Annotated in this window: 45 protein-coding genes; 21 read left to right on the forward strand and 24 right to left on the reverse strand. The window is 67.0% G+C overall.

The genetic code is table 11. From position 1 onward, the window contains the following. Positions 1-318: 318 nt before the first annotated feature. Together E6K76_10845 and E6K76_10850 are read right to left on the reverse strand one after the other, a co-directional pair. Positions 319-3,336 carry a T9SS type A sorting domain-containing protein gene (locus E6K76_10845; GenBank protein ID TMQ57235.1) on the reverse strand — a complete coding sequence of 1,006 codons (3,018 nt, stop codon included), beginning with the start codon at positions 3,334-3,336 and terminating at the stop codon, positions 319-321. 201 nt (positions 3,337-3,537) lie between these two features. Then, entirely contained in the window at positions 3,538-4,098 is a 561-nt protein-coding gene (locus tag E6K76_10850; GenBank protein TMQ57236.1) for a hypothetical protein, read from the reverse strand. Between the two features lie 177 nt (positions 4,099-4,275). Here E6K76_10850 and E6K76_10855 point away from each other — a divergent pair, with 177 nt between their 5' ends. The 9 genes from E6K76_10855 to E6K76_10895 all read left to right on the forward strand — a co-directional run bounded on the left by E6K76_10855 (position 4,276) and on the right by E6K76_10895 (position 16,676). Continuing rightward, positions 4,276-5,229, forward strand: coding sequence for a T9SS type A sorting domain-containing protein (locus tag E6K76_10855; GenBank protein TMQ57237.1), 954 nt, complete (start codon positions 4,276-4,278; stop codon positions 5,227-5,229). Next, a complete protein-coding gene (locus E6K76_10860) occupies positions 5,213-5,698 on the forward strand; it encodes a DoxX family protein (GenBank protein TMQ57238.1) in 486 nt (161 codons plus the stop codon). Before E6K76_10855 ends, E6K76_10860 begins: the two co-directional genes overlap by 17 nt. A 27-nt stretch (positions 5,699-5,725) precedes the next feature. Then, the gene (locus E6K76_10865; protein ID TMQ57239.1) at positions 5,726-6,463 is read left to right on the forward strand and encodes a response regulator transcription factor; all 738 of its coding nucleotides are present in this window, start codon (positions 5,726-5,728) and stop codon (positions 6,461-6,463) included. Beyond that, positions 6,460-7,824 carry a HAMP domain-containing histidine kinase gene (locus tag E6K76_10870; GenBank protein TMQ57240.1) on the forward strand — a complete coding sequence of 455 codons (1,365 nt, stop codon included), beginning with the start codon at positions 6,460-6,462 and terminating at the stop codon, positions 7,822-7,824. The genes E6K76_10865 and E6K76_10870 overlap by 4 nt, the downstream gene beginning before the upstream one ends. Continuing rightward, the gene (locus E6K76_10875; GenBank protein TMQ57241.1) at positions 7,809-9,221 is read left to right on the forward strand and encodes a TolC family protein; all 1,413 of its coding nucleotides are present in this window, start codon (positions 7,809-7,811) and stop codon (positions 9,219-9,221) included. Before E6K76_10870 ends, E6K76_10875 begins: the two co-directional genes overlap by 16 nt. Continuing rightward, on the forward strand, positions 9,218-10,201 hold the full coding sequence (locus E6K76_10880; protein TMQ57242.1) for an HlyD family efflux transporter periplasmic adaptor subunit: 984 nt from the start codon (positions 9,218-9,220) through the stop codon (positions 10,199-10,201). Before E6K76_10875 ends, E6K76_10880 begins: the two co-directional genes overlap by 4 nt. Further along, positions 10,173-13,226: an efflux RND transporter permease subunit gene (locus E6K76_10885; protein TMQ57243.1), complete on the forward strand. Its 3,054-nt coding sequence runs from the start codon at positions 10,173-10,175 to the stop codon at positions 13,224-13,226. The genes E6K76_10880 and E6K76_10885 overlap by 29 nt, the downstream gene beginning before the upstream one ends. A gap of 312 nt (positions 13,227-13,538) precedes the next feature. Next, positions 13,539-14,075, forward strand: a complete 537-nt coding sequence (locus E6K76_10890; GenBank protein ID TMQ57244.1) for a hypothetical protein — start codon at positions 13,539-13,541, stop codon at positions 14,073-14,075. Between the two features lie 123 nt (positions 14,076-14,198). Beyond that, positions 14,199-16,676: a hypothetical protein gene (locus E6K76_10895; protein TMQ57245.1), complete on the forward strand. Its 2,478-nt coding sequence runs from the start codon at positions 14,199-14,201 to the stop codon at positions 16,674-16,676. Between the two features lie 116 nt (positions 16,677-16,792). On the opposite strand, the gene E6K76_10900 is transcribed toward E6K76_10895, so the two are convergent. Continuing rightward, positions 16,793-17,284 (reverse strand): hypothetical protein, encoded by a 492-nt coding sequence (locus E6K76_10900; GenBank protein TMQ57246.1) that lies wholly within the window; start codon positions 17,282-17,284, stop codon positions 16,793-16,795. A 481-nt stretch (positions 17,285-17,765) separates the two neighbouring features. Here E6K76_10900 and E6K76_10905 point away from each other — a divergent pair, with 481 nt between their 5' ends. Next, positions 17,766-18,314 carry a porin family protein gene (locus E6K76_10905; GenBank protein TMQ57247.1) on the forward strand — a complete coding sequence of 183 codons (549 nt, stop codon included), beginning with the start codon at positions 17,766-17,768 and terminating at the stop codon, positions 18,312-18,314. A 73-nt stretch (positions 18,315-18,387) separates the two neighbouring features. Here E6K76_10905 and E6K76_10910 read toward each other — a convergent pair whose 3' ends face one another. The 6 genes from E6K76_10910 to E6K76_10935 all read right to left on the reverse strand — a co-directional run bounded on the left by E6K76_10910 (position 18,388) and on the right by E6K76_10935 (position 24,843). After that, positions 18,388-19,080, reverse strand: coding sequence for a type 1 glutamine amidotransferase (locus E6K76_10910; GenBank protein TMQ57248.1), 693 nt, complete (start codon positions 19,078-19,080; stop codon positions 18,388-18,390). After that, positions 19,077-20,258, reverse strand: coding sequence for a hypothetical protein (locus E6K76_10915; GenBank protein TMQ57249.1), 1,182 nt, complete (start codon positions 20,256-20,258; stop codon positions 19,077-19,079). The genes E6K76_10910 and E6K76_10915 overlap by 4 nt, the downstream gene beginning before the upstream one ends. 107 nt (positions 20,259-20,365) lie before the next feature. Next, on the reverse strand, positions 20,366-20,854 hold the full coding sequence (msrA, locus tag E6K76_10920; GenBank protein ID TMQ57277.1) for a peptide-methionine (S)-S-oxide reductase MsrA: 489 nt from the start codon (positions 20,852-20,854) through the stop codon (positions 20,366-20,368). Positions 20,855-21,128: 274 nt separating this feature from the next. Further along, positions 21,129-23,036 carry a molecular chaperone DnaK gene (dnaK, locus tag E6K76_10925; protein ID TMQ57250.1) on the reverse strand — a complete coding sequence of 636 codons (1,908 nt, stop codon included), beginning with the start codon at positions 23,034-23,036 and terminating at the stop codon, positions 21,129-21,131. A gap of 101 nt (positions 23,037-23,137) precedes the next feature. Next, on the reverse strand, positions 23,138-23,593 hold the full coding sequence (locus E6K76_10930; GenBank protein ID TMQ57251.1) for an Hsp20/alpha crystallin family protein: 456 nt from the start codon (positions 23,591-23,593) through the stop codon (positions 23,138-23,140). Positions 23,594-23,799: 206 nt separating this feature from the next. Then, positions 23,800-24,843, reverse strand: a complete 1,044-nt coding sequence (locus tag E6K76_10935; GenBank protein TMQ57252.1) for a sigma-54-dependent Fis family transcriptional regulator — start codon at positions 24,841-24,843, stop codon at positions 23,800-23,802. A 26-nt stretch (positions 24,844-24,869) separates the two neighbouring features. Here E6K76_10935 and E6K76_10940 point away from each other — a divergent pair, with 26 nt between their 5' ends. Beyond that, on the forward strand, positions 24,870-26,225 hold the full coding sequence (locus E6K76_10940) for a DUF2029 domain-containing protein (GenBank protein ID TMQ57253.1): 1,356 nt from the start codon (positions 24,870-24,872) through the stop codon (positions 26,223-26,225). Here E6K76_10940 and E6K76_10945 read toward each other — a convergent pair. Genes E6K76_10945 through E6K76_10955 form a run of 3 tightly spaced genes read right to left on the reverse strand, consistent with a single transcriptional unit; the run spans position 26,180 to position 30,089 of the window. Next, positions 26,180-27,661, reverse strand: a complete 1,482-nt coding sequence (locus tag E6K76_10945; protein ID TMQ57254.1) for a glycosyltransferase — start codon at positions 27,659-27,661, stop codon at positions 26,180-26,182. The genes E6K76_10940 and E6K76_10945 overlap by 46 nt on opposite strands. 14 nt (positions 27,662-27,675) lie before the next feature. Then, positions 27,676-28,902, reverse strand: a complete 1,227-nt coding sequence (locus E6K76_10950; GenBank protein TMQ57255.1) for a hypothetical protein — start codon at positions 28,900-28,902, stop codon at positions 27,676-27,678. After that, entirely contained in the window at positions 28,902-30,089 is a 1,188-nt protein-coding gene (locus tag E6K76_10955) for a hypothetical protein (protein ID TMQ57256.1), read from the reverse strand. The genes E6K76_10950 and E6K76_10955 overlap by 1 nt, the downstream gene beginning before the upstream one ends. 111 nt (positions 30,090-30,200) lie before the next feature. Here E6K76_10955 and E6K76_10960 point away from each other — a divergent pair, with 111 nt between their 5' ends. Genes E6K76_10960 through E6K76_10975 form a run of 4 tightly spaced genes read left to right on the forward strand, consistent with a single transcriptional unit; the run spans position 30,201 to position 33,731 of the window. Next, complete coding sequence (locus E6K76_10960; protein TMQ57257.1) at positions 30,201-32,477, forward strand: PAS domain-containing protein; 2,277 nt, start codon at positions 30,201-30,203, stop codon at positions 32,475-32,477. Positions 32,478-32,495: 18 nt separating this feature from the next. Then, positions 32,496-32,648: a hypothetical protein gene (locus E6K76_10965; GenBank protein ID TMQ57278.1), complete on the forward strand. Its 153-nt coding sequence runs from the start codon at positions 32,496-32,498 to the stop codon at positions 32,646-32,648. Then, a complete protein-coding gene (locus E6K76_10970) occupies positions 32,630-33,058 on the forward strand; it encodes a response regulator (GenBank protein TMQ57258.1) in 429 nt (142 codons plus the stop codon). The genes E6K76_10965 and E6K76_10970 overlap by 19 nt, the downstream gene beginning before the upstream one ends. Continuing rightward, positions 33,033-33,731, forward strand: coding sequence for a response regulator (locus tag E6K76_10975; GenBank protein ID TMQ57259.1), 699 nt, complete (start codon positions 33,033-33,035; stop codon positions 33,729-33,731). The genes E6K76_10970 and E6K76_10975 overlap by 26 nt, the downstream gene beginning before the upstream one ends. A 17-nt stretch (positions 33,732-33,748) precedes the next feature. Here E6K76_10975 and E6K76_10980 read toward each other — a convergent pair whose 3' ends face one another. The 7 genes from E6K76_10980 to E6K76_11010 form a co-directional block, all read right to left on the reverse strand. Further along, positions 33,749-34,387, reverse strand: coding sequence for a hypothetical protein (locus E6K76_10980; protein TMQ57260.1), 639 nt, complete (start codon positions 34,385-34,387; stop codon positions 33,749-33,751). A gap of 2 nt (positions 34,388-34,389) precedes the next feature. After that, positions 34,390-35,268: a hypothetical protein gene (locus E6K76_10985; GenBank protein TMQ57261.1), complete on the reverse strand. Its 879-nt coding sequence runs from the start codon at positions 35,266-35,268 to the stop codon at positions 34,390-34,392. A 1-nt stretch (position 35,269) separates the two neighbouring features. Beyond that, positions 35,270-36,070: a hypothetical protein gene (locus E6K76_10990; GenBank protein TMQ57262.1), complete on the reverse strand. Its 801-nt coding sequence runs from the start codon at positions 36,068-36,070 to the stop codon at positions 35,270-35,272. A 22-nt stretch (positions 36,071-36,092) separates the two neighbouring features. After that, a complete protein-coding gene (locus E6K76_10995) occupies positions 36,093-36,833 on the reverse strand; it encodes a hypothetical protein (GenBank protein TMQ57279.1) in 741 nt (246 codons plus the stop codon). Positions 36,834-37,314: 481 nt separating this feature from the next. Then, positions 37,315-38,337: a class I SAM-dependent methyltransferase gene (locus E6K76_11000; protein ID TMQ57263.1), complete on the reverse strand. Its 1,023-nt coding sequence runs from the start codon at positions 38,335-38,337 to the stop codon at positions 37,315-37,317. Between the two features lie 16 nt (positions 38,338-38,353). After that, positions 38,354-40,096 (reverse strand): GAF domain-containing protein, encoded by a 1,743-nt coding sequence (locus E6K76_11005; GenBank protein TMQ57264.1) that lies wholly within the window; start codon positions 40,094-40,096, stop codon positions 38,354-38,356. A 28-nt stretch (positions 40,097-40,124) separates the two neighbouring features. Beyond that, positions 40,125-41,150 carry an undecaprenyl/decaprenyl-phosphate alpha-N-acetylglucosaminyl 1-phosphate transferase gene (locus tag E6K76_11010; GenBank protein ID TMQ57265.1) on the reverse strand — a complete coding sequence of 342 codons (1,026 nt, stop codon included), beginning with the start codon at positions 41,148-41,150 and terminating at the stop codon, positions 40,125-40,127. A 135-nt stretch (positions 41,151-41,285) separates the two neighbouring features. Here E6K76_11010 and E6K76_11015 point away from each other — a divergent pair, with 135 nt between their 5' ends. Beyond that, complete coding sequence (locus E6K76_11015; protein ID TMQ57266.1) at positions 41,286-42,095, forward strand: glycosyltransferase family 2 protein; 810 nt, start codon at positions 41,286-41,288, stop codon at positions 42,093-42,095. On the opposite strand, the gene E6K76_11020 is transcribed toward E6K76_11015, so the two are convergent. Next, positions 42,092-43,492, reverse strand: a complete 1,401-nt coding sequence (locus E6K76_11020; protein ID TMQ57267.1) for an undecaprenyl-phosphate glucose phosphotransferase — start codon at positions 43,490-43,492, stop codon at positions 42,092-42,094. The two genes, E6K76_11015 and E6K76_11020, sit on opposite strands and share 4 nt — an antisense overlap. A 123-nt stretch (positions 43,493-43,615) precedes the next feature. On the opposite strand from E6K76_11020, the gene E6K76_11025 reads away from it, so the two are divergent. From E6K76_11025 to E6K76_11045, 5 genes are read left to right on the forward strand one after another with little or no spacing between them, the layout of a single operon-like run. Next, positions 43,616-44,536: a glycosyltransferase family 2 protein gene (locus tag E6K76_11025; protein ID TMQ57268.1), complete on the forward strand. Its 921-nt coding sequence runs from the start codon at positions 43,616-43,618 to the stop codon at positions 44,534-44,536. Further along, positions 44,059-45,684 carry a glycosyltransferase family 4 protein gene (locus tag E6K76_11030; protein TMQ57269.1) on the forward strand — a complete coding sequence of 542 codons (1,626 nt, stop codon included), beginning with the start codon at positions 44,059-44,061 and terminating at the stop codon, positions 45,682-45,684. Before E6K76_11025 ends, E6K76_11030 begins: the two co-directional genes overlap by 478 nt. 4 nt (positions 45,685-45,688) lie before the next feature. Beyond that, complete coding sequence (locus E6K76_11035) at positions 45,689-47,248, forward strand: hypothetical protein (GenBank protein TMQ57270.1); 1,560 nt, start codon at positions 45,689-45,691, stop codon at positions 47,246-47,248. After that, positions 47,245-48,330: a glycosyltransferase family 4 protein gene (locus E6K76_11040; GenBank protein ID TMQ57271.1), complete on the forward strand. Its 1,086-nt coding sequence runs from the start codon at positions 47,245-47,247 to the stop codon at positions 48,328-48,330. Before E6K76_11035 ends, E6K76_11040 begins: the two co-directional genes overlap by 4 nt. A 4-nt stretch (positions 48,331-48,334) precedes the next feature. Further along, positions 48,335-49,270, forward strand: a complete 936-nt coding sequence (locus E6K76_11045) for a class I SAM-dependent methyltransferase (protein ID TMQ57272.1) — start codon at positions 48,335-48,337, stop codon at positions 49,268-49,270. On the opposite strand, the gene E6K76_11050 is transcribed toward E6K76_11045, so the two are convergent. The 4 genes from E6K76_11050 to E6K76_11065 all read right to left on the reverse strand — a co-directional run. Beyond that, on the reverse strand, positions 49,192-50,388 hold the full coding sequence (locus E6K76_11050; protein TMQ57273.1) for a hypothetical protein: 1,197 nt from the start codon (positions 50,386-50,388) through the stop codon (positions 49,192-49,194). The genes E6K76_11045 and E6K76_11050 overlap by 79 nt on opposite strands. After that, positions 50,381-51,580 carry a glycosyltransferase family 4 protein gene (locus E6K76_11055; protein TMQ57274.1) on the reverse strand — a complete coding sequence of 400 codons (1,200 nt, stop codon included), beginning with the start codon at positions 51,578-51,580 and terminating at the stop codon, positions 50,381-50,383. Before E6K76_11055 ends, E6K76_11050 begins: the two co-directional genes overlap by 8 nt. After that, on the reverse strand, positions 51,484-52,191 hold the full coding sequence (locus tag E6K76_11060; protein TMQ57275.1) for a class I SAM-dependent methyltransferase: 708 nt from the start codon (positions 52,189-52,191) through the stop codon (positions 51,484-51,486). The genes E6K76_11055 and E6K76_11060 overlap by 97 nt, the downstream gene beginning before the upstream one ends. A gap of 57 nt (positions 52,192-52,248) precedes the next feature. After that, positions 52,249-53,592: O-antigen ligase family protein (locus E6K76_11065; GenBank protein TMQ57276.1), on the reverse strand; the 1,344-nt coding region annotated here is incomplete at its 5' end.

Consider the following 53,592-nt stretch of genomic DNA (forward strand, 5'->3'; position numbering starts at 1 on the left):
CCTGCTCGCGCAGGCGGCGCGACATCTCGACCGGATCAGGCGTCACTTTTCCGGACCCCATCACGCCAGAGAAATACCTCAAAATGCGCGCGATACCAAGCGTGGAAGGCGTAGTGCCGCGCGGGGGGGCGGGCGGCGGATTAGGGGTTCATCGCGGGAGGCCTCGTGCTGGGGGGATCTGAAGAGCGGCTGATGGCCACGGAAATACCACGATTCCACGCCGCCGCGGCGACGCGGCGCACTGGATCCTAAGGGGGCGCGATCTCCTATCCACCGCGCCCCCTCTCCTCGACCCCCCCGTGAGGCCGGACTAGCGAACTAACGAAGAATCGCGGTCTTCTGGACCGTCTCTTTCCCGTTGGGCAATGCCACGCGATAGAAGTAGATACCGCTCGGGACCCGGCGTCCGTCGGCCAATCGGCCGTCCCAGCTGATCCCGTAATTTCCGGCGGCTTGATCCTCCGCGAACGTGCGGACGAGCCGTCCCGATATGTCGTAGACGCGGATCACCACGTGTCCCGCCTGCTCCAGGGCGTATCGCATGACCGCTTGACCGTCCACGGGATCCGCTATCGCGCCGTGCGAATGCGTGTCGCCCGAATTCGGCATGGCCGCCGCCAGACGCCCCGAGGTCGCATTGGTCGTCACCACCCGAAGCGTGTACGGCATCGCCGCAGTGCTCGCGTTCACGACCGCGACCGCGTAGGTTCCGGGAGCGGTCGGAATCACTTGGAGCGAGCCGGTCGGGAGAAGATTCGCCGCGTCGCCGATCAGGGCACCGAGCGGATCGAAGATCTTGAGCTCGCGGCCGCCCGCCAGTTCCTCCGGAACTTCGAGCACGCCCTCGAGCAGCTGTGTCCTCTTCGTCGTCGTGACGTGCTCCACCACGATCGCGGGCGTCCCCAGGACCCCAGCGGGCGCGGTTCCGGTAAATGTGATCGTATTCTCGGTCGGATTGCCCGCGCCCGACCCGGCCCCTCCGGTGATGACGAAGCCGTCCACGTAAAGCATGTCGCCCGGGCTGCTGGCGTCGTTCATTGCGTTGAGCCGGAAGATGTGTGCCCCGGCGGAGGTGGGGAAGCTCACGAACTCTCCGAAAGTCAGGTCATTCTTTCCGGACTGATCCGGATGCAAAGGATCGGAAGGCGGGCGGTTGAAGCTCACGATCCCCCTCGATGTTCCGTCGATCAGGACCTCCGCGTTCCCGCCGCGTGGCCCCCGCGCGATTTCGAGATCCACCTGCGTTCCCGTGTAGTGGAATTCGAGGTAGGCCCGCGGGTTTTTCTTGTTCGCGCCGACGTTGCGGCAGTAGTGGCCGTCGGTGGCGCGAACATCATCGATATCGTGCCAGCCGCCAGACTGCGTGACGGCGGGATCGTGGCAATCGAGCTCGGTCACCCCCGTGCTGCTCCCGAGCGGGCGGTTGACTCCTTTGGTGAAGAAACAGATGGCCGCGGTTGATGGCGGATTCACGCCGTTGATGATGTCCGCTTCATAGATGATGTTCGGGAAACCCTCGTTGTCGACGGTCAGCGAAGAATATTCCGCAAGCTCCCGGGTGCCGTTCGGGCAGCCCAATCCGCGGAGGCAGATCTGGCCCTTGTGAACGACCCCTCCGCCCTGCTTGCTCGCCACGTCGATATAAATGTCCGGCTTGTCAGCCAGGGCGTTTTCGACCTGCGCGTAGATGAGCTTCCACGGCACCTGGTCCGTCTCGAAGGCCGGCGTGTCGGGATCGCCCGCTACGTCGGTTCCGTACCAGATCACCGCGACCTTCCCGGCCGCGCCGCCGTGGACCCACGGCAGCACGCACGTGCGCGTGAACTCGAAACCGGCGACCCCAGGCGCGTTGAGCGGAACGGGTTTGGTCCAGCTCACGGCCAGGGTCGGATTCGCGCCTGCTGGGCAGCTCATGAGGAAGATGTCGTGCCGGTCGGAAAAGACAATATGGATGTTATCGCCCTGGTCCACGGTCATGATCGGGAACCGGTTGCTCGTCGTGCGCGCTCCGGCGCCGTGGAAGATGAGGCCGGTGTCGAATGTGTTCGGCGCGAAGACCGGCGCGTCCATCGTGCCGACCGGGATGTTCGCGGGACCGGCCGCGGGATACTTGGGAGTGCGCCACACGTAAAGATCACGCTTGTTCCGGCTCACGAAGGTTCCGAGCATCGTTCCGTCGCTCTGGAGCGCGCTGTTCCCTCCGACGTCGTCCCCCACGCCCGTGGCCGGATCCTGAACGAAAGAGCCTTTCGGCCACGTCGCCCCTCCGTCGTCCGACTGGGCCACATAGATGTCGTGCTGGCCGAGTTCGGCCTGGGCGAGCTTCCGGAGGCTCATGTAGACGGTCTTCTCTCCGCGCGCGACGTTCCACTGCCGGTCGAGCTGCGCGGTGGTGAAGGGGAACGGGGTCCAGTGATCACCGCGGTCCACAGAGACCGACATCGTGGCCGAGCCGAGCCAGAGGCTCGTCACGTAGACGCGCCCCGTGGACTGGATACCCGGCATGCCTGCCACCGGAGGCACGACGAAGAACGGATCGCCGAGCGCCAAGTCGACGTCGCCGCCTCCCAGCCCACCTTCCGGAGGCGGATTCGGCGTCGGGGTAGGACTCTGGGTCCCGTCCGGCTGACCCTTGAAGGTGAAGGATGTGCCCCCGTCGTCGGAACGCCAGAAGTCCACACCACCCGGCACTCCGCGGATGGCTCCAATGTAAATCGTGCCGAAGCGGTCGATCTCGATCTCGGGCTCGAGGTCCTGGTCGATGAAGATGGGGCTCCGTTCCTGGTCGGGGAGGTTCACCTCGGGCTTGAAGCCAAAGTCGAAGTGGTTGTACGTCGCCGTCCGGAGCTCATTCGGAGGCTCGGGCGAGCCCGTCACGAGCGTGGCGGCCGCGGTGTACGACTCGTTGACCGCACGGTAGACGAGCACCGAGATGCGATAGATGTCCGGAGCGCCGGCGAATGAAATGTGCTCCGAGTTCCCCACCGCCTGGCCGTCCACGGCGATCTCCGTGCCGGCGCTGTTGAAGGCGTGAAGATCGAGATCGTTGAGCGGGTTCGTCCAATTGATCTGCACCGTCACCTTGTGAATCGACGCGTCCGTGCCCGTCAGGTTGAGAAGGAAGTCATCGCAGGTCGAGTTGGTGCAGTCGGCGCCGATCGGGTCGGACGTCGATTCGGTGAAGGGGCCGCCGTGCCAGGTCAGGGTCGTCGCACCGGTGGGCGACATGTCGCCGTGATCGGGGGTCGCCGCCTGGGATGCGGGTGCGAGCAGGATCGAAACGGCCAGAGCCAACGCAAAGACGGGGATCGGAGGAACGCGCAAGGCTGTCCGCATAGGGGGACCTCCACCGGAAAGGGTTTCCTGCCACCCGGCCGTCGGGGGCGGCCTTCAAAGGCATAGAAATTCTACTGAGGCCGGGAGAGGCAAACCTATCGGCGTGCTTCGGAAAAACGTGTAGGAGGACGGAGCCGGGGTTGTCGGCGTCCGTCCTACGCCACTCTAACGGGGAGGGCGGATCAAGGATCCGTCGTCGCGCTACTTAGGCCACAGCCACCCGAACACTCCCGCGGTCAGGAGGCCGTACACCAACCCGTCGAGGGTGCTCTTGATCGTTGTGCTCCACTTCTGCTTGTACCAGATCGAATTCTGCCAGAGCGCGATCGAATAGGCGATGAATGCGGTGCAGCCGGCGAAACGAAAAACCGAAAGGTAGGGCGCGCCGGGCGCGAGCGCGCGGCCGGTGACATAGGCCGCGAAGACGCTTACGAGGACGAGATACAGAAACCACTGCGCCAGGCTCGTGCCCATGTTCACCGCGCCAGGACCGAAGACCGTCATCACCACGACCGGCCCCTTCTGAATCTTCTCCTTGAACTCAGGCGACTTCATTCCCTCGGGGCCACCCGCGTGGGGAATCATGTAATCGCCGGGAGGGACGTTGAACTTTCGCAAGGCCCCCTGAACCTCGTCCTCGGACGGAACCTTGGCGAAATCGCTCCGGTGGTAGGGGAGCAGCATGTGGATTAGCCAGCTCGCGAAGAACACGACGACCGCGGAGAGCAGGACCGGAAGCCAGAGCGACGGGATCGATACCATCTTCACCTCCTGGTGAGGCGGTGGACCTCGACTCCATGACCGGCGGATACTAGAGGAGATTCGCCCGCCGGGGAGAGTGAATCTCGGCGCCACAGCAACTCGTGCTATCCTCTCCGCGGCACCGCGCGTCCGGCCCGTCTCCCCCCGCCGGCCGTGGCACATTTTGGGAGGTACGTCATGCGCTCGCGCCCGCTATTCGTCCCCTTCGGTTCCGGCTTCCGCGCCCGTCTCGCGCTCCTGCCCCTGCTCGCGCTACTCCACTCTGCGCCGGCCCACGCCGCGTTCCATCTGAATGAATTCACCAAGGTGATGGTGGGACTCAACGGGAACAATACGATCCAGGCGGTCGAGCTGAAGATGCTCGCGGGCGGCGAGAACCTCGTCGGCGGCATGTCGATCAAGGTGTACAACGCCGCCGGAATGCAGGTCGACTCGCTGGGTTCCTTCGCTGGGTCGGTTCCGAACGGGGTCGCCGGGCGAAATATTCTCTGCGCGACGGAGAACTTCTCCGCGGCCTTCGGAATCACGCCCGATCTCCTCATCAAACCGGGCCTGCTTGTCGGGACGGGCCAGGTCTCGTTCGAGAAGCCCACATGCTTTGCCAACGCGGTGGGCTACGGCTCGGTCACGACCCCAAAAAACGGAACCACGTCGGCCTCGGCGCTCCCGGCCGATTTCGCCATGGCGCTCGTGCGCACGATCGATGACGGCACGGCGGTCTTCTGCCCGCTCAGCGAGGATGCGGCCGCCCGCTTCCAGCTCGCATCCGGCAGCAGCGCGAGTCCGATCACGTTCACGAACAACTCGGGAGCTTCGGTGAACGTGTTTCCGACCGCCTCGGGGGTTGACGGGACTCCCCCGGGCCAGGCCGCGCTCCGTGTCTACCCGAACCCCTTCAACACCGGAGCGAGGATCGTGGCCCCGGGATATGGCTATCTCTCGGTCTACGACATCCGAGGGCGCATGGTTCGAAGCTGGGGATCGCCGTTCGTGAGCCCCGCCGTTGTGGGACCCATGCAGCTGGACTGGAACGGCACCGACGCTGCGGGGCATCGCCTCCCGTCCGGCATTTACTTCGTCCAATACGGTCTGAGCCCCCAAGACCGCGCCCGGGTTGTCCTTCTCCGCTGACATGGGCTTCGGATCGGTGCCGGACCGCGCCTGGGCGATTCTGTTTGCCCGGCTCGTCCTCGGGCTGATCTTTGGGATGTCGGGCTGGGGAAAGCTTTTCCAGATGGGGGCGACGGCGCATGCCCTTCGATACTTCGTGGATCCCTATGCGTCGAGCTGGATCCCGACGTGGCTCCTCTGGGGGTTGGGGCTTGCGATCCCCTATGTTGAATTTGCCGCCGGATGGCTGCTCGTCGCCGGGCTCCTCGTCCGCCCGGCGCTCTTGGCGCTAGGGGCAATCCTTGTAATCGTGACCTACGGCCACTTGCTGAAAGATTTCCTCTATGAATTTCACACCCACGTCATCCCCAGGCTGGCCCTCTTGGTCTTCCTGCTCGCCATGCCGCGCGGCGACGACGCTCTCTCCCTCGATCATCTGTTACGCCGCGGGGTTGAGGTAGAGCCCTCCCCGACGACCCCGCTCCGTTAACATCCCGTTAGGGTTCTAGGCCGAAGGTTGTGTCCTACGGTGGAAACCCTTCGCGGCGGCCCGATCGCACGCCCACAAAGAGGCCCCAAGGTGCACATTCTTCTCATCGAGGATAGTTCTCCGACGCGCGACCTCGTGCGGCGCTCCCTCCAGGAGAGGGGCCATCGGTTGACCACGGCCGCTCGCGTTTCGAGCGGGCGGGCGGCGGCCATGGCAGAGCGGTTCGACGTCATCGTGATCGACATCATGCTCCCCGACGGAAGCGGCCTCGACCTGTGTGAGGAGCTTCGGGACCACGGCATCGAGACACCCATCTTGTTTCTCACAGCTCGGGGCGAGGTCTCGGATCGCATCGCGGGTCTCGAAGCTGGTGCGGATGACTACATGCGGAAGCCCTTCGCCCTTGCCGAGCTCCAGGCGAGGTTACAAGCCCTCGGCCGCCGAGGGGGCCACATCGCGCCATCCCGCCTCGAGTGGGCAGGCGGGTCCATTGACTTCCGGGCGCGCCGGCTCACGACCTCCGCCGGTGAAATTCCGCTCACCGCCAGGGAGTGGAAGGTCCTCGAGGTCCTGGCCGCGCGCGCCGGACGGGTCGTTTCCCGCGATGAGCTGCTTGAATCGGCATGGGGTGAAACCGGTTCGCGGGCATCGGAGAGCCTCGACGTGATCATGAGCCGGCTTCGGCGAAAGCTCGGACCCCGGGATGGACGCGACTGGATCCGCACCGTTCGGGGTGAGGGGTACGCGCTGGACTCGCCACCATGACTCGGCGTTCGATCGCGGGCCGGGTGACGCTGCTGCTCCAGGCCGTCGCGGTTGTGGCTGTTCTTGCATTCGCGGCCGCGTCGCTGTGGTTCACGGCGCGGGCCCTCCGCGTCGAGGAGGTGCGACTCCTGCGCGAGATGGCGCGTCGAGTGGCCGCCGGTATCGACGACGAGCTTCACGAGGCGGGTGGGCTCAAGAGAGCGGCCGAGGACGCGCTGGCGGGGGAAGCATCCGGCGAAGTCCGCATCGATGTCTTCGATCCGAACGGCAGGCTCATGGCCTCGACGCGGCACCTCGGCTCCCCATCGCTCGCCCTTCCCTTGCCAGCGCCGGGCAGCGTGGATCGGCTCAAGGGACACGTCCGCGCGGCCGTCCTGACCGGCACAGGTGCGCGAGTGGTGGCGTCGATTTCAGGCCGGAGCCATGAAGCGACCATGCGCGCGCTCACGGAGGCAATCACGGCAACCGCGCTGCCGCTGCTGGTGCTCACCGTGCTCGTGAGCCGCCGAATGGTGCGCAGGGCCTTGCAGCCGCTGACGCTCATGGCGGAACGGGCGCGGGAGGCATCGGTGGAGTCCGGGGTGCGCTCCCTGGGCGGCCCGATCGGCATCGAGGAGGTGGATCGGCTGCAAGAATCGATCAACCGTTTACTCGAGCTGCTGGACGATCACCTGCAGGCCGAGCGTCGGTTCACGGCCGATGCCTCGCATGAGCTCCTGACCCCCCTGACGGTGATCTCGGGGGAGCTGGAGCTTGCGCTCGCGAGCCCGAGTCTGCCACCGAATGTCGCGTCTGGGATCCGCAGGGCAGCCGACCAAATGCAGGCGTTGCGAGACCTGGTGGAGGCATTGCTGCTGCTCCGTCGCGTTTCGGTCGGCGCGCCGGCGAAAAGAAATGGATTCGAGCCGGTCAATCTTACCGACCTGGCCACGCGGGCGCTTCAAAACGCGCGTGACGAGCACCCTGACCGCACCGCGGATATCTCGCTCGATGCGCCGGACGAGGTCATGGTGTCGGGCCATGAGGCACTCCTCGCCTCGGCTGTTCGCAACCTCGTGGACAACGCGGTCAAGTTCACAGTCCCCGGGAAGCATGTCGGCATCGCGCTCCAGAATCACGATGGCTCGGCGGTCGTGATCGTGGACGATGCCGGGGATGGCATCCCTGCCGGCGACAGGGAGCGAGTCTTCGACCCGTTCTACAGGGGGGCCGAGGCGAGGACCCGGGATGTAGGGTTCGGCCTCGGGCTGCCCATTATCCGACAGGTCGCGCGTGCCCACGGCGGGGAGGTCATCGTTGAGGACTCCCCGGCGGGTGGCGCGCGATTCACGATGACCCTTCCGGCATGGCAACCCAATTGAATGGGCTGGAGGGATTCCGCAGGGGGTATCGGGGCCAGCGCGTGCGGGCCGCCTTCCTCAAGCTGATCCTCTCGGCATCGTCATTCGCGCTCGGGAGCGGTAGAACCGTCGCGTGCGCCCTTCCCGCCGACACAACCGCCCTCCCCGGCACAACCTCGCTCACCGTCGAACAGTGCGTGGCGCTCGCGCGGGAGCGCGCCCCCGACGTCACGGCCGCGGCGGCGCTCCGCCTTTCGGCACGATTGGATTCCGTCGCGACCTGGTACAACCGGCGCCCTTCCTTCGCCCTGAGCGGCGGCACCGCCGTCGCGCCGAAGGGGTTCTACGATCCCGTGATCACGAATCTCGGCGATTACCAGCTCACCCTCGGCATGGACTGGCCCCTGCTCGACAGAGGGACCCGCGCGCGGGAACGCGCACGCGCCGCGCTGGAAACGGCGAGCGCGACGTCCGATCTCGCCCTGACCGCACGCGACGCCGGGCGAAGGGCGGCGACCGTGGCGCTCGATCTGCTCCGGCAGGAAGAGAAAGAGCGGTATCAGGCGGACGCAGCTCTGTGGCTCGAGCGGCTCTCCTCCGCGGTGGAGTCGGGTGTGCGTTCGGGAGCGCACGGGCGCGCCGACGCGCTCCGAGCTGGACTCGAACACTCCACGGCCGCTGCGGCGCTGGTCGATACCCGGCGGGCGCGCGCGGAGTTGGATCGGGAGCTGGCCGAGTTGATCGGTGGCGTCGAAGAGCGAACCGTCCGCGTTCTCGAGCCAGACGCGGCCGCGGAGGCACCGCTGGCCGCGGCGGATTCCGCGCGGCTCCTTGCGCGCGCCGCCGAGCTGCCGGCGGTGCGCGCCGCGGAGATCGAGGAAGCTCGGATGCGCCTTGCGGTACGGGAGGCGCAGCGCAAAAACGCGCTCGAGGTTGGATTCGCCGCGGACGCGGGACTCAAGGGAGCGGACCTCACACGGCTGGTTCCGGAGGACATGCGCCTTTCGGATCCGGGCGCGACGTTCTCGGATCGCGTGAAGCGTGACCTTGGCGCCTCGGTCTCGCTCAACTTTCGGCGCCCGATCCTTGACCGGGCGCGCTCCGCGATGGTCGCCGCGCGCGAGGAGGCGTTGAAAGCGGCGAGCCTTCGCCGGAGGACGGCCGCGCTTCGGGCACGGCGCGACGCGCTCGATCTGACGGGGCGATGGCGTGCCGCGTCCGAACGGGTAGCCATCGAACGGACCGCCGCCGGAAAGGGAGAGGAGAATCTGGTACGCATGAGAAGCCTCTACGCCGGGGGCGGAGCCGGCTTGCTCGAGGTGCTGGACGCGCGGCGGCAGCTCGACGAGGCGCGCTCACGACTCACCGAGGCGAGGTTCGAGGCACGTCGGGCGTATTACGAGGCGAGGATCCCGTGACGAATCTGAGCCGCCGCCTGATTGCCGTGCTCTGCCTGGCCGCCTTGCTCGCGCTCGGGTCCTGCACGCGAGGGGACAGCGAGGAGCAGCGACCCCACGAGCCGATCGTTCCGATCAGGGTCGAGCAGCTCCGGTCCTTCACCTTCGAGGACCAGGTCCAGGCCACGGGACAGTGGCGGAGCAAAGCGGACCTGATCGTGGCGGCACCGTTCGCGGGCGTGCTTGGAGCTGTCCTTGCGCGCGCTGGCGACGCGCTTCGTGCAGGTGCCACGATCGGGACCATGACGACGCTCGAATCCCACGCGACCTTGAAGGGGGCCGAGCTGCTCCTCCGCGAGGCGCGCGATCCGTCCGCCAGGGCGGAGGCGGAGCGCGCGGTCGCTCAGGCACGGCACGACCTGGTTCAGGTCCCCATCGCCGTGACCGAGAGCGGCATCATCGTGCGCCGCTCGGCGGAACCCGGAGCGCAGCTGGCGGAAGGGGCTGAGATTCTCGCCCTCGCGCCCTGGACGGGCTTCGTATTCGAAGCGCACGTCCCCGCGGGGCAGGGTCCGAGTGTGCATCCTGGACAACGGGCTCTGATCCAGGAGGAGGGACGCCCGGCGCGCGCGGCCAGGGTCGAGCGTATCCTCCCGGCCGCGGATCCGACCGACCAGACCACGCTGGTCTGGTTGGCCCCCACCACGTTGTCCCCCGCGCCGCAACTGCAGCACTTCGGGAGCACCTCGATCACCATCGGCGCGGCGCACGCAAGTATCGCGGTGCCCGACTCGGCGGTGGTGGAAGACGATCTCACCGGCGAGAAACGCGTGGCGCTCGTGGACCCGACGATGCGCGCGCACTGGACCCGGGTCCTGCTCGGGGCCGGCCTCGCGGGATGGCACGAGCTGAAATCTCCCGCGCTGCGCCCCGGAACGAACGTGGTCGTCGAAGGTCAACGCGGTCTGCCGGATAGAGCCCGCGTCACGTTCGCGCCGTGAACGCGCGGTGATCGGTCTCCTCGATTTCCTCGAACGCCAGCGTAAGGCCCTGATCGCCGTTCTCACGGCACTCACGGCGGCCGGCGTGTGGGTCGCGTTCCAGATGCCGGCGGCCATCCTGCCCGAGGTGGCCTTCCCTCGCATCAGCATCATCGCGGATAGCGGAGAACGCCCCCCCGAGGACATGGTTCGCACCGTCACCCGCCCGCTCGAGGACGCGGTGCGCCGCGTCCCCGAGCTTCGGGAGGTCCACTCCACCACGAGCCGCGGCTCGACGGAGATCCACCTCGATTGCAACTGGGGCACCCCCATGGTCCGGGTGCTCCAGCTCACTCAAGCGCAGATCGACGCGACGCGCGAGCGGCTCCCCGCGGGAACGACGATTGAGGCCCGCATCATGAGCCCCGTCCAGTTCCCCGTGCTCGGGTTCTCGCTCACCTCGGGATCGCGCAGCCCCGCCGAGCTGCGTGATCTCGCGATCATGGTGATCAAGCCCGAGCTGGCGCGCCTGCCCGACGCGGCCGAGATCGTCATCCAAGGAGGCCAACGACTCGAGGCGCGCGTGACCCTTGACCCGCGCGCATTGGAATCGCGCCGTCTGGATGCCGCCAACGTGGCGGAGACGGTCCTGCGTGCGGGGCAGCTCGAGTCCTTAGGCATGATGTCGGCGAACGGCGAGCTCTACCTTGGGATCTCCGACGCCAGGCCCGACGGGCTCGACGCGCTTCGGGCGGTGCCGGTTCCGGTGGACAGCGGCCCACCGGTGCCGCTCCGTGCGCTCGGCCGGATTGCGCTCGTACCCGCACCGGAATTCACGCGCTATGCCGCCGGCCGGGGCGAGGCGGTTCTGGTCAATGTGCTGCGCAAGCCTTCGGCCAGCACGATCCGCCTCTCGCGGGCGGCGCACGGGTGGTTTCGGACGCACCCGGACATCGTTCCTCCGGATGTGCACGTGGAAACTTTCTACGACCAGTCCGATCTCGTCCGGGCCTCGGTCGTGAGCGTTCGGGACAGTCTGGTGGTGGGTGCGCTCATGTCGGTTCTGGTCGTGATCTTTTTCTTGCGGCGCGTCCGCCTCGGCCTCGCGGCCGCGCTGGTCCTGCCCGGCAGCATTGCGCTCACGCTCTGCGGGCTTGCTTTGGGGGGGCAGACACTCAACATGATGACCCTGGGCGGCATCGCCGCGGCCGTGGGCCTCGTGCTCGACGATGCGATCGTGGTCGTGGAGCACGTCGCGCACCGGGCGTCGGAATCCGCCTCAACCCAGGATGTCCGGAGGTCGGTGGCGGAGATTCTGCCCACGCTCACCGGATCGAGCCTCTGCACACTCGCGATCTTCATCCCGTTCGCCTACCTCGGAGACGTGACGGGCGCCTTTTTCCGCGTGCTCTCCCTCGCCATGGTGCTCATGCTGGCGGGCTCGCTTCTCCTCTGCGTTCTCATCGTACCTCGGCTCCGCATGGTTCCCGCGGCCCTCCCCCCACACCGGAGCAAGCTACGGGAGGGCTTCGATCGCGCGCTCCACGGGGTCATGAGGCGGCGCTGGCTCGCGTTCGCGATACCGGTAGCGCTCTTATTGTGCCTGTTCCCGCTCACGGCCACGATCGGATCGGGATTTCTTCCGGAGATGGACGAAGGGTCCCTCATCCTGGATTACATCGCTCCGCCCGGATCCTCCCTCGAGGAGACCGAACGGATGCTCCGACACGTAGAGCATGAATTCACCGCGATCCCCGAGATCGCCGCGTGGTCGCGCCGCACCGGAGACCAGCTCGGCTTCTTCGTCACCGAGCCGAACCAGGGGGACTACACGTTGCAGCTCACGCAACGCGACCGAAAGCATTCCGCAGAAGACATCGCCGACGCGCTCCGGCAAAGGATTCGGATCGTCGAGCCGTCGCTCGACATCGAGTTCGGCCAGCTCGTGGAGGACGTGGTAGGAGACCTCACGACCGCGCCGGAACCGATCGAGGTGAGGATCTTGGGCGAGGACAGAAGACTCGACGAGCGGCGGGTGGAGCAGATCGCGCGAATCCTCGCGACGGTTCCGGGAGTCGTGGACGTGCGGAGCCGCGTCGTGGTCAGCGGGTCGAACCTGGTCATCGCGCCCGGGATCGCCGCGCAGCGTGCCGGCCTCGACCCCGCTGCGTTGGCACAACGGGTGGCTCCCTACGTGCAAGGCGTCGCCGCCGGCCAGATCGCGCGGGGCGCGCGGGAGTGGCCGGTTCGCGTCGTGCTGCCTCAGCCTGCCGGCGCCACCGGCCCCGGGGCGATCGAAGAGGCGCGCGTGCCGGTGGCGGGCGGGCGATGGGTGAGGCTGGGGGACATCGCGAAGGTCCGCGTCCAGCCCGGCGAGACCGAAATCGTGCGAGACGATCAGCGAACGATGGCGGCCGCGACGGCGCGCCTCTCCGGGCGCGATCTCGGCTCGGCGATGCGCGAGATCCAGCGCCGGATCCGCCGGGAAGTCGTCCTCGGACCCGGGATGGCCGTGCGTTACGCGGGGCTCTGGGCGGAGCAGCAGGCTTCCTTCCGCGGGCTCACCGCGGTTTTGATCGGCGCCGCGGCGGCGGTTCTCCTCGTGCTCTTGGTCTCGTTCCGGTCGTGGTCGCAGGCGGGTGCCGTGCTCCTTATCGCGTCGGCATCGCTTGCCGGGGTGCTGGCGGCGCTCCACATCGGGCGGGCGACCTTCAATATCGCGAGCTTCGTGGGGGCGATCATGGTCGTGGGGATCGTGGCCGAGAACGCCTACTTCTTGGTGACCAGCTTCCGCGACGGGGTCGCGAGCGGTATGACGGGGAGCGAAGCCGCGACCGCGGCCGCGAACCGCCGCATCCGCCCGGTGCTCATGACGACCGCCGCGGGAATCGCCGCCCTGGCGCCGCTCGCGCTCGGCGTTGGCTCCGGGAGCGCGCTCCTGCGCCCGCTCGCGATCGCCATCATCGGCGGGTTCATGAACTCGGCGATCTTGCTCCTGATCGCGCTTCCGCCACTCCTCGCGCTCACCGCGTCGCGGCGGGATTGAGGCTCGGGCGGTCGTTCGCGGCCGACTCCCGGGAGGAAACTCCCTCACAGGCCGGGAGATTTCCCCCAGATATCCCCGGTACCCTCGGCCCTGCCTTGCAGAATCGGTCTTGCGTATTGAACGGCGGCGGGGGCCGATCGCGGCGAGCCATGGCACCGGCCGAGTTGGCGCCGGGGCACATTGCATCTCCGGGAGGGCAGTCCGCGGCACGGCCGGTGCACATGGGAGGGTCCACCTCGAACGAGGTGCGCCGGAGAAGGCGGGACAGGCCGGCGCCGCTGGAACAACACGAGGTCATGCAGGAGGTCCTTCTTGAGACGGCCACAGAGAATGCAGATTGTCGCCCTACCGCTCTTCGTCGCGATGGCACTCATCGTGGGATGCTCGTCCTCGCCGCTCGGGCCAGGGCAGCCTACCGCGCCCAGTCAGGGCCTCTCGACCGATCCCTCGGGCTCGAACGCGGGGCTTCTCTCCTCGACCACGAAGGTGGTTTCCGCCACGATCGACGGTCTCCTCGGCGGGGTCATCAAGAACGGCGACTGGACGGTCAAGATTCCGGCGGGCGCCTTTACGGGGATTGGAGTCATCACGGTCACCGTTCCCGACGCGAGCGTAAGAAAGTGCGATCTCCAGATTTTCCCGTCGCTCCTCAACTCATTCCGGGTTCCAGTGACGCTCTCGTGCCGGGAGCTGACGACGGCCGACGCCCAGACGGACGTCATGATGTGGTGGGATCCGAGCGCCAAGGCGTGGAAGGTGATTCCCTCAGCGGCCAACCTCGCGACGCTCACGCGCGACGCCCCTCTCTCGCACTTCTCGACGTACGGCTGTGGAAAGGCGGGTTGGTAGTCACTCGTTAGGGTCGGTACGAAGCAACCCTCCAAGGAGCGCCGCGTATCCGACCCACGCGGCGCTCATCGCTTTGGGTTAAGCTCCCCGGGCATTTTTTCACGGTCTGATCTCGGGGGATCCATGCCGAAGCGTCGCGCCAAACAGCCGGTCCGGCACACCGCCCTGCTCTACGTCTGTTTCTTCGCTTCGGGAATGGCCGGCCTCACACTCGAAATCGTCTGGTCCAAGTACCTCTCCTATCTCCTCGGAAACTCGATCTACGGCGTCTCGACCGTGGTCGCTGCGTTTCTCGGAGGGTTGGGGGTCGGGGCCGTCGTCGGCGGTCGGCTCGCGTCGCGGGCGCGCGAGCCCCTGCTGCTCTACGCGCGTCTCGAGCTTCTGGTCGGCGTCATGGGGCTCTTGAGCCCGCTCGCCTATCTCCTCGCGCGACCCCTTTTCGCGAGCCTGTACGGTGCGATCGGAGGAAGCGGCGCCCTATTCCTGCTGGTCCGCTTCTTGATCCTGTTCGCGGCACTCTTGCTCCCCACGATCGCCATGGGCGCGACGCTTCCGCTCCTGGTTTCCGCGTTCACGCGCCGGGAAGGGGATTTCGGATCGTCGGTGTCGCGGCTTTACGCGATCAACACCATCGGCGCCGTCCTCGGCGTGGCCGCCGCCGGCTTCGCGCTGATCCCCTCGCTGGGGCTCTGGAAGACCGCCGCCGCCGCCGCGGCGATCGACTTCGCGGTAGCCGGGGCGATCCTCGCCCTCAAGCTCCGTGGCGGCGCCCTGCGCGGAGCGGCCGCCGGCGAGACGCCCGGAACGCCGGCCGGCCCGAGTTCGGGCTCCTTGGCCGGCGCGAAGAGCGCCCCGCGCGAGGCCGCCCGCAGTGCGATCGCTGGGCTCATCATCCCGCTCTTCGCCCTCTCCGGTTTCTGCGCGCTCCTCTACGAGGTCGCGTGGACCCGCATCTTGTCGGTCCCGTTTGGCGGCATGGTCTACTCCTTCTCCGCGATCCTCGCGGTCTACCTCTTCGGAATCGCCGTCGGCGCCGCGTTCGCCGCCGTCCTCCTCAAGCGGACGAGCTCGCCGGCGCTCCTCTTCGGCCTGCTTCAGCTCTTGCTCGCCGGGTCGGTCGTCTTGGGCACGCGCGTGTTCGCCTCGCTCCCCGACATGCAGGCGACGCTCATCGCGCAATCTCGCGGGAGCGCGAGCCACCTCTTCGCCGGCGAGGCGCTCCTGACCGCGAGGATCGTGCTCTTGCCCACGTTTTTCCTCGGCGCCCTCTTCCCGCTCGCGGCGGCGATCTACCAGCGCGGCCGCCTTGAGCCGGGGGCCTCGGTCGGAACGATCTACGCCGCCAACACCCTCGGCTCGATCGCGGGCTCGGTCCTGACCGGGTTCGTCCTGATCCCGGCCCTGGGATCGCTCCATTCGCTCCTCGTAGCCGCGCTCGCGAACGCCGCGGTTGGATGTCTGGCGCTTCTCCTCGGCGAGGGGATCGTCTTGAAGCGCGTCATCGCCGCCTTCGCGGGTGTCGCGGCGACGATCGCGGTCTCGCTCTTCGCGGCGCCGACCTGGGACGCGGAACGGATGAGCCTGGGGTTCGTGCGCCTGCTCCGAGCGTACGAGTTCGGGGGCGAGGGGCTCGTGCACCGCATCATCGAGAGGATCGGACGGTCGAAGGAGCTCGAGCGTCTCCTCTTCTACAAGGAGGGGCGCCTCGCCACGGTGACGGTGCTCGAGACCGGCGACCGGCGCGCGCTCCTGATCAACGGAAAGACCGACGCGACCACGGGAAGCGGCGAGGACATGGCGCAGCAGGTCATGGTCGGGCAGATGCCGCTCCTCATGGCGCCGAACGCCGAATCGGTGTGCGTGGTGGGCTACGGAAGCGGGGTGACAACGCACGCGGTGCTCACGCACCCGATACGAAGCGCGCTCACGATCGAGCTGGAGGGCTCCGTGATCGAAGCGGCGCCCTTCTTCGAGACCGCCGCCATGAGGCCGCTCTCCGATCCCCGAAGCAAGCTCGTGATCGAGGATGCGGGCACCTACCTTCGCTCGACCCGGGAGGATTTCGACGTGATCATCTCGGAACCTTCGAACCCGTGGATCGCGGGCGTGGGGAATCTTTTCACCAAGGAATTCTACGAGGAGGCGCGGCGGCGTCTCAGGCCCGGCGGCGTTTTCTGCCAGTGGATTCAGACCTACTCGGTCTCACCGGCAACCCTCTCGACCGTATTCCGCACGGTCTCGACGACGTTTCCGAAGGGGCAGCTCTTCTACGTCGAATCGTCGGGCGATCTCATCATCCTGGCCGTTCCGGATCGAGAGCTCAGCCTGGACCGGGCCGCGATGACCGCTGCCTTCTCGCGACCCGCCGTCGCTCAAGATTTCGCGCGGATCGGGGTCCGCTCGGTCCAAGACGTCCTGGGCGCCTATCGCGGCCGCCTGGACCGGATCGCGCTCAGCGCCGGACCGGGACCCGTCAACACCGACGACAATTCGTGGCTAGAGCACCGGGCCCCGTTGGACCTCATCACGCCCCAAGAAGAGAATCCGCTCCTCGCCTGGTCCTCCCAGGTGGAAGCGGATCTCAAAGCGTCTCTTCGGTAGCGACTGGGCGGATCGTATCGGGTGTCGGGTCCTCGACGATCCAGGGGGTGGCCCGCCAGGGTCAGGGTTCACGCCCGGACCCGCCCCGTTAGGCCTGGCGGGCCCCGCCCCCGCCTCTAGATCCCAAAATTCCAACCGGCAATCAGCTTCATGGACGGTATGTCGCCGAGCCCGAGCTTCAGCTCGCTGAAAAATTGTGTATTGGAACGGGTGGGCGCCATGGCGCCGAACACGACATTGCCGCCCACTTCTGATGCCGTCACGTCGTTGCCGGATCTTCGCTCGACCGTCTCGTTGCTGATCCCCATGCCGGCGCCGAGATAGGGATGCCATCTCGAGTCGGTGCGGAAGTGATACTGAAGGTCGAAGTTGCCGGCGACGACGGTGCGGTTGTCGCCGAATCCGAGATCCAGGCTCGGAACGAACATGAGGCTCGGCGCGATGGGTCCCACGGCCAAGTGGCCCCCGACCACGAACTGGTCGGGATCGATGCTGAAGCCCACGCGCGGACCTATGGCCGTAACGACGGATGTCTGTGCGAACGCGGTGAGTGGCAAAGCCGCGAGCGCGATTGCCGCGAGAAAGCCGCGGACTACGGTTCGGGTCATCGTACCTCCGCTAGTGATGGCGGGCGGAGAAGCGCGGCGGCACGGATCGCCTCAAGTTCCTCCTAGTTAGCAAATGTTTCCGCGACGCCGGACGCGATGGCTCCGTGAAGGTCTCGTGTCCCTCCCCTTCGCTATCCCCGCATCTGACCTCGAGTTCCCCGAAGAGGCCGCTACCCCCGCCCTCCAGAAGCGGACGTACATCAAGGGGCGTGCCACGTGAGACGGAAACCGGCTTCGGACGGGTTAACGGGTTGGGCCGCCCGTGCATTGGCCGGCTCACGCCGGAGCAATATTTTCAAAGAAATTGTCCCACACGGGACGACCCTTGGTCCGATGGCGGACGATCCACGGGCGAACATGTGGTGAAACTTTAGGACATAAGGGAGTTCTGTCCGGGCTGGCACGATCCTGGATAACGAGCGACACCGGAGCGATTGGGCGCCGAGTTATCGGGTGCGTGGAAGAATGGAGGGATACGAAGATGACTCGAAATATCCTCCGTGCCGCGGCAATCGCACCACTCGTCTTACTGTTGACGGCTGCCGCGGGCAAGGCAGGAGCCACCGAGATCATTCCATCCGTCGGACTCACGCGATCGGTCGATACCGAGGAAACCAAGTCCTCGGTCGGCCTCGCGATCCGTGGGACCGCGATTCCCAGCCTCCTCGATGTGGAGCTCAGGGGACAGTATCGGAAGCAGGACCGGTTCAACGGACAGCTCACTGAGAAGATGTGGCCCATAACGGCGTCGGCGTGGCTCAAGCCGTTGCGGGTCATTTATGCGGGTGGCGGGGTGGGCTGGTATCACACCACGCTTGACTACAACGCCCCCTCGCCATTCCCGGACAAGACCACGCAGAAGTTCGGCGTTCACGCAGGTGGAGGCGTACGCGTTCCCATCGCTCCCGGACTCGCGTTCGATATGAACGGGCGCTACGTCTGGCTGCAGAATCAGGAAACCGCCATCGTCCCCAGGGAATTCAATCCGGACTTCTGGGACATGTCTCTGGGGCTGGCGCTTCACTTCTAGGAAATAGGAGAAGCACGGGACGTCGTTGGCCCCGCGCTCTAGTTCGGTCCGGACATCCTGACATCGCGCGCACCTACCGGACCGCGGGCGTGGGGCCGCTTTTTGTCGCGAAGAACGCCGCAAGGATCCGCCGACCCGTCCGCTCCACACCCGAATGGAGCGAGCGGTCGACCCGGGCGCCCCGCGATGCGAGGAGCGGAATCCACGCGTCGAGGAGATCGCGATCGGCCTCCACGTGGAATTGGAAGCCGTAGACACGATCGCCCAGGCGGAACGCCTGGTTGGGATAGCCGGGCGAGGAAGCGAGGAGCACGGCGCCCTTCGGCAGGTCGAACGTATCGCCGTGCCACTGGAACACGGGGACGGAACGGGCGCCTCGCCCGAGAATGGGGTCCCGCGAGCCCTCCTCCGTGAGCGTCACCTCTCCGAAGCCGATCTCTTCCTTGAGCCCCCTGGATACGCGCCCGCCCAGGGCGGCCGCGAGAAGCTGCGCCCCGAGGCAGATCCCCAGTACGGGGATCCCCGCGCGAGCGGCCCCCGCGAGCAGGTCCCGCTCGCGAGCCAGATTCGGGAATGCCGCGTCGTCGTTCGCGGCCATCGGACCGCCCATCACGACCAGCCCGGCGATCTCCCCCGGAGCGGGAAGCGGATCCCCCGCGAACATCCGCCTCACGTCGAGCGGGATGCCGCGCGAGGCTGCCTCGGACGCGATGAGCCCGGGGCCCTCGCTCGGGACGTGCTGAATCAGGGCCCAAGGCCGCGTCATCCCTCACCCGCGCCCACCGCCTGGACCGAGACGCGCTCTTCGGCGCGCCGCGCTCCGACCAGGTGCTTGATGAAGCACCGCCTGCGCTTGTGTTGGCGAGCCTGGAAATGCTTCCAGTGCCCCTGCACCCGGAGGTTTTCCTCGAGCTCGGGATTCGATTCCGCCGAGAGAATTCCGTTCTGGATGAACGTCGCCGCGAGCTCGGTGATGAGGAGCGCGTCCGCGCCGCTTCCTTGCAGGTCGGGACGGATCGCGCCGATCAGGAGATCCACGTGCTTGGGCCGGCGGAGGGCCCGGAGCAGGTGGAAAATACCAAACGGGAAGAGCCGGCCCTTCGCCTTCTGGAGCGCGCGGGAGAGGGACGGCATCCCGATCACGAACCCGGCAGGTTGATCGCGCTCGTCGAGCAGGATCTTGACGTAATCCGGCACGACGTTCGGGAAGTACTGCTTCGTGTAGAACTGGATTTGCCGCTCCGTCAGCGGGACGAATCCGTAGAGGTTGCCGTAGGCGCGGTTGATCACATCGAAGATCGCCCGCGCGTAGGGAAGGAAGTCCTTCGGGCGCTTGGCGTCCAGGATTCGGAGCTTGCGGCGCTCCAGCACGCGCCGTGAGATCTGCTCCGCGCGCTCGGGGATCGACTCGGGGGTGCGGACTTCGAATTCGACCCAGTCGACGTCCTTCTCGTATCCGTGCTGCTCGAGGTGGACCGGGTAATAGGGGTAGTTGTACATCGTCGCCATCGTCCCCAGCTCGTGGAATCCCTCGACCAGCATCCCTTCACGGTCCATGTCGGTGAACCCGAGCGGCCCGTGCACGGCATCCATACCGGCCGCCGCGGCCCAGGCCTCGACCGCCCCGAGCAGCGCGCGCGAAACCTCCCGGTCATCGATGAAATCGATCCACCCGAAGCGCGCGTACCGCTGATTCCACGTCTCGACGTAACTCCTATTGATGATGCCCGCGACGCGCCCGACGATCGTGTCGCCGCGGCAGGCCAGCCAGTACTTCGCCTCGCAGAAGTCGAACGCGGGATTCTTGTCGCGGTGGAGCGTGTTTCGCTCGTCGAAGAGGAGCGGGGGCACCCAGCAGTCGTTGTCTTTGTAGAGGTCGAACGGAAAGCGGATGAATTGTCCGAGCCCCCTCTCGGACGTGACCTCGCGAATCTGGACCCGCATCCCCGCCTCCCGTCAGCGTGTTTCTCGAACCGGCGCGGTTCAGATTACGTCATCGCCCGAGCGCACGCGAGCACGAATGGGGGCGGCGTGCGCCGCCCACCGCAGCCCTACTTGATATGGCAGACCGAGAGCCCGCGCTTCTCGAGGTACTGCTGGTGGTATTCCTCGGCGCGGTAAAACGTTCCGGCCTTGACGATTTGGGTCACGATGGGACGGCGGTAGCGCCGATGGGCTTCGAGGCGCGCCTTCGACGCGTGGGCCGCCGCTTCCTGGGCGGGTGAGTGGTAGAAGATCACCGAGCGATACTGCTCTCCCACATCCGGACCCTGGCGGTTCGGCGTCGTGGGGTCGTGGTTCTCCCAAAATACGTTCAGAAGATCGTCATACGAGACGCGTGCGGGATCGTAGGTCACCTCGACCGCCTCCGCGTGCCCCGTCTTGTCCGAGCACACGTCTTCATAGGTGGGGTTGGGCATTCGTCCGCCCGTATACCCGACCTGGGTCGAAACGACTCCCTTCACCTGGCGAAACGCGGCTTCGACGCCCCAGAAACAGCCCGCGGCGAACGTGGCCTTCTCCGCGGCGGTCTTCTCCATTTTCTTCTGCGCTCCTTTCGGCATCGCCGCTTCCGCGACAGCCGCCCCCAGTAACCCTAGCACGAAAAACATCCGAAAACGGCGCATGAGAGATCTCCCTTTGTCGCACGTACGAGCGGGCGGGCGAATTGGGACCGATCGGCGCAAGAGGAATGCCCCGGGGAGTCTCCCCCCCGGGGCACCATCTATCCAGCGGGATCGGACCTTCACCCGTCCCCACTAGCTTTGGATCACCGGAGACCGATCCGGGTTCCCTCAAATCGCTCCCGGAACGTTACTTCACGACCTCGTAGTCGGCCTCGATTTCCCCGTCGCCGCCCGGCTTCTTTTTCCCCGGCTCCTCATCCGACGGGGCACCCCCTCCCGGCGAACCGCCGGATTTCGACGCCTCCGCGTAGAGCTTGCCGGACACCTCGTTCCAGAGCTGCGAGAGCGCCTCGCTCGAGGAGCGGATCTCGTCCGTGTCGTTTCTCTCGACCGCCTTCTTGAGCGTCTCGAGCGCGCTGTCGAGCCGCGCCTTGGACTCGGAATCGATTTTCTCGCCCAGCTCCCGGAGATTCTTCTCCGTTTCGTATGCGAGCTGCTCGCCGCGGTTCTTGGTCTCGATCGCCTCGCGCCGCTTGCGGTCCTCCTCGGCGTGCGCCTGCGCGTCGGCCACCATCTTCTTGATCTCGGCTTCGGAAAGACCGCCGGTCGCTTCGATGCGGATCTTCTGCTCCTTGCCGCTTGCCTTGTCGCGCGCCGAGACGTTCAGGATGCCGTTCGCGTCGATATCGAACGTCACCTCGATCTGCGGCACCCCGCGCGGCGCCGGCGGAATTCCGGTGAGCTGGAACCGGCCGATCGTCTTGTTGTCCACCGCCAGCGGCCGTTCGCCCTGGAGCACGTGGATCTCGACCGTCGTCTGGCTGTCCGCCGCCGTGGAGAAGATCTCCGTCTTTCGTGTGGGGATCGTCGTGTTCCTCTCGATGAGTTTTGTCATCACCCCGCCGAGGGTCTCGATGCCGAGCGAAAGCGGGGTCACGTCGAGGAGGAGCACGTCCTTGACGTCTCCCGCGAGCACGCCGCCCTGAATCGCCGCGCCGATCGCGACCACCTCATCCGGGTTCACGCCCTTGTGGGGCTCTTTCCCGAAGAACTTCTGCACGAGATCCTGGACCTTGGGCGTGCGCGTCGCGCCGCCCACGAGGATCACCTCGTTGATGTCGGACGGCTTGAGCCCCGCGTCCTTGAGCGCCATCTCCATCGGCGGAATCGTCCGCTGGATGAGATCGTCCACGAGCTGCTCGTACTTGGCGCGGGTCAGCGTCACGTTCAGGTGTTTCGGCCCGCTCGCGTCCGCCGTGATGAAGGGGAGATTCACGTCGGTCTGAACCACGGTGGAGAGCTCGATCTTGGCTTTTTCGGCCGCCTCCTTCAGGCGCTGGAGCGCCATGGGATCGCGGCGGAGATCGACCCCTTCCTGCTTCTTGAACTCGTCGGCCAGCCAGTCGATCACGCGCTTGTCGAAATCATCGCCCCCCAAGTGCGTGTCGCCGTTCGTCGATTTCACCTCGAAAACGCCTTCCCCCAGCTCGAGGATCGAGATGTCGTACGTCCCGCCCCCCAAGTCGAAGACGGCGATCTTCTCGTCTTTCTTCTTGTCGAGACCGTACGCGAGCGCCGCCGCGGTCGGCTCGTTGATGATGCGCTTCACGTCCAGCCCGGCGATCCGGCCCGCGTCCTTGGTCGCCTGCCGCTGGGTATCGTTGAAGTAGGCCGGCACGGTGATGACCGCCTCCGTCACCTTCTCACCGAGATAGGCCTCCGCGGTCTCCTTCATCTTCGTCAGGATCATCGCGGAGATCTCGGGCGGAGTGTAGGCCCGGTCCCCGATCTGAACGACCGCCTCGCTGTTCTTTCCTTCCTTCACGGTGTACGGGACGTTTTTGGCCTCGCTGGTAACCTCGGAGTACTTACGCCCCATGAACCGCTTGATCGAGTAGATCGTGTTCTGCGGATTCGTGATGGCCTGGCGTTTCGCGACCTGGCCGACCAAGCGCTCCCCTGTCTTGGTGAAGGCAACGACGGAGGGAGTCGTACGGCTGCCCTCGGCGTTGGGGATGACATGCGGCTCCCCGCCCTCCATGACCGCCACGCACGAGTTCGTCGTGCCGAGGTCGATGCCGATTATCTTTCCCATAAACTTCCCTCCATCCATCTATGCGGAGGGGCCGGTCGGCCCCTCCGCTTGGTGAGTTTTCAGATTTGCAGCACCTCCAGAGGGCGCCGCGCGTATCCGCTTTAGCGAGCCGCGTTGATCGGGATCTCGCGAGCCTTGGCCTCCTCGGCCTTGGGTACCGTCACCTCGAGCACGCCGTCGCGGTAGGTCGCCTCGATCTTGTCGGGCTTGACCGCGTGGGTCAGCGTGAATGACCGCTCGAAGGCTCCGTAAACCCGCTCGAGCCTGTGGTAGGTCGCGTTCTGCTTCTCCTCGGTTCGACTCTTCTCCCCCCGGATGAGGAGCCGGTTGTCCTCGAGGGTGATCTTGATGTCCTCGAGTTTCATCCCCGGAAGCTCGACGTGGATGACATAGCGGTCCGGCTGCTCCTCGACGTCGACCGGCGGCTGCCAGATCATGCCCTTGCCGGCCTCCTCCGTGAGCCAACGGCGTCCGAAAACGTCGCTAAAGACCTTGTCCATCTCGTCTTGGAACGAAGACATTTCCCTGATGGGATTCCAGCGAATGAGTGTGTTCATGACTACCCCTCCTTGTGCTGTGGGCCATGCCCGGGTTTAGAAGCTGATGACTTCTGTCGGCTTCATGAGCAGACCACATGCCAGAGGAGAGCATTGAATTAATTGATTCGTTCACAGTGGCTTACGTCATCGATGTCGCAGCCAGTGCCGATTTTTCTCGTCTATGTGTGTCAAAATGGAACGATTAATCGTTTAATAATGAAACGCTACAGCCCATATTCTCTCATCTTCCTCCACAAAGTCGAGCGGGAAATTCCCAGGATCTTCGCCGCCCTGGTTGTATTCCCGGCGGTGTGGAGGAGGACGCGGCGTATATGCTCGGCCTCGAGCTGGGCGAGCGACATGTTCTCCGAGTACGGGAAGGCGTTCCCTCGTTCGAGGAGCGGCACACGCGGCTCGCGGAGGACGGGGGGCAGGTCGAGGTGGGTGATCTCGCCACGCTCGGCCAGGGTGACCGCCCGCTCGACCGCGTTCTCGAGCTCGCGGACGTTTCCCGGGTAGTCGTAGCGCATGAGATAGAATTGGGCGCGCTCGCTGAATCCCTTCACCTGCTTCCCGAGCGCGCGCGAGTACTTTTCCCGGAAGTAGTTCGCGAGGAGCGGGATATCCTCGCGCCGCTCGCGGAGCGGGGGCAGCTCGATGTGGAACACGTTGAGGCGGTAGTAGAGATCCTCGCGAAAGGTCCCATCCGCGAGAGCGCGCTTCACGTCGCGGTTCGTGGCCGCGATGACGCGAATATCAACCCGCCTGGATTCCTTGGCGCCCACGGGGCGGATTTCCCCGCTTTGAAGCGCACGGAGGAGCTTCACCTGGACCGAGAGCGGCATCTCCGCGACCTCGTCGAAGAAGATCGTTCCGCCGTCGGCGTGCTGCATGAGCCCCACGCGGTCCGCGTTCGCTCCCGTGAAGGCGCCGCGAACGTGCCCGAACAGCTCGCTCTCGAAGAGCTGCTCGGGAATCGCGGAGGAATTCACGGCCACGAAGGTTCGGTGGGCGCGGCGGCTCTGGAGGTGGATCGCGGTCGCGATCATCTCCTTTCCCGTTCCGCTTTCTCCGGTGATGAGGACGGGGCTTTCCGTGGGCGCGACCTTCGCGACGAGCCTGAAAATCCGCTGGAGGGCGGGACTCTGCCCGATCATGTTCTGGGTGATGGCCCCGCCGCGCGGCCCTTCCGAAACGTGGGGCGCCTCCCAGAGTCCCTTCATCGCCGGATCGCCGGCGGCGAGCTCGCTGGTCGCACGCGGGCTCACGCGGCCTCCGCGGCGGTCGAGTGTCGGTGAATCGTCACCGCTGGGTTCTCCTCTCCTTGGGCGCGCTGATTGTGACCTCGTCCGCCTCGATCGCGATGCTGGGCGATCTGGGCGAGCGGACCCGGACGATGCTGCTTCTCTGGGGGGCGGCCCACGCCGCGTATCTGGCCGCCGCGCGGTGGGTGTTGCGGACCGCGCCCGCCGGCGCCGAACCGGGTGCGGCTTCCCGCGCGCCGCGCGCCTCGGGGCTTCCGATCGTGCTGGCCGTCGGGCTCTTGGCGCGCGCCTCCATCATCCCGGCCCCGCCCACGCTATCGGAAGACGTCTACCGCTATCTCTGGGACGGCCGGCTCGTGGCCCACGGGGTGAATCCCTTTCCGCACGCGCCTTCCGATCCCGCGCTCGAGCGCTACCACTCGGAGCTCATCCACCACCTGAACCACGCCGGCGTTCCCACGATCTACCCCCCCGCGGCGCAGATCCTCTTCGGGGCGGTCGCGCTCGTTTCGGCGACGCCGCTCGCCTGGAAGCTCGCGCTCCTCCTGCTCGAATCCATCCTCCTCTACGCTCTGCTCGACCTCCTGAGACGGCGAGGGCTCCCGAGCGAGCGACTACTACTCTACTACTGGAATCCCCTCGTGCTGGTCGAAAGCTTTGGGAGCGGGCACGTCGATCTGGCCGCGGCGGCCTTCCTCGTGACGATGGTCTCGCTCTATGAGAGAAAGCGCGCGGCATGGGCGGGGCTCTCCTTCGCCCTGGCGGTGCTCACGAAGTATGTGCCGGGGCTGATCCTTCCATGGCTGATCCGACGCCGCGCATGGCTCCTCCTCGGCGTGGCAGCCGTGGCCGCGGCGCTCCTCGCGGCTCCCTTTCTCGGGGCGGGCCCGGCGCTCGCCACCGGGCTCAGGACCTACGCGCGGCACTGGGAGTTCAACGGAGCGCTCTTCCACCTGCTCCGGGAAACGATCGATTCCGAGATCCGGATCCGGCGCATCCTCGCGGGGGCGGGCATCGCCGCCACGCTCGCGATCGCGTGGCGCGCGCGATCCGCGAGCGGCGCTGCGTTCGCCTCGATGGTTGCGTTCCTCTTGCTGAGCCCGACGGTATTCCCGTGGTACGCCGTCCCGGTCGTGGCGTTTCTTCCGCTCCACGCGGACTGGGGGATGCTCGCCTTCTCGGGGCTGCTCGCGCTCTCCTACGTGCCGCTTCCGCTGTACCGCGGCACGGGTGTCTGGACGCTTCCGGGATGGGTCCTGTGGGTGGAGTACGGAGGTCTGGTCGGGGCCTGGGCCCTTGCCGCCGCGTGGAGGCTCGTGCGGGCCGGCCGCAAGAGGGATCAGGACCGCGCGCGCGCGTGGACGAGCGAGAGCACTCCCACGTAGAGGAATCCAAAGAGGTAGAGAAGGAAAAACGGCAGCGGCGCGTACACTTTCGCGTGGGCGAGGCTCAACATCGTCCACACGAAATAGAGCCCCAGCGCAATCTCGAGAAGCGCCCAGCCGTCGAGCGGCGAGCGGTAGCGTTTTCCGCGCCAGGGATCCCCCCGGCGTTCGATCCGAAACTTGGGCGTGCGGTGAAACGGGCTCTTGTGGCCCACCAAGGCTTCGAGGACGGCCCGCGTGTTCGTGACCGAAAGCCCCATCCCGAGCGACATGACGAAAGGCAGGTATCGAAGCTGCCGCTTCCAGTCCGGTCTCGATTCCCGCTGCGCATACCCGAAATAGAAAATCACGGAGCTGGTCGCGATCAAGAATAGGATCGAGTCCGCGATCGTGTACGGCGTGCTCCCGGTCCGATAGCGCGCCAGCACGACGGGATAGACGATCAGCGACAAGAGGAGCAGGAAGACGTACGCCACGTTGTACGTCAGGTGAAAGGAAGCTTCCACCTTGACCCCGAGCGTCACGCGCGAGCGCCAGACGATCGGAAGGAGCTTTCGCGCGACCTGGATGGATCCCTTCACCCATCGGTGCTGCTGGGCCTTGAACGCGTTCATCTCGACCGGCAGCTCCGAGGGGCAGAGCACGTGTGGCGCAAAGACGAACCGCCAGCCCCGAAGCTGGGCCCGGTAACTCAGGTCGAGGTCCTCGGTGAGCGTGTCCGACTGCCAGCCGCCCGCGTCCACGACACACGCCTTCCGCAAGACGCCCGCGGTCCCGTTGAAGTTGAAGAAGCGTCGCCCGCTCATTCGCGCCGCGTGCTCGATCACGAAGTGCCCGTCCAGCGAGATCGCCTGGGCCTGGGCGAGAATCGAATAGTCCTGATTCAGGTGCTGCCACCGGGACTGCACCATCCCCACGGCGGGATCGCTGAAATAGGGAACCATCTCGCGAAGGATCGAACGGGGAGGAACGAAGTCCGCGTCGAAGATCGCGAGGAACTCGCCCTTGGCGCGCTCGAGGCCGCGCTGGAGCGCCCCGGCCTTGAACCCTTGGCGATCGTCGCGCGTGAGGTGCACCACATCGGTCCCGAGCGCGCGCAGCTCCGCCACCTTGTGCGCCGCGATCTCGCGGCTCAGGTCGGTCGAATCATCCAGCACCTGGATCTCGAGGCGATCGCGCGGGTAATCGATCGCGCCCGCGGCCTCGATCAGCCTGTGCACGACGTATCGCTCGTTGTAGACCGGAAGCTGGACCGTGACGGAGGGCCATGATTCCGGATCCGCGGGAGGCCTTGCCGCCCGGTCCCGGCGCCGGAAAAGGCGGATCAGGTGGATCCGATGAAGGCCGTAGACCGCGAAAATCACCCACACGACAAGATAAACCGCGAGGAGACAATCGCCGAGCACAGGGGGGATGGGCGTCGTGAAGGACCACATGGGCGTTGAACCCTCTATTTGTGGAAGCTCCCCTTCCACGTCTCGTCGCTCACGAGGAAGGAGATTCCGAGCCTCACGAAACGCTCGCTCACGCCGAGCTCGCTTCGATCTCCGCGGGATCCCAGCTCGAGCGACACGTCCAGACCCCCTCCATTGTCCTTCGTCACCAGCCCCGCTCCCAGCGTAAGCGCGCGCTCATCGATCGCGGCGGTGCCGCCGTTCACGTCCTGGGCGCCGGCCCGCGGAAGGAGATCGGGCCACCGGAGAAGGTAGCCTCCGACCCGAAGGGGGAGCCGCGCCCATAAGGACCGCTCCTCCTCCGTGGCTCGTTTGCGCTCGAGCCCCACCGAAAACCGCTCCTGCGCACGAAAATCGACCAGGTCGCTCTGGAGGGAAGACCGGCTCCAGCCCGCGCGGCGGTACTGTGCGACGGCGCGGAGGCGCGGCCGGAGCGGAGCCGAGGCGCCGAGGACGAGGCCCGGCGGAATCTCAAGCTGCCCGCCCGAAAAGCGCTCCGACGCGCCGATCGTCGCCCGGGTCACATCGAGCGGAAGGTGTTGCGACGTTTCGAAGGCGGCCCCCACCGCCCAATCCTTCTTGACGAGCTGGGCGCCGAAGCGCCAACGCCCCTTCTTCGGATATCTCACGTCGAGGCTGTCGCGGGCGGTCGCGAGACCCGAGTCGGAGAAGGTGCGGACCCACGATTCACGATAGCTGCCCGCGATCACCTCCCAATCGACCCCGAGGCGAAGCGCCGGGACGATCCGCCGCGCCAGGCTCACCCGCAGAAAGTTGATGCCGCCGCTCCCGTCGACCGTGACGGTCGAGCGCGCTCCGGCGGTGTCCTCGCGCGCGACCGAGAACTCGGCGTCGGTTCCCGCCACGTAGCTCGCCCCGAGCACCAAGCCCCCGGGAAGCGCGATCGCGGCGCGCGCGGAGGGGAACGTGGTTTCGCGCACCGTCTCCACCGGCACCGACGCGGCGTTCACACGGCGAAACGCGGGAAGCACGGTCACCTCGAGGAGGATGCGCTCGACCTCGGAAAGCGAGGCCGGGTTGACCAGGGAGATCTCGCGGGGACCGTGCTCGGCCACGCCCGCCCCGCCAAGGGCGCGGAGGCGCGCCGGCTCTTCGAGCTGGGGCTCGCCCAGACCGCCGATCGAGAGGATCGAGTTCGCGTGGGCAGGGCCCGCCGCGGCGAGCGTGAGGGCGAGAACGAAGAGGGCCGCGCGCGCCGGCATCAGAAGCGCACCGGCGGAAGGTGGGTATAGGAAACGTGAAGCTCGGGCGGGCGCGATGATTCCCGCGAGCCGACCTGGAACTTCTTGGTCCGGTTCACCGGATGGGTCAGGGAAACATAGAGCCCCTCGTTGGAGGAGGAGGTCGCGGCCCATTCCCGAAGAAGCGCTCCCGGAATGCGAAGGATGATCCGCCGACCCGCGCCGGCGTAGGCGGAGGTCAACGACTGGGAGGAGGAAGTCGCGTCGTCGATCGTGAGGGTCCCTTTCTCGGTAATGCCCTCGCTCCAAACGTTCCGGATTCTTCTCACTTGGACGATGTCGGTCACGTCCCCGGAATCGGGAACCTCGATTCCCACGATATTCAGGATCAGCGTGGCCTCGTCGATCGAGACCGCGGCCGGGATTGAGTCCAGTGGAACGTGGAGCGCGAGCGCCGTCTTGAAGAGCCCGCCGAGCACGAGCGAGGTATCCGCGCCGGTCGGAGGAGGAGAAATCGGGGCGTGCAGATAGAAGTCCTGGGTCACGCGCGTGTCGACGCTGTCCAGGACCGCGTTCCCCGATACGAGGTGCGTGTAGCGCACGCGGAACACCGCGGCCCCGGGCACGTAGGCGAGCAAGCCATCGCCCGTCCTCTCCAGGGCGAACCCGGGGGCGCTGGCCGGGTCTTGCGCCCATTGCTTGACGAGATCGAACGAGCCCGGCGTCAAGGCAAGGGAGAAGGAGCCCGCCGCCGGGCGGTCGTCCTGGGCGGATCCGAGCAGCGTCGGGTGCGCGGGCCCCGGCCACGCGACGGTCGCGGTGTCCCACGGCGATGCGACCAGGAAAAGGCTCACGACCCCGGCATCGAGAAGAGTCGTGTCCCGCTTCAGCTCGAGCGAGACCATTCCAGGCGAGAACCCGGCGAGGGTCGTGTCGGGCAGCTTCCAGGACGCCACGGCCAGGAACGTGCGCGCTTCAAAGGTGGTATCCCTGCCGACGATCAGCACGTCGCCGAAGTCGGCGGTCCCCGGCTCCACGTAGGTATCGCGGTCGGGGTTTCGTAGGAAACGCACGGTCGCGCCCAAGCCCCCCGGCCCGCGTATCAGCCGGGCGCTCCCCACGAGCCTTTCCGCCTTGCGCGAGCAGCCGACGACCGGGATCGCGCTCAGGACGGCCAGCAGGACGGCGAAGAACGGGCCATGACGCACGGGGCGGAATGATAATCCCTTGTGGTGACGAGCGCTAGAGAAGACGTACCGAGCCTTAAACCCACCCTTTTCGCTGCAGTTCCTTGTGGTTCCGTCCGATAGGTCCGAGGAATGGGGGCTTTTCCGCCAAACCATATGAAGACCGGGAAATCGAGATCGAAGGCGCCCTCGGGCGGCCTCGCGCAGGCCCCGTCGGGGCAGCCGAGCCCGCTGGACATCCGCCGGGGATACATGGTCATGACGGCGCTCGCCGCCGGCTTGGCCGGGCTCGCGGTCTATGGCGTCGCGGCGCACGTTACGGAGCAGCTTCGTCAGGAGGGGCGAATTAGGGTCGCGGCCCTGGCCGCGACGATCGCGGCGGGCATTCCCGCCGAAGAGGTCCGCGCGCTCAGAGCGCGCCAGTCCGAGGCGGGCGCGGAATACGAGGCCCTGCGTTCTCGTCTCGTCACGGCCCGTCAGGCCAATCCGGACGTGCGCCGCGCCTACGCCCTCATTCCAGGCAAATCGGCGGGCCCCTGGCGCTACGCGCTCGAGGCGGGCACCGATCCTACGCGAAAGGTCCACGCCGGCGACCTCTACGAAGGGGGCGGGCGACGGGAAATCGCGGCCGCGCTCGACGGTCCGACGGCGAGCCGGGCGCTCTCGCGCGATCCGCGCGGAAGCTGGCTCAGCGGGTACGCTCCGATCCGGGACCTCAAGGGGAGGGCGATCGCGATCGTCGGCGTGGACGTGGGCTCCGGGCTGGCGCTTGTGTCCGAGCGGCGATTCCGCGTGGAGACCGCGCTCGCCTATGCGCTCGCGTTCTGCGGGATCGCCTTCACGGGGTTTCACCGCTACCAGAAGCGGCGGCTCGAGCTGGAGCGGAACCGCAACATCCATGTCCGGCTGAGCATCCACCGGCTGGCCGAAGCGATGACCCGCGCGGGCGTGGAATCGGACCTGGCACGACACGCGCTCGACGCGATGGCCGAGGGCACAGGGTTTGCCCATTGGGCGCTCTTCAAGCGCGACCGGGACAAGGGGACGCTCGCCCTCTTCGCTACCCGAGGGCTGAACGAGCAGGCGCGTCTCGAGCTCACTCCGGACCCGATCGGCCCCGACTCCTCGTCCCTCGCGAGCCGCGCCGCGTTCCGCCGCGAGGCCGTGACGGGGAGGAGCGGCGACGGCTCCACGCGACACGCGTTCGCGGGGGAGATCGCCGACTTGGGCCAGGACCCCAACGTGTGCGCCGTGCCTGTGGTCGAGCACGACGAAACGACGGCCGTGCTCCAGTGCTTCGCTCCGGCTTCGCGCCGATTCGGCGCGGAGGACGTGACCCTCATCCGCTGGATGGCCGCCCAGCTCGGGCACGGTCTCAAGAGAATCCAGCTCGAATCGCGCGATCAGCTCCTCGCCTCCTACATGCGGAGCACCGACGAGATGCTGGTGGGATTCGATCTCGACGGGGAGGTCACCTACGCCAACCCGGCCGCCCTGCGCTCGCTCTCCGATTCCCGAGGGAGCCTTCACGGACGCGGGATCAACGGGCTGTTCCTGGTCTCGGAGAGACCGGGCGCGGCTCCCCTTCTCGCCGTCCTGCGCGGAGCGGGTGGCTTCTCGGGGGAGCTCATTTGCTGCACGGAGCCCGGGACCAAGTTCCCGGCGGAAGCCACCGTCACGAAAGCCGTCGATCGCGAGGGGAACGAAAGCGCCTGGGTCCTCGTCGGGCGGGATATCAGCGAGCGGCGCGAGCGGGAGCACGAGATTCAGACCCGGACCGAGCAGCTCGAGCTGATCAACGAGCAGCTCCAGCACGCGAACGACGGTCTGGCCGAAGCCAACCGGACGAAGAACGAGTTCCTCGCGAACACAAGCCACGAGCTCCGGACGCCCCTGAACGCCGTGATCGGATTCGCGACGTTGATCGAGCAGAACGTGGCCCAATCGGAGGAGGAGCGTTTCTCTTTCGCCCGCTCGATCCGGGAGAGCGCCGAGCACCTGCTCGTCGTCATCAATGACATCCTGGACCTGGCCAAGGTGGAAGCGGGACGGCTGGAACTCGCTCTGGAGGCTGGAGATGCGACCCCGACCATCCTGGCGGCGGTCGAGACACAGCGGGCCGTGGCTCTCCGGAAAGGGATCAGGCTCGAGGTCGAGACTCCGGCCGAACCCCTGCAGATGCAACTCGATCCGGCCCGGCTCCGTCAGGTGCTCCTAAACCTGCTTGGGAACGCGGTCAAGTTTACCGATAAAGGTGAAGTGAGGATCAAGGCGCGGCGAAACGCGAGCCCCGCCGAAATCCATATCGTGGTCGAGGACACGGGGATCGGGATCGCGAAACGCGACCAGTCCCGTCTCTTCGTGAAGTTCTCCCAGGTGGACGGTTCCTACAAGCGCCGCCACCAGTGAACGGGGCTTGGCCTTGTCATCACGAAGTCGCTGGTTCAGCGGATGGGTGGCCGGATCTCGATGGAAAGCGAGGGAGCCGGTCTGGGAACTCGCGTCACTCTGGCGTTCCCGGCCGGGCCGGCGGGCGCCCAGGTGAGGGCGGAGAGGGATCCATGTCTCAACGAATCCTGATCGTCGAAGACGACCCGATGAACGCGAAGCTCTTCCAGCTCGTCCTGACGCGAAAGGGAAACTACACGATCCAGATCACCGAGGATCCGTCCTTCGTGATCCGGGAGATCCAGGCCGGCACCGTGGATCTCGTGATCATGGACGTGTCCCTTTCGAACAGTCAGCTCGAGGGATTGCCGGTGGACGGCTTGCAGATCACGCGGCGGCTGAAGAGAGACCCGACGACGCGCCACGTGCCGGTGCTCCTGGCCACGGCGCACGCCATGAAGGGCTCCAAGGAGAAATTCCTCAAGGAGTCCGGTGCGGACGATTACATCTCGAAGCCGATCGTGAGCGCGGACGAGCTGCTCCGCCGGATCGAAACGTTGATCTCCAAGAGGGGCCATGCCGTTCCACCTGCTGATCGTTGACGACGAGGCGCACAGCCGGAAGCTCCTGAGGATGGTGCTACGCCAGGGGGACTACGCCTTCACGGAGGCGGAGAGCGGGCAGGAAGCGCTCGAGATCATGGAGCGTCAGAGGGTCGACCTCCTCGTTCTCGACCTCATGATGCCGCACCAGAACGGCTTCGACGTCATCATCGCCATGAGGAAGAGCGAGACGCTCGCGAGGATCCCCTTCATCGTGGCGAGCGCGTCGACCGCCCAGGACGATATCCAGCGGAGCCTGGAGCTGGGAGCGATCGATTACTTCACGAAGCCGCTATCCGAATGCGACATCCGGTTCCAGATCCCGCTCAAGGTGAGGAACGCGATCGCGCTCCATCAGGCTTCCGAGGAACGGTTGCGGATCGAGCGGATGAAGGCGGTCTCGGCCATGGCCGTGGCCTTGAATCATGAGATCAACAATCCTCTGCAAGTGATCCAGGGGAACGCCCAGCTCCTCAACGTTCACCCCGGACTGCCCCCCGACGCCCGCGACAAAGTGGCACGGATCCGCGCGGCCACCGACACGGTCGCCGGACTGACCCAGCGCATCGCGGCCCTTCGCGACATCGTGACGGTGGACTATCCCGCGGGGAACAAGGGCACCGTGCCGATGGTCAACTTCGAGGCTTCCGCCGCGGCGGGGAAGAAACCCTAGCCCCCGGACGTCGCTTCCTACCCGAGCCCCACCATCGGGTAGATCCAGTCCAAGATCAGGAAGTTGAGGCGGCCGATGAGGAGCGCCACGCGCCCCATCACGGTGAAGCCGAACGCGGCTCCGAAGGAGATCATGAGGAACCAGATTCCCAGGCGCGCGACGCGCCTCGTGACTTGGTCCTGCTCCTTGGAGAAGAAGAAGTAGATCAGCACGCTGAAGACGCCCAGGGCGAAAATCAGGGAATAGAAGATCGTGTGCGAATCGAAGTGCGTGAGCGGAACGATCGCCCTCGCGAGCTGTGGGAGCACTTCGCCGTGGATTCTGCGCGTGAAATCGAGCCCGATGTAATACGCGACGTAGATCGAAAGCGCGAAGCGTGAGATCCAGGCGATCTTGGGCACGTACCGCATGTAGAGAAGGACGCCGAGCAGCCCCGGAACCAAGAGATCCCAATTCTGCCGGAAGTCCTGAAACAGAGGCTGGATGAGGTTCGGCACGAGCGTCTGATTCAGCGTAACCCCGATGAAGTAGCCGAGGGAGATGCCCGCGAAGAGGCTCTCCGCGAACCGGAAAAGGGGATTGTCCTTGTAGAGAAAGCTCATGCACGCGAGCGTGAGGAGCGCGGCGATCCAGGTTTCGAGGCCCGGAATATGCACCGCTAGGCTCCCTTCCTCTGCGCCGCGCGCCGGCTAAGGTACGCGACGTTCCCGATCAAGATGAACAGGATGATGACCGCGTGGGTCACCGCTTGCCCGTCCATTCCTTTGGTCGCGGTGAATCCACGGGTGCTTTGGTAAAAGCGCGCCAGGTCCGGGTAGCGCGCCGCGAGCAGCTTCTCGTACTCGGCCGCTCCCTTCATGCCCCCCAGCATGCCCACGAGCTGGCCCGCGTTCAGGTAGGCGTAGTACTTCGGAGCGCTCACCGCCGTGGGTCCGATGATGACCGGGGTTCCGATCTGGGAGTGGACCTGGGTGATCCACCACTCCCCGATGATGCCCGTCGCGGCCGTGAAGACGAGCTGTACCTGCCGGATACTACGGAGCCCTTGCATCATGGGAACCTGTGCGAGTGGCCTCCCCTTCACGTCCGTCGGGAACGCTCCCGCAATATCCTCGCCCAAGCGCCTCATCACCGCGGAGGCCCCGTCCTTGTAACCCAGGTTCACGTACTCCTCGCCGTAGCGCAGGTTGGGAAACTCGGCGGTCACTTTCGCGAGCGAATTGGTCGCGAGACCCAGGCCTCCCAGCGGATAGAGCGCACATACGATCACCCGGATCTTTTTCGTGAAGCATTGGCGCATGATCGCTTCAGCCATGGGATCGTTCTCGGGGGCGGAGGACGGACCGTAATCGAAGGAGACCCAGACGTAGTCCCCCGGCTTCAGCGATTCGATGTAGTCGAAGGCCGCGCGGGTCGAGCCGGTTGTCGTGACGGGGAGCCCGATCGGCAGGACGATCGGGGTGCCGACGCAGATCAGCACGAACAAGAAGATCCATCGCCGATCGAGGCCCAGGAGCTTGTCGACCATCCCCGCCATGTTATTCCCCTCTCCCCAACCCGAGATAGCCGCGCTCGATCCCGAGGATGACCCGGATCGCCATCGAGGATGCGCCGAGCGCCGCGCCGATGATGATCCCGGACTGAGCAGCGCCGTTCGGCGTGTCCATGATCCACTCCGTCAGCTTCCCGAGCGCCTGGGTGGCGGCCGCGGCCGCCGGGTGGAGCGGCGGGAACGGCGCCGCCAGGAAATCGAGAAGGGGAACGCGCCCCGCCATGACGACCCCGCCCGCGAGCAGAAGGATCGTCGCCTCGGTGTTCCTGGCCCGAAACGCCCGGAACGCGGCGGACGCCATGAAGAACGCGAGAAGCGCGAAGATCGTGGACTGGAGCGGCTGAAAGAATTGATCCTGGATCCACTTGAATGGCGTCGGCGTTCCGTCCGCCAGGAAGGTGATCCCCTTGCGTGACATCGCGCCATAAATCCCCGAGCCTCCCGTGACGAAGAGCCCGAGCAGAAGGACGATGGAGAAGGGCCATCCGGATTCGCGCCGCGCGACCTTGCGCGTGCTGTTCTGGAGGACGTTCACCACCCCGAGCAGAATCGCGAAGGCGTAGACGATGATGAGCCATTGGTCGAGCCGTGGGCTCATCCCGGTCGGGCCGGAGAGGAATTTCTTCGGGACGTAGAGCGAGATGATCGGGATCGCGCCGGCGAAGAAGCCCACGAAGAGCGGGAGCCTCGCCCTGAGTCCGGGGGAGCCGATCCCGAGAGCGATGCCAACGACCGGGATGATCGCGAAGAGGAAGACGAGAGCAACGCGGCCGAATTCGAGATTCATGGCGTCTCCGCGCCCCGGGCGGTCATTGGGTCTTGAACAGAGCCGCGACCCAGGTCGCGCCCAGGCTCGCCGCGATGATCCCGGCGATCCCGAGCAGGATGACGATCGCCTTCGCGATGTCCTGCCCGCGCATCGAACCCAGGAGAACGGGCTCGCGGGTCAAGTAGGCGCTCGCCGCGTAGAGCTCTTCGCCGATCAGGGTGTAATCGCACGTCGCGACGAAAAACGGGAGCTGGGTCGGGTCCGCCTGGCCGGCAATCTGGATCGCCCCGGTCGACTGCCCCGTCTCCGCCAGGATCAGCGACTCCGCGAAGAAATAACCGATGAGAAAAATCGCGGCCGGCCGCTCGCGGATCATCCTCGCCGAGACAGCAGCGGTGAACGCGAACTGATCGTAGGTCACGTAGTTCACCATCTCTTCGCGGTAGAGGTCCGGCCTTCCCTCCGCGAGATAAGCCCCGCGAACGGCCTCCCGCGCCGAGGCGAAGGTGAGCGGATCCTTGTTTGGAACGTCGAGGTCGGTCCCGTACCGCGCCGTGGCGCGCGCCACATGCCCCAGGATCGCGATCGACGCGATCGTCTGGATCTCGTCCATGCTCTGGACCCCGGGCACGTAGAGCACCTTCTTGCCGATCTCCGTGGCGCGGCCGATCGCCTCGTCCACCGCATTCAGCCCCGCGATCCGCCGGATGAAGATCTTCTTCCCGGATTTGGCGGCGGCGATCGATGCCAGCAAGATCACCAAGAAGAGCACTGAAGCGATGAAGGAGTTGGTCTTCTCAGGCCGGAACCAGTTGTCGTGCGAGGCGACCGGGTCGCTCACGACCGGCGGGCCGGCGCTGGAGGTATCGGCTGCCGAGACCGTGCGGATCTCGTATCGGTAGACGGTGCCGTCCTTCGCGGTGGTGTCCACGTAGCGCCCCACGCCGGGCTTCACCATTTCGATCTCGCTCCAGTCGTACGCGGGCGGCACGGCGCGGCGGATCTGGAGCCTCGCGCTGTCGCCGAGCCCGGGCGGATCCTTCCAGGTGAGAAGGATTGCGTTCCCCGAATCACCCGGACGATCCCCGGCGGTGAAGGAGGTCGGTGCCGGAAGGTCCGCGGGGGCGGCGGGGGATACCTCGGGCGCTACGGCGAACGCGGAGCGCAAAAGGAGGACGAGAAGCGACGCGGTGAGCGGCGCTGCGAAGGACGGAACGCGCGCGGACGCGCGGCTCAGAACGCCGGTTCGCATCGGCGCGAGACTATGAGACGCCGGCGGAGGGTGTCAACACGGGTTTTCGCCCCCGAAGCCGCATGATCGGCCAGACGTAGACGGAGAGAGGGGGTAGGAGCGAGCAGAAGAAGCGAAGGACGTCCTTCACCCACTGGCGCGGATTGTTCTCGATCTTCCTCGAAAAAAAGGCGGGAAGCAGCTCCGGCTTGAGCCCCGCCTCCCGAAACTTCCGCATGAGCCAGAAGGGGCTCAGCTCCCGCTCGGGGTATTGACCATCGATCGGATGCCGGTAGAGAAAGGCGGGACGGGCGCTGATGAGGCGAGATTCCCGGTATTCCCGGACCGCGCTCAAAATCTCCTTCCCGACCAAGCCCCGCGTGAGCCGGGCCGCTTCGAGCAACTCGTTTCCCGTGATTTGCGGAAAATGCTCTTCGATGAGCGCCAAACGGGCGGCGAAGTAGGGCCCGTTGGGTTCCGCTTCCATTTGGCGCCATCCCCGCCGGCGCCTGGGGCGCGCGGGCAGGTAAAGGGAATTGTTTTCATCGCTCAGGAAGAAGACGCCTCCCGGCCGGAGCAGGCGGTGCGCCTCGGCCAGAAATCCTTCCAGATCGCGCACGTGAGAGATGACGCAGTTCGCCATCACCCCGTCGAAGCTCGCCGAAGGGAATTGCATCGCGATGCCGTCTCCATATTTCGATTCGAAGTTCGTCATCGGAGGATCCATGCGCTCGGCCAAGTACCGGCCCACTTCGACCATGTCCTGATCGATTTCGGTCGCGACGACACGGCGCGCCCCGTACATCGCCACGAGAAGCGCCTCGAGCCCGAAGCCCGCGCCCAGGTCAAGGACGTCTTTGCTCTCCGCCTCGAGATAGCGGTACATGTCGCGCGCCTTCTGGAAGAGATGCTCGATCCGGGGGGGATTCCGTATAATGCGGAGGTACGTGTAGTACGTCAGGAAGTATTCGGGGAACTGCGCGCGAATCCCCTCGTCGCTCTGCATGAGAATCGCGCGCAGCGAGGCGAGACGGCGCTCGGCCAGAGACGCCACTAGGCTTCGTCCGTCCCTAGCCGGCCGGTTCGTTCAAGACCCGCGAGCGGCGGATGCCGTGCGAGTTCATCCGATTGTGCAGGTGTTGTCGGCTCACGCCGAGCGCGCGCGCGGCCCGCGACACGTTCTGGTCGCATTGGCGCAACGCCTCGCGGATCGTATCGGCCTCGACCGCGTCCAGGGTCTCACGCAGGGTGTGCTGCCCGTCCCAGCGCCGTGTCACCGGAGCGCCGAGTCCGAAGAGCGACGGCTCGAGCGCCGCTCCCTCGTCGGCGAGCGCCACGGCGCGCGCCATGGCGTTCTCCAGCTCCCGGACGTTCCCGGCCCAGGGGTGCCGGAGCAATAGCTCCCGCGCCTCGGGGGTAAGCCCGCGGAGCTTCCGCTGCTGTTGCTTCGCGAACTGGTCGAGGAAATGCTGCGCGAGCAGGAGCACGTCCTCCCCGCGCTCCCGGAGGGGCGGAACATCGATCGGCACGACGTTCAGTCTGTAAAAGAGATCCTGGCGGAAGCGTCCGCCCTCGACTTCGCCCTTCAAGTCGCGGTTCGTCGCCGCAACCAGCCGCACGTCCACCTTGCGCGAGATCGTGTCGCCGACGCGGCGGATGTGGCCGTCTTGGAGGACGCGAAGGAGCTTCACCTGTAAGGAGGCGGGCATCTCTCCGACCTCGTCGAGGAAGATCGTGCCGCCGTCCGCGGCCTCGAAGAGCCCGATCCGATCCTCCGCCGCGCCGGTGAAGGCGCCCTTCTTGTAGCCGAACAGCTCGCTCTCGAGGAGATTCTCGGGGAGGGCCCCGCAGTTCACCGCGACGAAATTCTTGTCGCGACGCGGTCCGTTCATATGGATCGCGCGCGCGATCAGCTCCTTTCCGGTGCCGGTCTCGCCCTGCACCAGCACGGAGACCTGCGTCGGGATGACCTTCTCCAGCAGCTCGATGACGCGGAGCATCTTGGGGCTCCGGCCGACGAGGAGTCCGTAGCGGAAATCCTCCTTGAGCGCGCGGCGAAGGTTTTGATTCTCGATTTCGAGGCGGCTCTTCGAATCCTTGAGCGCCTCGTGCATCCTCGCGTTTTCGAGCGCCACCGAGCAGAGCGCCCCGAATCCCTCGAGAAGGGTGATGCTGTCGGGAGTGAACTCGTGGGTGATGGAATGGGAGTCGATGTAGAGCACGCCGAGCACGCGCCCGGAGTTCAGGATGGGAAGCGCCACCACGGTGCGGAGCGAGAGCTCGCGGACGCTCTTTCGGTCCTGAAAGAGCGACGAGCCCACGGCGTCGGGAACCCACACTGTCTCGCGGCGGTGGGCCGCCTCTTCGGCGATCCCCCAGGAGATATTGAATTCATCGGAAGGAAGGGTGCTCTCGTCTTTGTTGCGCGCGACTTCGAAGTGGAGCTTTCCGTCGTCGTGCATGAGCATCAGGAATCCGCGATCGGCATCCGCGACTTGGATCACGGCGTCGACGACGCGGATCAGAAGCTCATTGAGATCGAGGGTGCCCGTGACCGAGCGCGCCGCTTGCAGCACGTGCGTGATGCGGTCGAGATCGGATACGACACGTGATCGGGATGGAGACCTTGGTTCGGCGAGAAGTTCGCGTTCCCACTGCGTCAAGCCCCTGCTGAGTCTCTCAAGAGGGTCGATCTCGGGCATTTCGGACGCGCTGGGATCCCTCGGCTGAGACGGATCTGGACGCTGCGTCATCGTTCCACCCACCCTTGGTTTGACCGGCAGGGCAAGGTTGCGCCCTACACCTTGCGCCATGTCAGAATACAAGTGTAAAAACACTTTGTCAAGTGACGAACTGGCCGGTGGGACGTATGTGTCGCAGTGCGGTCCCGAATAGAGCGTAGGTGAGCGCGGAAGCACATAAGACACCGACGATTGACAAAGGATCGGAACGCCCCCAAATCCATACGCCGAGGGATGTGTTGAGACATGCGACCATGGTGACGACACCGATCGTCCCCCAGCGTCCGAAGAGCTTCCCCAAGCGATGTGTCGTGTGATCGATACTCCCTACGTAGAAGGGCCGGTGGCCGAGGACGCGATCCCAGACGACGAAAATTACGTCGAATAACGGATACGCGAAAATCACGAGGAGCGACGCGACGTGCGGCCACGTGAGCGATTTCTCGAGCGACTGAAGCGCGAGCGCGGCGAGCGCAAATCCGAGCAGATGGCTTCCCGCATCCCCCAAGAAGATTCGCGCGGGGGGAGCGTTGTAGACGAGAAAGCCGGCGCAGGCTCCGATGAGGCCCCATGCGAGCGCGAGGTGAACCGGCGCGTCGTGTATGAGCGCCAGCGCCGCGAATCCGCCCGCCGTGACCGGGATGAGCGCTCCCAGAATTCCGTCCATGTTGTCGAGAAAGTTGATCGCGTTGAACAGGGTCAGGACGCCGAAGAGCGCGACCAAACCCGAGAGCGGATTCTGACGGAGCGCCGGGACGTCGGTTCCCCACCAGATGAGGCATGCGCCCGCGGCGAGCTGACCCAGGAGCTTCCAGCGCGGACCGAGCGGCCGGCGGTCGTCGATCAAGCCGAGCGCGAGCGCAAGGAGAGCCCCCGCGACAAGCCCCATCGAGGGCGCAGCAACGACCGAGGCGCCGAGGACGCTCGCGAGGATCGGGGCGAGGACCAGGGCAAGCGCGATCGCGACCCCCCCCAGGAGAGGCGTCGCGTTGGTGTGGGCCTTGCGAGGGTCGGGTTGATCCACGTAGCCGGTGGCGCAGGCGAGCCGCCGCGTGAGGGGCGTCAGCGCGAGGGCCGAGAAAAACGCGAAGGGAGCGATTTCCAGAAACGGGAGCGCGGGGCTCAAGCTCCCCACTTTATCACACGGCACCTCCCCCGTGCGACGGAACCGGGCAGCCCGGTCGGGGAGCCGCGGCCGGGGGCCGCGACCGGGGGCCTCCGCCCCTTGCCCGGTGCCGGAGGGCGTCCTAGTCTAGCGGGCGTGACCCCGGAACCGACGCGCCTCCCGGAGGCGTCCCCGCCCTCCGAGGCGGTCCTCTCCCCGCCGACGGTTTCCGTCATCACGCCCGCCCACGACGCGGCCCGTTTTCTCGACGAGACGATCCGCTCGGTGGCGGCGCAGACGTTCCGCGACTGGGAAATGATCATCGTGGACGACGACTCGGGTGACGGGACGCAGGCGATCGTGGAGCGCTGGGCGGCGTCCGATCCACGCATCCGGCTCTTCCTCCAGTCCCCCCGGCAGGGGGCCGGGGCGGCACGCAATCGCGCCCTGGAGGAGGCCCGCGGCCGCTTCGTGGCCTTCCTCGACAGCGATGACGTGTGGCGCTCCGAGAAGCTCGAGGTGCAGGTCGCTTTCATGCGGGAGACGGGAGCCGTCTTCAGCTTCGCCGGCTACTCCATCATCGACGAGCAAGGGAAGCCGGTGGGGCGGCCCGTGCGCGCGCCCGAGCGCGTCGACTACCGCTTCCTGCTTCGCAACACGATCATAGGCTGCCTGACCGTGATGCTCGATCGTGTCCAGCTCGGTCCTCTGCGCATGCCGGCGCTTCCGCAGCACGAGGACCTCTCCCTCTGGTACGACCTCCTCAGGCGGGGGGCGGTGGCGCGAGGAATCCCGAGGGATCTCGCGCTCTATCGCATGGTGCGCGGCTCGGCGTCGAGGAACAGAATCCGGTCCGCGCTCCACATGTGGAAGGTCTATCGCGACCGGGAGAGGCTCTCTCTCCCCTCCGCGCTCCAATGCTACGCCCACTACGCGTGGAACGCCTATTGGAAGGGCCGAATCTAGTGCGCGCTCTGATCGCGGAAGACGCGGAGCAGCGTCAAGAGGAGAATCTTGACGTCGAACCCCATGGACCAGTTCTGGATGTAGTACAGATCGTATTCGATCCGGCGATCGAGGGGCGTATCGCCTCGGAGCCCATTCACCTGCGCCCAGCCCGTGATCCCCGCCTTGACGTGATGGCGCAGCATGTAGCGCGGGATCGAGGCGCGGAACTGCTTCACGAACACCGGCCGCTCGGGGCGCGGGCCGACGAGGCTCATGTCGCCGACGAGCACGTTCCACAGCTGAGGCAGCTCGTCCAGGGATAGGCGGCGCAGGACCGATCCGAGACGGGTTCGCCTGGGATCTCCGGGACGGGTCCACACCGCCGTTCCCCCCACTTCCGCGTCGGCGCGCATGGTGCGAAATTTGTACATCTTGAAGCGCTTCCCGCTGAGCCCCACGCGCTCCTGCGCGTAGAGCGCGGGGCCCGGGGAATCCATCTTCACGACGAGGGCGAGCAGAAGAAGCAGCGGCGATAGGGCGATGAGCCCGATGAGCGAGAAGGTGAAGTCGAACGCGCGCTTCAAGACCGCGTTCCAGCCTTGGCCGGGGCTCTCGGTGATGAGAATGATGGGCGTTCCCTCGAAGTCCTCCACGCTCGCGTTCAGCGTGAACGTGCGCGCGAGGTCGGGCACCAGCCTGACCGCCGCGGTCGAATCGTTGAGCCGCTCCATCGCTTCCACCTCCGCTTCGAACTCGGAGCGGTTCAGCGCCAGGTAGACGAGCTCCGCGCCCGTCCGCTCGACCAGCTCGGGAAGCTCAGCCACGGTCCCGATCACACGCGAGGAGCCGACCGCCTGCCCGACCTCCGAGACATGGGCCGCCACGATCCCCTCGACCGCGAACCCGAAATCGCGCCCCGAGGTCATCTTGCGCTCCAGGTCCGTCGCGAGATCCCCGGTACCCACGATCAGCACGCGGCTGAGGTTCCGCCGATTGCGCCTCATCGAGCGGAGGACCAGGCGCACGGCGGTGTGCGCGCCGCAGAGCGCCAGGGATGCGATGGCTGCGAAAACGAGAAGCACCGACCGGCTCAGCTCCCCGCGCGAGAGATAGGAGCCGAGACCGGCCACCGCGGTGACGGCGACGATCCCCTGGACCAGGGAGAAGATCTCTTGCGAAAGGCGGACCGTGCGCGTCGCGCGATAGAGATGAAGGGAACGCAAGATCATCAGCGCGACGGGCGTGAGCACGGCCCCGATCCACAGATAGAGCTGGATCGGGGGGACGCCGAGAGGCGCGGGCATGCCGAGCCCGTAGAAGCGCAGCCAGTAGGCGGCGAGCCAGGAGGCCGCGATCAGATGGCCGTCGAGGAGGAAGAGGCCGGTCGCGAAGAGCTGCCGATTCTTGGTGAGCATAGGATTGGGTAGGGGCAGCCGCGCTTTGCCGCGCGGATACGGCCTAATTTTACCCGAATCGCCTCCCGGACGGAAGCGTCTCCTGCTACTATCCGGGACAGGCGCTCGATCCGCGTCCGAACCATGACCGCTCCCGACGTCAGCATCATCATCGTCAGCTGGAACACGCGCGATCTGCTGCGGGACTGCCTTCGGGCGGTCGAGGGCTCGGCCGGCACCGCGACCGAGATGATCGTGGTCGACAACGCCTCGAGCGACGGCAGCGCCACCATGGTGCGCGCCGAGTTTCCCGGGGTGCGGACGATCGAGAACCCTGGGAATCGCGGATTCGCCAAGGCCTGCAACCAGGGGCTCACGGTCGCGCGCGGGCGGTATCGTATGCTCCTCAATTCGGACACGCGCGTGAATCCGGACGCGTTGGCCCGGCTGGTCGCCTTCATGGACGCGCACCCGAGGGCCGGCGCGTGCGGACCGCAGCTTCGCCACTTCGACGGAACCCTGCAGCCCAGCGGGCGCGCCTTCCCAACCCTGCTCGCGGCCGTGATCGCGGTCACCCCGGTGCCCATGTGGGTGCGCCGCGTGACCGCGGACCGGTTCGAGCGCCGCGACTACAGCCGAGCCTGCGAGGTCGACGAGCTCACGGGGGCCGCCCTCTGCCTGCGCGGCGAGGCGCTCGATCAGGTAGGGGTGCTGGACGAGGATTTCTTCTTCTTCGGCGAGGACGTGGACCTCTGCTGGCGGCTCCACAAAGCGGGCTGGACCGTGACCTACCTGCCCGAGGCCTTGGTCCTCCATGGCTGGGGCGGCAGCCGCGGGAAGGTCCGCGAGCGCACCAGCTTGCTCATCCAGCGCGCCTACGTCCTCCTCATGCGCAAGCACAGGCCCGGGCTCGCTCCGGCCGTCGTGACCGCCCTGTCGTTCGTGCTCACGCTCCTCAAGGCGGTGCGGCGGGCGCTCCCCGCCTGGGCGCGGGGCGGCCCGAGGGCGGCGCTCGCTTCGCTGCGGGTGCATCGGGACGAGCTCTTCTGGCTGTGCGCGCGGTGAGCGTGCCGCGCGTCGTGATCGACATCTCGGCCGGCGTTCACGAAGGCGCCGGAAACGCCCGGTACGTGCGCGAGCTGGTGCAGGCGTTGCGCGTCCTGCCGGACGCCCCCGAGCTTGCTCCCTACAGCACGGCCGGACCCATCCACGCCGACGCGCCGGAGTGGCTGCTTCAGCTTCCGCGGCGCGAGCTCACGTGGCGGGACCGCGCGTGGCGCGGACTCTCGCTCGCCTCGCAGCTTTCGGGAGTCTCGCTCCGCTCCCTGCTGCCCGAGGGCGATCTCGTGCACGCGACGAACTCCATCCTGCCCCACACCGGGAAAACCCCCACGGTGCTCACCGTGCAGGACGTCACCTTCTTGAGCCACCCGGAGCTCCACTCGAGGCTGAGCCGCTTCCATCTGCGCCGGATGGTGCCGCGAGCCTGCGGACGCGCCCGGCTGGTCGTCGTCCCCTCCCGGGCGACGGCCGAGGAGCTCAAGCGCCGCTCGAGCGTGGATGAGGCCAAGATTCGGGTCGTGCCCGACGGCTACGACGAGGCGCGATTCACCCCCTACGCGGGCCCCGACGACGCCGCGGTGCTCGAGCGTCATGGCGTGGACGGACCCTACGTGCTCTTCGTCGGGACCATCGAGCCCCGGAAGAATCTCGTGCGCATGCTGGAGGCCTTCGCGCGGGTCCGCCGCGAGGGGCTCCCGCACCGGCTCGCCCTGGCGGGGGGACTCGGCTGGGGCTACGAGCCGGTGATGGAGCGCCTCGCATCCCCCGACCTCGATGGAGGGGTCGTGCGGCTCGGGCGCGTCGCCGACGCGGATCTCCCGGCGCTCTATCGCGGCGCGGCCGCGTTCGTCTACCCGTCCTTGTTCGAAGGGTTCGGCCTGCCGGTGCTGGAGGCGATGGCGTGCGGCGTGCCGGTGGTCACCTCGAACGCCTCGAGCCTGCCGGAGGTCGCGGGCGAGGCGGCGTTGACCGTGCCGCCCCACGACGTGCCGGCGCTGGCGGCGGCAGTGCGGGCCGCGCTGACCGACGAGGGCCTCGCGCTGCGGCTTCGTGCCGCGGGTCCCATCCGGGCGGCGGGCTTCACGTGGAGCGGCACGGCCCGCGGGATGGCCGAGGTCTACCGGGAGGCGCTGGCCGTTGGCGCAGGCTGAGCCCATGCGGGCCGGGTCTGGCCGGGCGTCGGACCCGGCGGGAGTGGGTCGCCGCCTCGCGGCGAACACCCTGCACGCCGCTTCCGGGCGGATCCTCGGGGTCCTCCTCTGGTTGGTCTTCACGCCCCGAATCCTTCAATCGCTGGGCGTCGAGGGCTTCGCGATTTGGTCGCTCTTCCTCGCGCTCACGGGATACCTCTCGGCGCTCGACCTGGGGCTCGTGCAGAGCACCCTCCGGCATGTGGCGGCCGCCCGCGCGCGCGGATCCCACGAGGAGGCCGGCGCGTTCGCGACCCTCGGCGTCGTCGGCTTCCTCGCGCTCGGCGTTCTGTGGCTCGCGCTCCTGGCCGGGCTCCACGACTTCGCGCTTCGCGTGCTCCGCGTTCCTGCGTCTCAGGCCGCGGCCGCCCGGTTCGCGTTGGTCGCCGGGGGCGCGGCGTTCGCCCTGGCCGGAATCTCGAACGTCTTTATGGCGGTCGCGCAGGCGTACGGCCGGTTTGATCTCGCGAACTCCGTCGCCGTGACGATCAGCCTCTTCCAAGGCGCCGGCCTCCTCGTCGTGCTCTCCCATGGCTGGGGGCTCCGCGGGCTTGTGGCGAGCTTGTGCCTGGCGTTGTCCCTGGGCATCGGCCTGGCCGCGGCCGTGCTCGCGAAGAAGGTGCCCGAGTTTCACTGGAGCTCACCGCGCCGCTCCATGCCGCGCCTCCGCGAGGCCTTGTCGTTCGGCGGGACGATGCAGCTGGCCGGTATTTTCTCGGCGTTCCATCTCCAGCTCGACAAGCTCCTGCTCGCGGGCTTCATCGCCCTGGCGGCCGTCACCCCGTACGAGCTGGGGGCCCGTGTCGCGATTTCGGCGAGCACCTTCCCGCAATTGCTGCTGCTCGCCGTCCTCCCCGCCGCGGCCGCGTTTCACACCGAGGACGACCGTGCGCGCCTGCGAGAGCTGTACCGCAGGGGGGGACGTTACGTGCTCGGGGCGGGGGCGATCGCCCTTGCGATCCTCCTCGGCACCGCGGATCGACTCTTCGTAGCCTGGCTCGGGGCGGGCCACGAGGTTTCCGCCGGGGTGCTTCGGGCCCTCGCGATCGGATTCGCGGTCGCGCTCGCCACCGGCATGGGAACGAGCCTGGTGCGTGGTGTGGGGCGCCCCGATATCGAAGCGTGGTTCGCCGGGGTGGTCGCGGCCACGCATCTCGCGCTCAGCCTCTGGCTCGTGCCGGCGCTAGGGCTCCGCGGCGCGCTCCTCGCCTGGGTGGTTTCCAATACGGCGGGGGCCGCGTTTTTCCTGTGGCGCCTGAGCGGCCTGCTCCACTGGCACCGCCGCGAGGTGCTGGTCGAGCCGCACGTCGTGCCGGCCCTCGCCGCGACCCTCGGTTGGGCCGCCGCGGCGATGGCGGACAAGGCGCTCCCCGCCGCCGCCGGGCTCTCGGCCTGGCTCGCCGCGATGCTCCTCGGCGCGCTCGCCGCGACGGTCGTGATCGCCGTGCTGCTGGGGTCGCGCTATCTCGATCTGCGGGAGGTGCGGTCCCTCTGGCCTTCCCTCCGGAAAGCGAACGCGGCGTGAGGGTGACCTTCGTGCTGCCGGCCGCCTCCTTCACCGGCGGCGCCCGGGTGGTGTTCGAGTACGCAACCCGCTTGAAGGCGTTCGGTCACTCCACCTCGGTCGTGTTCCCGATGCTTCCGTACCGGTTCCGAGATTCGGCGAGGCGGTTCTCGGGCGTGCGCTCCTGGCTCGGGGGCATGAAGAACAACCTGCTCTACGGGCCCCGCCCACCGCGGCAGCCGATGCGGGGAGGCATCGTGATGGTGCCCAGGATCGCCGATCGGTTCCTGCCCGACGCCGACGCCGTGGTCGCCACGGCCTGGCCGACGGCGTATTCGGTCTTCCGGCTCTCCCCCGCGAAGGGCGCGAAGTGCTACCTCGTCCAGCACCGGGAGATCGACAGCGGCCTGCCGCGCGACGTGGACGGCACGTACCGCCTTCCGCTCTTCCGCATCGCGGGGTCGGAGTACACGGCGCGCCTCCTGCGTGAAACGGTCGGCGTCGAGGTGGACGCCGTGGTCCCGAACGGAGTGGACGTGGAGTTCTGGTCCGCCCGCCCGGAGCCGCCGCCGACCCGGTCCGGGGTGCTCATGCCGCACGCGCCCGGGGAGCGCAAGGGCGCGGCCGATGGATTCGCCGCATTCGAGCAGGTGCACCGTAGGTGTCCCGGCCTCGCGCTCCGCTGCTTCGGCCGGGAGCGCACCCCGGACGTGCCGGCGTTCGTGGAGTACGTTGAGAATCCGGACGACGATGCCCTTCGCAGGCTCTACGCCGAGGCCTCGGTCTTTCTCTTTCCGAGCCGGTACGAAGGCTACGGGCTCCCGCCGCTCGAGGCGATGACGGGAGGCTGCCCCGTGGTGGCGACGCGCGTCGGGGCGGTGCCCGATTTCTGCGTGGACGGCGTGAGCGGCGTCCTCGTCGAGCCCCGCGACGCGGACGGAATGGCTCGCGCCGTGCTCGCGCTGCTCGAGGACCGGGCGCGACGGGAGCGCTTGGGCGAGGGGGGGCGATCCCGGGCCCGCGCCTTCGACCTCGCGCTCGCGACGCGGCAGTTCGAGCGCGCCCTCGCCCGCGCCGTGCAACGCTCCGGCGGGAGCCGCTGACGCCATGCCGCTCAAGGCGGAGCGCTTCCTCGAGGCGGCCCGCGCGCGGCTCGAGCCGCTGCGCGGCACGTACATCTACGAGCCGATCTCGCGCGACCTGCTGGCCAAGACCGAGCAGGTCGACTCGGGCTACGGGCGTTGGCTCGCCGCCCTCCTGCCGTACCTGGCGGTGGAGTGCGGCGTCGCGGGGAAACCGCGCGTGCTCGACTTCGGGTGCGGGTCGGGGGAGCTGACGGTGCTGATGAACACCCTGGGCTTCGAGGTCACCGGGCTCGACCTCCACGAGGAACACCTCGCGCTCGCGCGGATCCTGGCCGCCGAGAACGGCGTCTCCGGGGAGCGCTTCGTGCTGCACCGAGGCGGGCCGCTCCCTTTCGCGGACCGGTCGTTCGATCTCGTCACGCTGTTCGTCGTGCTGGAGCACCTGAGCGACCCGGTGCTCGATCTCGTGATCCCGGAGCTCCGCCGCGTCTGCTCCGGCGGGCTTTTCATTCAGGTGCCGAACCGGCTTCAAACCCGCGACGATCACACCGGGCTCGCGTTCGTGCCGTGGATGCCCCGCTGGCTCGCCGCCCGGTACGTGGGTTTGCACGGCCCGCGCCACCGGTACGCGATTTCACGCGACGGGAGCTGGGACGTTACCTACCGGACGTTCGGGGCGATCCGGCGTACATTCGAAAGGCACGGCTTGAGCGTCCGGTTCGTCCCAGACGCGCTGGTCTATCCCCCGCTCGATGTGGCGCGGCCGCTCCTCCAACCCCCGGAGGGCACCCCGGGGTGGAAACGCCTGGCCCACCGCGCGGCGCGAGGGGCGATACGGGTCCTGCTCGGCGGCGAGCCGCCCCCGCAGGCGTGGTATCCCTACTTGAACTTGCTCGCGACCGCGCGGCGGGCGCCCGCCCACGACGCCGCCGCGAAAGCGATCCCCACGAGGACGTAGAGCAGATCGAGCAGCTCCTCGTCCCCGAAATTCCACTCCATGAGACCCGAGACCAAAAACCCCGCGAGGGCGGCCGAGACGCCGAGCGAAATCGCCGGGCCGAGGCCCTCCCCCGACTCTCCGGCCTTGCGCGAGGATAGGAAGCCCTCCGAGGCCGCCCGCATGAGCCCGGTCAAAACGAACCCAAGGGCGGCCAGCCCGACGATCCCCATGGAGGCCGCGACTTGGAGATACGTGTTATGCAGATGTCCCGCGGGCTCGACCGCTGCCGGCGATTTGTACTTTTCATAGATCGAGTGAAGGTCCTGTAATCCGACGCCGGTCCAAGGATGGTCGCGCAGCATCCGAACGCCGGCTTTCCACATGTGGATCCGCTCCGTGTTCCAGGGGCTTTGCCGGTCGAAGATGCTGAACGCGCGCGCGTGGTAGGCGCCGGGCAGTAACGCCGCGAGCATCAGGACGGCGGCGCCGAGGGCGGGAAGCCATCGAGCGCGCGTGCAGGCCACGATGACCGCGAGCGCCGCGATCGTGCCGATCCAGGCGCTCCTCGTATAGGTCCCCGCGAGCGCGGGGAGAAGCACCCCGAGAGCAAGGAGCGCGCCCGCCCGCCAGCGTCCCTCGCAACGGATCGCGATCGCGCCGGCGAGGGAGGAGAGGAGGAGCGCCTGCCCGCCGAAGGTGAGCGGATGCCCGACCGCCCCCTTGACGCGATTCGGAAACTCGGGGCCCTGCGCGACGAATCGCGCGAGCGCGTAGACCGCGGCCAGGCCGGCCGAGGCGAGGAGCACCGCAATCGCGCGCCGCGCGAGCTTCTCGTCCCGCGCGTGATGGGCGGCGACGGGGACGAGCAGGAGCAGGAATCCCTTGAGAACCCGGGGCCAACTCGCGCCGGGGTCGAGCGCGAAGAGGGAGACGAGCGCCAGGGCGGCGATCCAGGCGATCGCCGGAAGATCGACCGGGGTGCGAATCCACGGAGGCCCGTGCGGAAGAAGCCAGAGAAGAACCGTGAGCGCGACGCAGAGGACGAGCGCGACGGACATCGGGGCCACGGACCAGGGGAGCGCGACGGCAAGGAGGAGAAAGGAGAGGGCGGACGCTTTGCTCAGGGCGTCAACCACCGTTCATGGCCTCGCGATATGCCTCCATCGTAAGCTCCGCGGTGCGCTCCCACGAGAACGCCCGGGCCCGCGCGATCCCGCGCCGGACGAGGTTCTCGCGCCGCGCGCTGTTCTGGAGCAGATCGGTCATCGCCTCGGCCCAGACCTCGGGCTCGCTCGGCGGGAGGAGCGCGGCGGCGTCGCCGAGCGTTTCTTTGAGCGCGCCCGCCGAAGAGGAGAGCACGGGCGTTCCGCACGCCATCGCCTCGAGGGGAGGGAGCCCGAATCCCTCATCCAGCGAGGGCTGCACGTACAGCGCGGCTCCGGAATAGAGAAGCGCGAGATCGTCGTCGTTGTTCAGCGGGCCCGAGAAATGGATGCACGTGGATACCCCGGCGCGCACGGCGCGCTGAGCGAGCGGATGGCCGAGCCGCCACGGCGGGCCGGAGAGCACGAGCGGAAGCCTCTCGGAGCGCGGCAGACGCTCGAGCGCGTCGATCAGGAGCGCGAGATTCTTGTGCTTCTTCCGGGCGCCGACATACAGAAAATACGCCGAGGGGAGCGCTCGCTCGCGCAAGAAGCGATCCGCATCCTCCGTCGATCTCCGGGTGAACTCCTTCGAGATCCCGAGCGGCACGATGCGCACCCTGTCCCTCGGCACGCCCAGGATCTCCATCACGTCGTTCTTCACGTGGGTCGAGTCCACGAGGACGATGCGCGCCTTCCGCACGGCGGCGCCCGCGATCGTGCGCGCGTAGATGCCGGCGCCTGCCGGGAAGAACCTCGCGAACCGGACGTGGATCAGATCGTGCACGGTCACGATGGCCGGGCAATGGATCGGCAGGGGGAGGGTGTAATGGGGCGAGTGGTAGAGATCGACGCGGGCCCGGCGGGCGGCGCGCGCGAGAAGCCAGTGTTCGGATACGGAGTACTTCCCCGCGCTGACCTTGACCTCCTCCGCCGGCGAGCCCGCGGAGGCGATCGCCCCGAGATCCTGCTCGAGCAGAAAGACGACGAACCGGTGCCCATCCTTCCGCTCGAAGAAGACGGTGAGAAGGTTGCGGATGTAGGTCCCGATTCCTCCGTCGCGCAGCTTCCGCGCGTCCACGCCGATTCTCAACGACGCCCTCCCGGCCCGGGGGAGCTCCTCACCGGACGCGCGACGAACAGGTACTGATACACCGTGAACGGCTTCAGCAAGCCGAGCGAGCACACCACGAGCGCGTCGTAGAGCCGGTTTCGACTCCGATTCTCGGAACGCCGGAGGATCTCGTAGCCGGTCTCGGCCAGCATCTCGCGCATTGTATGCAGGGTGAAGAAGCGCAGGTGGGACCGGTCGAGGATTCCCGACTCCTCATACTCGAATCGGTCGGCGACGAGGGACCAGAGCGGCCTCAGGTGTCGGAGGTTGGGCAGACTCACAACGAGGACGCCCTTCGGGTCGAGGAGCCGGCGAAGCTCACGAAGGACCGCCCACGGATCGCGCGTGTGCTCGAGGATGTCGGCGCAGAGGATGCAATCGAAGTAGCCGTCGGGCGCCGGAACCGTGCAGGTCTCGACGTCTCCGCTGAGAACCCGGTCGAGCCGGGGGCCCGCGACCTGCGAGGCCCGCTCCGTCCCCTCGATTCCCCACGCCTCGGCAATCTCCAGGCGATCTTTGGCGGCTCGGGCCGTGGCGCCCGTGCCACAACCGACGTCGAGAAGCCTCCGGGTCCCTCGGGGTATGAGCGCCAGGACGTCCTCGCGAACGAGATCGAAGTACCCGGCGGGCTTATCGGCGTACAGGGATGGACTCGTCATCTCCCTATCGGTCGTCGCGTCCACGTGGAGCCTCCGGTCACGCTCGCTCCCGGCGCCCCACGAAGCGAGCCCCGGAGTCTATCACGCGGCCCCACGCGCGGGCGCACGCGAGTCCGCGCGAATCGCCCAGAAAACACCCCACACGTACGCGAACACGAACGCGGTGGTCACATCGGCCAGGGAATAGTTCGTGACCAGGATCACCAGCACCTGAACCGTCGCCGCGATCGCGGCGATCGCCCAGGTCCGAACGAGCCACGAGGAATCCTCCTCGGCGACCCGCTTCGCCGCTCGGACCAGAGTCCAGAGCAGGAATCCGAAGGCGGCCAGACCTGGGATGCCGAGCTTGAGCCAGATGAGAAGGTAGTAGTTGTGAATGAACCACTGCTCCTGGGTCCTGCCCACGAGGGAGTCCCGATTGAGGATGGCGTAGCCGAATCCCTTCCCGATGACCGGAGACTCAAGCGCGACGTCGACGGCGCGCCCGTACTCGACCAGGCGGAACACGTTGGAGGCGGTCGCGCCGCTCATCTCGGTCGAGAAGGAGGCGCCGAATCTCCTACCCACCGAGGATAGTAGATCCCCTTTGCCGAAATAGAGAACCGAGAGCCCCAGGGTCACCACAAAGACCGCCAGGAGAGCTGGGAGCGCCAGGAGGCGGCGTGAACGGGTCTTGGGCTCGAAGCGCCCCAGGTTGCGCCAGCACAGGATCGTGGATGCGAGGAGCCCGGCGATGAATCCGAACCAGTACCCGCGGGTGAAGGAGAAGAGAAGGTGCGCGAGCATGGGGACCATGCCGAGAAGGCACAGCACGCGAATCTTTCTTCTCGGGGCAAGGAGAGCCGCCGTCCAGAGCCCGACGGCGACGATCCCCGTCACGGTCGTGAAGTAGATGCCCCCCAGCCGCTGGCGGTAGATCTGCAGCATGGTCAGGCCGAACGCAGTGTGGATCAGGCCGATCGCCACCAGGGCGAGCCCCGCGTAGGCGGCGCTCTTCCGGCCGTAGACCTGGATCATCCCGAGCCCCAACGCCGGCCAGAGCGCGGCTGCGAGCTCGAGGCCCAGATACCGAAGATTGTTTCCGTGAACCAGGCCGACGACGACCCCGAGGGCGCAGGCGCCGAGCCAAACCGCGAGCCCCAGCGCCATCCCGGAAGGAGGATGGGTCCAGCCCCTCCAGGCGCTGCGCCAGATCAAGAGGAGGGCGGTCCAGGCAAGCCACGTGCAGACGACGGTCATCTCCAGAGTGAGGTGGCCGGTCTTGTAGTCGACGAACGTGGCCAGCAGGACGGTGACGACAAATGTCGCCCGGATGTCGAGGAGCGACCAGACGCCGAGGGCGGCCACCCCCCCCAGCAGGAGGAGAAGCCACCAGGCGCCGGTCGCCAGGGACCCGATCAACACGGCGGGCGCGAGAGCCGCCGC

The sequence above is a fragment of the Candidatus Eisenbacteria bacterium genome (genome assembly GCA_005893275.1).
Lineage (GTDB): Bacteria > Eisenbacteria > RBG-16-71-46 > SZUA-252 > SZUA-252 > WS-7.

What these genes read in the sequence shown, in the direction of transcription:
- E6K76_10895 (TMQ57245.1), top strand. Translation starts at nt 14,199, where the DNA reads ATGCCGAAGCGTCGCGCCAAACAGCCGGTCCGGCACACCGCCCTGCTC.
- E6K76_10915 (TMQ57249.1), bottom strand. Translation starts at nt 20,258, where the DNA reads ATGCGGGTCCAGATTCGCGAGGTCACGTCCGAGAGGGGGCTCGGACAA.
- E6K76_10905 (TMQ57247.1), top strand. Translation starts at nt 17,766, where the DNA reads ATGACTCGAAATATCCTCCGTGCCGCGGCAATCGCACCACTCGTCTTA.
- E6K76_10900 (TMQ57246.1), bottom strand. Translation starts at nt 17,284, where the DNA reads ATGACCCGAACCGTAGTCCGCGGCTTTCTCGCGGCAATCGCGCTCGCG.
- E6K76_10870 (TMQ57240.1), top strand. Translation starts at nt 6,460, where the DNA reads ATGACTCGGCGTTCGATCGCGGGCCGGGTGACGCTGCTGCTCCAGGCC.
- E6K76_10930 (TMQ57251.1), bottom strand. Translation starts at nt 23,593, where the DNA reads ATGAACACACTCATTCGCTGGAATCCCATCAGGGAAATGTCTTCGTTC.
- E6K76_11020 (TMQ57267.1), bottom strand. Translation starts at nt 43,492, where the DNA reads ATGCTCACCAAGAATCGGCAGCTCTTCGCGACCGGCCTCTTCCTCCTC.
- E6K76_11025 (TMQ57268.1), top strand. Translation starts at nt 43,616, where the DNA reads ATGACCGCTCCCGACGTCAGCATCATCATCGTCAGCTGGAACACGCGC.
- E6K76_11035 (TMQ57270.1), top strand. Translation starts at nt 45,689, where the DNA reads ATGCGGGCCGGGTCTGGCCGGGCGTCGGACCCGGCGGGAGTGGGTCGC.
- E6K76_11005 (TMQ57264.1), bottom strand. Translation starts at nt 40,096, where the DNA reads ATGGCGCAAGGTGTAGGGCGCAACCTTGCCCTGCCGGTCAAACCAAGG.
- E6K76_10960 (TMQ57257.1), top strand. Translation starts at nt 30,201, where the DNA reads ATGGGGGCTTTTCCGCCAAACCATATGAAGACCGGGAAATCGAGATCG.
- E6K76_10990 (TMQ57262.1), bottom strand. Translation starts at nt 36,070, where the DNA reads ATGAATCTCGAATTCGGCCGCGTTGCTCTCGTCTTCCTCTTCGCGATC.
- E6K76_10985 (TMQ57261.1), bottom strand. Translation starts at nt 35,268, where the DNA reads ATGGCGGGGATGGTCGACAAGCTCCTGGGCCTCGATCGGCGATGGATC.
- E6K76_10875 (TMQ57241.1), top strand. Translation starts at nt 7,809, where the DNA reads ATGGCAACCCAATTGAATGGGCTGGAGGGATTCCGCAGGGGGTATCGG.
- E6K76_10945 (TMQ57254.1), bottom strand. Translation starts at nt 27,661, where the DNA reads ATGTGGTCCTTCACGACGCCCATCCCCCCTGTGCTCGGCGATTGTCTC.
- E6K76_10975 (TMQ57259.1), top strand. Translation starts at nt 33,033, where the DNA reads ATGCCGTTCCACCTGCTGATCGTTGACGACGAGGCGCACAGCCGGAAG.
- E6K76_10970 (TMQ57258.1), top strand. Translation starts at nt 32,630, where the DNA reads ATGTCTCAACGAATCCTGATCGTCGAAGACGACCCGATGAACGCGAAG.
- E6K76_11045 (TMQ57272.1), top strand. Translation starts at nt 48,335, where the DNA reads ATGCCGCTCAAGGCGGAGCGCTTCCTCGAGGCGGCCCGCGCGCGGCTC.
- dnaK (TMQ57250.1), bottom strand. Translation starts at nt 23,036, where the DNA reads ATGGGAAAGATAATCGGCATCGACCTCGGCACGACGAACTCGTGCGTG.
- E6K76_10910 (TMQ57248.1), bottom strand. Translation starts at nt 19,080, where the DNA reads ATGACGCGGCCTTGGGCCCTGATTCAGCACGTCCCGAGCGAGGGCCCC.
- E6K76_10855 (TMQ57237.1), top strand. Translation starts at nt 4,276, where the DNA reads ATGCGCTCGCGCCCGCTATTCGTCCCCTTCGGTTCCGGCTTCCGCGCC.
- msrA (TMQ57277.1), bottom strand. Translation starts at nt 20,854, where the DNA reads ATGGAGAAGACCGCCGCGGAGAAGGCCACGTTCGCCGCGGGCTGTTTC.
- E6K76_10950 (TMQ57255.1), bottom strand. Translation starts at nt 28,902, where the DNA reads ATGCCGGCGCGCGCGGCCCTCTTCGTTCTCGCCCTCACGCTCGCCGCG.
- E6K76_10850 (TMQ57236.1), bottom strand. Translation starts at nt 4,098, where the DNA reads ATGGTATCGATCCCGTCGCTCTGGCTTCCGGTCCTGCTCTCCGCGGTC.
- E6K76_10845 (TMQ57235.1), bottom strand. Translation starts at nt 3,336, where the DNA reads ATGCGGACAGCCTTGCGCGTTCCTCCGATCCCCGTCTTTGCGTTGGCT.